The 48,128-nt window shown below is 39.0% G+C and carries 42 protein-coding genes, 4 tRNA genes, 2 pseudogenes and 1 riboswitch (1 of these 49 only partly in view); of the genes and pseudogenes, 30 read left to right on the plus strand and 18 right to left on the minus strand.

The window, feature by feature from the left end; translation table 11 throughout:
* A protein-coding gene (locus tag HX129_RS10860) for a leucyl aminopeptidase (RefSeq protein ID WP_180044941.1) crosses the window boundary here: on the minus strand, positions 1–1,392 show its 5' portion. It extends 63 nt beyond the left edge of the window; only the first 1,392 of its 1,455 coding nucleotides appear in the window; the start codon lies at positions 1,390–1,392; the stop codon falls past the left edge of the window.
* Positions 1,393–1,538: 146 nt separating this feature from the next.
* Here HX129_RS10860 and lptF point away from each other — a divergent pair, with 146 nt between their 5' ends.
* From lptF to HX129_RS10880, 4 genes are all read left to right on the plus strand, one after another.
* A complete protein-coding gene (gene lptF / locus HX129_RS10865; protein WP_130074487.1) occupies positions 1,539–2,639 on the plus strand; it encodes an LPS export ABC transporter permease LptF in 1,101 nt (366 codons plus the stop codon).
* A complete protein-coding gene (gene lptG, locus HX129_RS10870; protein WP_180044940.1) occupies positions 2,639–3,709 on the plus strand; it encodes an LPS export ABC transporter permease LptG in 1,071 nt (356 codons plus the stop codon). Before lptF ends, lptG begins: the two co-directional genes overlap by 1 nt.
* A gap of 124 nt (positions 3,710–3,833) precedes the next feature.
* Entirely contained in the window at positions 3,834–5,381 is a 1,548-nt protein-coding gene (gene gpmI, locus HX129_RS10875) for a 2,3-bisphosphoglycerate-independent phosphoglycerate mutase (RefSeq protein WP_286434639.1), read from the plus strand.
* Between the two features lie 18 nt (positions 5,382–5,399).
* On the plus strand, positions 5,400–6,575 hold the full coding sequence (locus HX129_RS10880; RefSeq protein ID WP_130074490.1) for a S41 family peptidase: 1,176 nt from the start codon (positions 5,400–5,402) through the stop codon (positions 6,573–6,575).
* Between the two features lie 192 nt (positions 6,576–6,767).
* Here HX129_RS10880 and HX129_RS10885 read toward each other — a convergent pair whose 3' ends face one another.
* Genes HX129_RS10885 through gacA form a run of 3 tightly spaced genes read right to left on the minus strand, consistent with a single transcriptional unit; the run spans position 6,768 to position 10,427 of the window.
* On the minus strand, positions 6,768–8,177 hold the full coding sequence (locus HX129_RS10885; RefSeq protein WP_130074491.1) for a sigma-54-dependent transcriptional regulator: 1,410 nt from the start codon (positions 8,175–8,177) through the stop codon (positions 6,768–6,770).
* A 17-nt stretch (positions 8,178–8,194) separates the two neighbouring features.
* A complete protein-coding gene (locus tag HX129_RS10890) occupies positions 8,195–9,769 on the minus strand; it encodes a sensor histidine kinase (protein ID WP_286436193.1) in 1,575 nt (524 codons plus the stop codon).
* A 22-nt stretch (positions 9,770–9,791) separates the two neighbouring features.
* The gene (gene gacA, locus HX129_RS10895) at positions 9,792–10,427 is read right to left on the minus strand and encodes a response regulator transcription factor GacA (protein ID WP_130074492.1); all 636 of its coding nucleotides are present in this window, start codon (positions 10,425–10,427) and stop codon (positions 9,792–9,794) included.
* A gap of 231 nt (positions 10,428–10,658) precedes the next feature.
* Between gacA and HX129_RS10900 the strand changes: the two genes are divergently transcribed.
* Positions 10,659–11,723, plus strand: coding sequence for a serine hydrolase family protein (locus tag HX129_RS10900; RefSeq protein ID WP_130074493.1), 1,065 nt, complete (start codon positions 10,659–10,661; stop codon positions 11,721–11,723).
* A 117-nt stretch (positions 11,724–11,840) separates the two neighbouring features.
* On the opposite strand, the gene thrC is transcribed toward HX129_RS10900, so the two are convergent.
* The 4 genes from thrC to xerD all read right to left on the minus strand — a co-directional run bounded on the left by thrC (position 11,841) and on the right by xerD (position 16,408).
* Entirely contained in the window at positions 11,841–12,980 is a 1,140-nt protein-coding gene (gene thrC, locus HX129_RS10905; protein ID WP_107008527.1) for a threonine synthase, read from the minus strand.
* A 136-nt stretch (positions 12,981–13,116) separates the two neighbouring features.
* Positions 13,117–14,421: a homoserine dehydrogenase gene (locus HX129_RS10910; RefSeq protein WP_107008526.1), complete on the minus strand. Its 1,305-nt coding sequence runs from the start codon at positions 14,419–14,421 to the stop codon at positions 13,117–13,119.
* 128 nt (positions 14,422–14,549) lie between these two features.
* Positions 14,550–15,359 carry a DsbC family protein gene (locus HX129_RS10915; protein ID WP_130074494.1) on the minus strand — a complete coding sequence of 270 codons (810 nt, stop codon included), beginning with the start codon at positions 15,357–15,359 and terminating at the stop codon, positions 14,550–14,552.
* A gap of 131 nt (positions 15,360–15,490) precedes the next feature.
* On the minus strand, positions 15,491–16,408 hold the full coding sequence (gene xerD, locus HX129_RS10920; protein WP_286434640.1) for a site-specific tyrosine recombinase XerD: 918 nt from the start codon (positions 16,406–16,408) through the stop codon (positions 15,491–15,493).
* Between the two features lie 169 nt (positions 16,409–16,577).
* Here xerD and HX129_RS10925 point away from each other — a divergent pair, with 169 nt between their 5' ends.
* The 5 genes from HX129_RS10925 (at position 16,578) to ftsW (ending at position 21,934) form a co-directional block, all read left to right on the plus strand.
* Complete coding sequence (locus HX129_RS10925; RefSeq protein ID WP_130074496.1) at positions 16,578–16,847, plus strand: FeoA family protein; 270 nt, start codon at positions 16,578–16,580, stop codon at positions 16,845–16,847.
* On the plus strand, positions 16,844–18,703 hold the full coding sequence (feoB, locus tag HX129_RS10930) for a ferrous iron transporter B (protein WP_286434641.1): 1,860 nt from the start codon (positions 16,844–16,846) through the stop codon (positions 18,701–18,703). Before HX129_RS10925 ends, feoB begins: the two co-directional genes overlap by 4 nt.
* A gap of 30 nt (positions 18,704–18,733) precedes the next feature.
* Positions 18,734–18,985: a DUF6587 family protein gene (locus HX129_RS10935; RefSeq protein ID WP_286434642.1), complete on the plus strand. Its 252-nt coding sequence runs from the start codon at positions 18,734–18,736 to the stop codon at positions 18,983–18,985.
* 356 nt (positions 18,986–19,341) lie between these two features.
* The gene (gene murD / locus HX129_RS10940; protein WP_174493443.1) at positions 19,342–20,688 is read left to right on the plus strand and encodes a UDP-N-acetylmuramoyl-L-alanine--D-glutamate ligase; all 1,347 of its coding nucleotides are present in this window, start codon (positions 19,342–19,344) and stop codon (positions 20,686–20,688) included.
* A gap of 22 nt (positions 20,689–20,710) precedes the next feature.
* The gene (gene ftsW / locus HX129_RS10945; protein ID WP_286436191.1) at positions 20,711–21,934 is read left to right on the plus strand and encodes a putative lipid II flippase FtsW; all 1,224 of its coding nucleotides are present in this window, start codon (positions 20,711–20,713) and stop codon (positions 21,932–21,934) included.
* 41 nt (positions 21,935–21,975) lie between these two features.
* Here the strand turns inward: ftsW and HX129_RS10950 are convergent, their stop codons facing one another.
* The 8 genes from HX129_RS10950 to HX129_RS10985 form a co-directional block, all read right to left on the minus strand.
* The gene (locus HX129_RS10950) at positions 21,976–22,200 is read right to left on the minus strand and encodes a zinc-ribbon domain-containing protein (protein WP_416332291.1); all 225 of its coding nucleotides are present in this window, start codon (positions 22,198–22,200) and stop codon (positions 21,976–21,978) included.
* A 73-nt stretch (positions 22,201–22,273) separates the two neighbouring features.
* A complete protein-coding gene (gene gluQRS / locus HX129_RS10955; protein WP_286434643.1) occupies positions 22,274–23,194 on the minus strand; it encodes a tRNA glutamyl-Q(34) synthetase GluQRS in 921 nt (306 codons plus the stop codon).
* 2 nt (positions 23,195–23,196) lie between these two features.
* Positions 23,197–23,724, minus strand: coding sequence for an RNA polymerase-binding protein DksA (gene dksA / locus HX129_RS10960; RefSeq protein ID WP_130074503.1), 528 nt, complete (start codon positions 23,722–23,724; stop codon positions 23,197–23,199).
* Between the two features lie 208 nt (positions 23,725–23,932).
* The gene (gene cpdA / locus HX129_RS10965; protein WP_180044934.1) at positions 23,933–24,742 is read right to left on the minus strand and encodes a 3',5'-cyclic-AMP phosphodiesterase; all 810 of its coding nucleotides are present in this window, start codon (positions 24,740–24,742) and stop codon (positions 23,933–23,935) included.
* A 10-nt stretch (positions 24,743–24,752) separates the two neighbouring features.
* Positions 24,753–25,373 (minus strand): NUDIX domain-containing protein, encoded by a 621-nt coding sequence (locus HX129_RS10970; RefSeq protein ID WP_130074505.1) that lies wholly within the window; start codon positions 25,371–25,373, stop codon positions 24,753–24,755.
* Positions 25,374–25,451: 78 nt separating this feature from the next.
* Positions 25,452–27,347, minus strand: a complete 1,896-nt coding sequence (thiC, locus tag HX129_RS10975; protein WP_130074506.1) for a phosphomethylpyrimidine synthase ThiC — start codon at positions 27,345–27,347, stop codon at positions 25,452–25,454.
* Positions 27,348–27,489: 142 nt separating this feature from the next.
* Positions 27,490–27,599, minus strand: a riboswitch (TPP riboswitch).
* Between the two features lie 52 nt (positions 27,600–27,651).
* Positions 27,652–28,665, minus strand: coding sequence for a hypothetical protein (locus HX129_RS10980; RefSeq protein ID WP_286434644.1), 1,014 nt, complete (start codon positions 28,663–28,665; stop codon positions 27,652–27,654).
* Between the two features lie 124 nt (positions 28,666–28,789).
* On the minus strand, positions 28,790–29,872 hold the full coding sequence (locus HX129_RS10985) for a hypothetical protein (protein WP_286434645.1): 1,083 nt from the start codon (positions 29,870–29,872) through the stop codon (positions 28,790–28,792).
* 383 nt (positions 29,873–30,255) lie between these two features.
* Here HX129_RS10985 and phoU point away from each other — a divergent pair, with 383 nt between their 5' ends.
* Positions 30,256–30,978 carry a phosphate signaling complex protein PhoU gene (phoU, locus tag HX129_RS10990; RefSeq protein ID WP_130074509.1) on the plus strand — a complete coding sequence of 241 codons (723 nt, stop codon included), beginning with the start codon at positions 30,256–30,258 and terminating at the stop codon, positions 30,976–30,978.
* 615 nt (positions 30,979–31,593) lie between these two features.
* On the opposite strand, the gene HX129_RS10995 is transcribed toward phoU, so the two are convergent.
* Complete coding sequence (locus HX129_RS10995) at positions 31,594–31,863, minus strand: oxidative damage protection protein (RefSeq protein WP_068972953.1); 270 nt, start codon at positions 31,861–31,863, stop codon at positions 31,594–31,596.
* Positions 31,864–31,902: 39 nt separating this feature from the next.
* Entirely contained in the window at positions 31,903–33,333 is a 1,431-nt protein-coding gene (gene argH / locus HX129_RS11000; protein ID WP_286434646.1) for an argininosuccinate lyase, read from the minus strand.
* On the opposite strand from argH, the pseudogene HX129_RS11005 reads away from it, so the two are divergent.
* The 19 genes and pseudogenes from HX129_RS11005 to HX129_RS11095 form a co-directional block, all read left to right on the plus strand.
* Positions 33,324–34,476, plus strand: a pseudogene (locus tag HX129_RS11005) (sensor histidine kinase). The gene argH and the pseudogene HX129_RS11005 overlap by 10 nt on opposite strands.
* Positions 34,477–34,527: 51 nt before the next feature.
* Positions 34,528–35,265, plus strand: a complete 738-nt coding sequence (locus HX129_RS11010) for a LytR/AlgR family response regulator transcription factor (RefSeq protein WP_286436192.1) — start codon at positions 34,528–34,530, stop codon at positions 35,263–35,265.
* Between the two features lie 92 nt (positions 35,266–35,357).
* Positions 35,358–36,281, plus strand: coding sequence for a hydroxymethylbilane synthase (gene hemC, locus HX129_RS11015; RefSeq protein ID WP_171457493.1), 924 nt, complete (start codon positions 35,358–35,360; stop codon positions 36,279–36,281).
* Positions 36,281–37,063, plus strand: coding sequence for a uroporphyrinogen-III synthase (locus tag HX129_RS11020; RefSeq protein ID WP_286434648.1), 783 nt, complete (start codon positions 36,281–36,283; stop codon positions 37,061–37,063). The genes hemC and HX129_RS11020 overlap by 1 nt, the downstream gene beginning before the upstream one ends.
* Positions 37,060–37,905 (plus strand): hypothetical protein, encoded by an 846-nt coding sequence (locus HX129_RS11025; RefSeq protein ID WP_286434649.1) that lies wholly within the window; start codon positions 37,060–37,062, stop codon positions 37,903–37,905. Before HX129_RS11020 ends, HX129_RS11025 begins: the two co-directional genes overlap by 4 nt.
* Position 37,906: 1 nt before the next feature.
* Positions 37,907–39,103, plus strand: a complete 1,197-nt coding sequence (locus HX129_RS11030; RefSeq protein ID WP_286434650.1) for a heme biosynthesis protein HemY — start codon at positions 37,907–37,909, stop codon at positions 39,101–39,103.
* An 11-nt stretch (positions 39,104–39,114) separates the two neighbouring features.
* Entirely contained in the window at positions 39,115–39,546 is a 432-nt protein-coding gene (locus HX129_RS11035; protein WP_130074516.1) for an acyl-CoA thioesterase, read from the plus strand.
* 257 nt (positions 39,547–39,803) lie between these two features.
* A complete protein-coding gene (locus tag HX129_RS11040; RefSeq protein WP_130074517.1) occupies positions 39,804–40,130 on the plus strand; it encodes an H-NS histone family protein in 327 nt (108 codons plus the stop codon).
* 171 nt (positions 40,131–40,301) lie between these two features.
* Complete coding sequence (gspN, locus tag HX129_RS11045; protein WP_130074518.1) at positions 40,302–41,045, plus strand: type II secretion system protein N; 744 nt, start codon at positions 40,302–40,304, stop codon at positions 41,043–41,045.
* Between the two features lie 2 nt (positions 41,046–41,047).
* Entirely contained in the window at positions 41,048–41,905 is an 858-nt protein-coding gene (locus HX129_RS11050; protein WP_286434651.1) for a type II secretion system protein N, read from the plus strand.
* Positions 41,906–41,946: 41 nt separating this feature from the next.
* On the plus strand, positions 41,947–44,187 hold the full coding sequence (gene gspD / locus HX129_RS11055) for a type II secretion system secretin GspD (protein ID WP_286434652.1): 2,241 nt from the start codon (positions 41,947–41,949) through the stop codon (positions 44,185–44,187).
* 125 nt (positions 44,188–44,312) lie between these two features.
* Positions 44,313–45,029 (plus strand): FHA domain-containing protein, encoded by a 717-nt coding sequence (locus HX129_RS11060; RefSeq protein WP_130074521.1) that lies wholly within the window; start codon positions 44,313–44,315, stop codon positions 45,027–45,029.
* Positions 45,030–45,103: 74 nt separating this feature from the next.
* A complete protein-coding gene (locus HX129_RS11065) occupies positions 45,104–45,772 on the plus strand; it encodes a phosphoglycolate phosphatase (protein ID WP_286434653.1) in 669 nt (222 codons plus the stop codon).
* Between the two features lie 134 nt (positions 45,773–45,906).
* Positions 45,907–47,400, plus strand: coding sequence for an anthranilate synthase component I (gene trpE / locus HX129_RS11070; protein WP_286434654.1), 1,494 nt, complete (start codon positions 45,907–45,909; stop codon positions 47,398–47,400).
* Positions 47,401–47,497: 97 nt separating this feature from the next.
* A tRNA-Thr gene (locus HX129_RS11075) sits at positions 47,498–47,573 on the plus strand.
* Between the two features lie 54 nt (positions 47,574–47,627).
* Positions 47,628–47,711: transfer RNA gene (locus HX129_RS11080), tRNA-Tyr, on the plus strand.
* Positions 47,712–47,746: 35 nt separating this feature from the next.
* Positions 47,747–47,822 (plus strand) — tRNA-Gly (locus HX129_RS11085).
* 12 nt (positions 47,823–47,834) lie between these two features.
* Positions 47,835–47,909 (plus strand) — tRNA-Thr (locus HX129_RS11090).
* 143 nt (positions 47,910–48,052) lie between these two features.
* Positions 48,053–48,128: pseudogene (locus HX129_RS11095) on the plus strand (hypothetical protein); the annotation flags it as partial.

Genomic DNA, 48,128 nt, shown 5'->3' on the forward strand with positions numbered 1-48,128 from the left:
AGAGCCTTTCGCTGCACCTGATAACCATGCTGTTCCTGCCACATCTAAATGTGCCCAACGGTATTCACGTGTGAAACGTTGTAAGAAGCATGCTGCTAAAATTGCGCCTGCTTGAGGACCTGCACCACTGATATTGCCAATGTCTGCAAAGTTTGAATCGAGCATTTCTTGATAATCGTCAATGACAGGAAGTCGCCATACACGGTCAAAGCTTTCCTCACCTGCAACATTGATTTCTTGTGCAAGTTCATCATCTGGCGTAAATAAACCACTGAGTACTTTACCAAGTGCAACTACACAAGCGCCTGTCAATGTCGCAATATCAATCACCACTGCAGGATTAAAACGTTTGACGTAGGTCAGCGTGTCACACAATACCAAACGACCTTCTGCATCGGTATTTAAAATTTCAACAGTCTGTCCACTCATTGTGGTGACAATATCACCCGGACGGGTTGCATGACCTGATGGCATATTTTCAGCAGCAGCAATCGTACCCACCACATGGATCGGTAAGTTGGCTTCACATAAAGCGCGTAATGTACCAAGTACAGAGGCTGCACCGCACATATCAAACTTCATTTCATCCATGCCGATACCAGGTTTAAGCGAAATACCGCCAGTATCAAAAGTAATCCCTTTACCGACTAAGACCACAGGGGCTTGATCTGGATTGGCTTTATATTCAAGGGTAATGACTCGTCCTGGGCGTTCTGAACCTTTGCTGACAGCAAGGAATGAATGCATGCCTAAATCAGCCAATTGCTGTTCTTCGAGTACTGTTACTTTTAAAACATCAGGGAATTCAGCAGCAAGCGCGCGTGCTTGATCTGCTAAATATTCAGGAAAACAGATATTTGCAGGGCAGTTGCCTAAGTCACGTGCAAAGTTTTGACCTTGTTGCACTGCTTCAATCAAACTGATTTGTGCTGCATCAAGGCTAGTTTGTGCAGCAACAAGTTCAACATCAGTGAGCAGAAATTCATTCTTTTTGCTTTTGAACTCATCATAGCCATATGCAGCTTGCGTCAAACTTAAAGCAAAGAGGTAATGTAATTCAGCAGGTAAAGCCGAAATATCAATACTGATTTGTTTGAATTTTTTTTGTGACGCTTTGATAATGATTTGTGAGATTTTTGCTAATTTTGCAGCTTTTAACTCACTTGCTTGACCAACTCCGACTAAAATGCTGTAAGCATTTTGTGTCACTTGACCAACCAGTGTTAACGTTTCCGCAACACTTGCTTTAAATTGTGTTGCGTTAATTGCAGTATCTAAATCTTTGATTTGATAGTTAGAATGTACTTCTGCTAAGTGGTCTGAACTTGCCAAAATAAAAAGTGCTTGGCTTGATGCACTGCTTGTTGCTGAAGTATGAATGCTTAATTTCATATGCGATCTATATGCCTTTAGAGACGTTTGAAAACATTAAACCATTGAAACACTACCAATGATAGAATTTCAATGTGGTTTTATATTTTTAACATTCGGGTAAAATACTAAAACGCATATTCCCCAACTCACTTTGGAAGATTCCCTTGATTATAAGACGTTATCTCGTCAAACAAGTTGTTTCAACATCTTTGGTTGTTGTTGCACTGCTCACACTCATTATGATGGGTGGACGTTTGATCAAGTATTTTGGTGTCGCAGCTCAAGGGCGCTTAGATGCCACGATTTTATTTAGTATTATTGGCTATCGCTTACCTGAATTTTTGACTTTAATTTTGCCGCTTGGCTTTTTTATTGGCTTAATGCTGGTCTTTGGTCGGCTCTATGTAGATCATGAAATGGCGGTTTTAAACGGAAGTGGGGTCAGTAAAATCCAACTTGCACGCTTACTTATTCCATTAACTGTGGTGTATTTGGTGGTACAAAGTGTGTTGATGATTTGGATGTCACCTTGGGGTATTCGTGAATATGAAAAATTAGTATCAACCCAAGCAGTGCGAACAGGTTTTGACTTGGTTCGACCCAAAGAATTTATTTCTTCAGGTCCTTATACCATCTATGCAGGTTCTTTATCTGATGATCGTAAAAATTTAAAAGATATTTTCTTTTATCAGCGAGCGGAAAAAGCAGGTAAACCTGATGTGATGATTTTGGCAAAAGAAGCCACTCGTGTTGAAGTTGCTGATGATACGGCGAATGTTGTAGACCTATTGCAAGGTCGCCGTTACGAAATTTATCCAGGTCGGCCTGAATATACCCAAGCTGAGTTTCAGTCTTATCGTTTACGTTTAGAAAATGACAAAGAAGCCAAATTTGAAAGTAATGAAGTAGAAGCTTTGCCATTTTCTAAGTTACTCAAAAATACTGCCGACCCTGTGATAAGTAGTGAGTTGGGGTGGCGGATTTTTGTACCTTTTAGCATGATTGTGGCATTGATGTTAGCAACAGCATTGTCAGAAGTGAGTCCACGTCAAGGGCGTTATTTAAAACTCTTTCCAGCATTGTTGATTTTTGCCAGTTTAATTGTCGCACTCATGGCGATTAAAACCCGCATCAGTAAAGATGAAATCGGCATGTGGGCATATCCTGCAGTATTGTTATTCTATGCAATTGCTGCTGCATTATTTTCCCGTAAGCAAAAGTTAGCACCTAAAATCAAAAAACAAATTCAGCGAGTGAAATCATAATGTTAGCACGTAAAATTGTCGCCAAGCATGTGGTCAATACGACAGCACTCGCAATGTTGGGTGCAACAGCAGTATTATCGATCTTGCAAATTCTATTTACTTATTTAGGTGAATTGGGAGAGTTAAAAGACGGTTATAGCGCTTGGAATGCTTTCCAGTATGTGATGTGGGGCGCACCGAAATACCTTTATGAGATTCTCCCTATTTCTGCTTTGATTGGTGCGGTTTTGGGGTTAGGCACATTAGCATCGAATAGTGAATTGATTGTAATGCGTGCTTCAGGAATTAGTCTGTGGCGTATTGTGGGTTGGGTCATGCGATCAGCCATGCTATTGGTTGTACTTTCTTTTATCTTGAGCCAATTTGTTGTGCCTTATACCAACGAACAAGCGAAAAGTATCAAAAGTAAACAAAGTGTTGCAGCTTTAGGTGAAGTTAAAGGTTATTGGACAAGAGAAGGGCAGCGTTTTATTTATATTGACTATGCCAACTCAAAAGGTAATTTAAAGCAAGTCCAAGTTGTTGACTTTGATCAAGATTATCGTATGAAATCGCTGTTAAATGCTGAACAAGGCAATTTTGTTGAAAATGGTCAATGGAACCTCAGCCAAGCGACACAAGTAAATTTACAATCAGATGGCCGAGCAACCCTGAACCGTGATCGCCAGCATAATTTTGCTTTAGCATTACAACCTAAATATGTGCATATGGTGACGATTGATCCTGAAGATTTATCACCTAGCCAATTGGTCAGCTTTATGCGCTATATGGATCAATATAGCCAAGTGCCCAAAACATATTTATTGGCATTTTGGCAAAATGTTGGTTCGCCGTTTGCTTTGTTAGCACTGGTTTTGATTGCTTGTTCATTTATTTTTGGACCATTACGTCAGCAGTCTATGGGCTTTCGTTTAGTGATTGCTCTATTTGTTGGACTTGGTTTTTACTATATTCAAGACTTTTTAGGTTATGCGAGTTTGGTCTATTCACCATCTCCTGCATGGTTTGTATTCGTACCAATCGTACTGATGTTTGGTGTGGGTAGTTATTTATTATATCGAGCGAGATAGTAATCTTTCTCATTTAAAATACTGATGGTACTTATAAATGAATACCATCAGCAGCACATAGAGTCTTATCTCAAAAGAAGGTAAGATATGACGATTAATTTGTAAACAGAAAAGAGTGTAAATCATGACGGATGCAACTGCTGGCAAAATCCCTCACGTTCTTGTGATCATGGACGGTGTGGGTCATCGTGAAGCGGTCGAAGATAATGCGTTTTTAGCAGCAAAAACGCCAAATCTAACCATGATGCAAGACAAGCATCCGCATAGTTTAATTTCAGGCTCTGGTGAAGATGTCGGTCTACCTGATGGTCAAATGGGTAACTCTGAAGTCGGTCACATGAACTTGGGTGCAGGTCGTGTGTTGTATCAAGACTTTACCCGTATTACCAAAGATATTCGTGATGGTGCTTTTTTTGAGCATGAAGTTCTTGTCGATGCTGTAGAAAAAGCCAAAGCAGCGAATGGGGCAGTGCATATCATGGGTTTATTGTCACAAGGTGGTGTGCATTCACATGAAGATCATATCGTGGCAATGTGCGAGTTAGCATTGAAACGTGGTGCTAAAGTGTATTTACATGCCTTCCTTGATGGACGTGATACACCGCCACGTAGTGCACAGCCTTCATTGGAAAAACTGGATGCTTTATTTGCACAATATTCAAATCAAGGTCGTATTGCCACCATGATTGGTCGTTATTTTGCCATGGATCGTGACAACCGTTGGGAGCGAGTTGAACAAGCTTACCGTTTAATGACCGAAGGCGAAGCGCTTCGTGTTGTTGACTCTGCGGTTGAAGGCTTGGAACAAGCGTATGCAGCCAATGAAAATGATGAATTTGTGAAAGCGACTCGCATTGGTGAAATTGCCAAAGTTTCAGATGGTGACAGCATTGTGTTTATGAATTTCCGTGCTGACCGTGCACGTGAAATCACCAAAGCCTTTGTTGAAAAAGACTTTGCAGGTTTTGAACGTAAAGTTGTACCAAATCTGTCTAAATTTGTCATGTTGACACGCTATCAGGCAACGATTGATGCACCTGTTGCGTATATGCCTGAAGAACTTAAAAATTCAATTGGTGAATACTTATCTTCATTGGGAAAAACCCAATTACGTATTGCTGAAACTGAAAAATATGCACATGTAACATTCTTCTTTAGTGGTGGTCGTGAAGATGAATATCCAGGTGAAAAGCGTATTTTGATTCCATCACCAAAAGTTGCAACCTATGACTTACAGCCAGAAATGAGTGCACCTGAGGTTACAGAACAATTGGTTGCTGCGATTAATTCAGGTGAATATGACTTATTGGTGGTGAACTATGCCAATGGTGATATGGTCGGTCATACAGGTGTATTCGATGCCGCTGTAAAAGCAGTAGAGGCTGTAGATACAAGTTTAGGGCGTTTGTATGAAGCAGTGATGGCAAAACATGGGCATATGATTATTACTGCCGATCATGGTAATGTAGAACAAATGCAAGACTATGTCAGTGGTCAGGTTCATACTCAACATACCACTGAATTAGTTCCATTTATCTATGTTGGCCCAACTTCAGCTACAATTGCAGAAGGTGGTGTGTTGGCAGATGTTGCTCCAACATTGTTGAATCTCATGAATATTCCTGTACCTAAAGAAATGCAGGGACGTAATTTAATTACGCTAAATCCATAAAACCAAAAAGGTGAGTGAATGGCTCAAGCTTGGAAATACATTGCTGTTTTAACAGGGTTAATTGCCAGTGGAAGCCATTCTGTTTGGGCTGCGGAGCAATCCGCAGTGCTCGATTTTGATGATGAAATGGAGCAAAGTACAGCCGAAGTCCCCATAGAGTCTATTGAACAATTTGTGCAAATTTATGGCATTGTCAAAGACAATTATGTACAAGAAAAACCTGATGATTTTTTATTTTTACAAGCAATTAAAGGCTTGGTGAGTGGGTTAGATCGCTATTCACGTTATTTAAGTCCAGAAGACTATAAGCAGTTGATGCAATATACTGAAGCAGATTTGGCAACAGTCGACTTTAAACTGGTTTTTGATACACATATGCATCAGTGGCAAATCAGCCAATTAAAAGAAAATTCAGACGCAGCAAAACAAGGCTTAAAAGAAGGCTTCACTGTTTTTAAAATTGATAATCAAGAGCTAAAAAATTTAAATGCAGAACAAGTTGAAGACTTGTTACATGGTTCAATCGGTTCGAGTTTTCAATTACAACTCAACCCGAAAAGCCCTGCGATTACGTTATTACGCAATAAAAAACTAGAAATTGCAGATATTGAGCCTGTCCTATTACACAATCAAGTCTTGGTTTTAAAAGTTAAGGTATTTCAGCAAGATACCGCAAATGAAATCAAGCGTCTTTTAGAAGAATATAGCGCAGCACGGATTAAAGCGGTATTGATTGACCTACGTAATAATCCAGGTGGATTATTATCATCTGCTGTTGAAACCGCGGATTTATTTTTAAATCAAGGAACGATTGTTTCAACCAAAAGCCGTTCCGAAGGTAATCAACAATTTCAAGCTTTACCCGGCAATGAGTTTACCCAACTTAAAATGGGGATTTTAATTAATAATCGCTCAGCATCGGCAGCAGAAGTATTTACTGCTGCGATGAAAGACCATCAACGTGCGTGGGTGATGGGTGAGAAAAGTTATGGTAAAGGGGTGGTACAAAAGCTTTTTCCATTACCGAATGGTGCAGCCTTACAAATGACGGTATCACATTATTTCACGCCTAAAGACACGAAAATTGATGGCTTAGGGATCACACCAAATCAAGAGTACCCTTGGCATTTAGAAATGAAAGAAGACACATATTTAAATAATGTCTCTGAACTTTTGTTGAAGCATCGTGATTGATGGAAATAGGCTACTGAAACTAAAAAATAATTCAATCTTCATGTTCAGTGTGCACAGCCGATATTTTGAAAACTTATAAAATCTTGAGTTAGCCTGAGTGCAAATTTCTTTATGCTCAGTCTAATCTGAGGGTACTGTGGGTCTACAACCCACAATGTAAGTCTGATAGATGATTAATCTCAGATATTGAGATTAATCATCATCACTGTCTAAGCCAAACTTTTTCAAGCGATAGCGCAAAGAACGGAATGTCATACCGAGTTTTTTGGCGGCTAAGGTTCTGTTCCAATGGGTTTGATTTAAAGCATTTAATAACACTTCTTTTTCCACTTTTTCTAAGTATTGTTCTAAGCCTTCAGTGGGGATCTTCCCAGACGCTTCTTGTGAATTTGTTGAGTTTTCATAACTGATGCCCGTATCTGATTTTTCCACATTAAAATTACGTTTCTGTGAATATTGCAAATGCTCAATACAGATCAGGTGCCCATCACTTAAGGTAATTGCACGTTCAATCATATTGCGTAGTTCACGAACATTGCCTAAAAAGGGTTGCGATTGTAAAAAGCGTTTGCCATCTTCAGACAGTTCTTTATTGGCAATATCCCATTCCAAACAGATATTGTGTATAAAATGTTCTGCTAAAATGAGAATATCTTTGCCCCTTTCACGCAGGGGAGCTAAGTGTAAGTCCATGACATGGATACGGAAAAATAGATCTTGTCTAAATTTACCTTGTTGCACGCGTTCTTCAAGATTTTGATTGGTTGCGCTGATGATGCGAAAATCTACATCGATTTCTTGTTCGCTGCCTAGTGGACGAATTTTCTTTTCTTGTAAGGCGCGTAATAGTTTGGTCTGTGTATTTAAGGATAGTTCCGCAATTTCATCTAAAAATAGACACCCCCCATTAGCCGATTGAATTAACCCCAGTTTATCTTGGGTCGCTCCTGCAAAACTATGACTGACGTAGCCAAAAAGTTCTCGGTCGATGAGTTCTTCAGAAATAGCACCACAGTTAATGACCACAAATGGGCTATCACTGCGATTACTCAGTTTATGAATCAAATTTGCAACGACTTCTTTGCCTGTGCCTGATTCACCTGAAATAAAAACAGGGGCTTGTGAGCGAGCGACTTTTTTAAGGGTTTCCTTCAACTTTAACATGGGCTTAGATTCGCCAATGAGAAGTTGATGCTCTAGTTGCAAATTTTCCTCACTATAATCGATTAAAGGCACGTGCAAGGCTTTGGTGAGCAGTTGGTGTAAATGCTGTTGATTAATTGGTTTATTCACGAAATCAAATGCACCTGCTTTGAGTGAGGCGATTGCAATTTCCATATTGCCATAGGCTGTGAGTACCGCAATGGGTACTTTTGGATAATGCTGTGTCACGTGCTTAACCAACTCTAAACCACTTCCATCAGGTAGGTTTAAATCGGTAATACAGGCATTGTAGTTGTGCTCACTAAAGAACAACTTGGCTTGCTGTAGATGATGTGCAATATGGGTTTTGATGCCCATGCGCGCTAATGTCATTTGCATGAGTACACATAAATCGTGCTCATCATCCACAAGTAGAACTAATGGTTGTCGTGTGGTCATATCCCCAATAACCTAAATTAAATTTTCAATGGGCACTCTATTCGAAAACATGCCCCTTTTTGTTTTTGCTCTATATACATCAACTTGGCTTGGTTTGCTTCACAAATACTCTGCGATAAGTATAAGCCAAGTCCTGTGCCATTGATTTCAGTCGTAAAAAAGGGTTGAAACAATTGTGCAAGATTCTGTCTTGCAATCCCTTCACCGAAGTCTATCACATCAATATACAGATGTTGAGCCTCAGCATGTACTAGAATTTGGATAAAATCAGCATCATGGGCATTATGTCGTATCGCATTACGAACGAGGTTAATCAAAACTTGTCTTAACTGTGATTCATCAAACTGAATCATATAATTTTGCGGCAGGCTTAACGCAATTTGATTTTTTACATCTGCTAAGTCATTGATGAATAAATCTTTAAAAAAAATGTTAAGTTGAATATCGGACATTATGGTTTTTTTATTTTTTGCCATATCTAAGGTTTGTTGAATAATTTGGTTAATACGTTGACTTTGTCGTTCAATCATTGCATTCAGCATTTGGCGTTGCTCAAGATCTGTATCTAAACTTAATTCATTGGCTTGGGCAATCGCGGCTAAGGGATTACGAATTTCATGGGCAATACTTGCAGAGAGTTGTCCAAGAGAAGCCAATTTGAGTTGTTGCACTTTTTGATTTATTTTTTGTGAATCTTCTAAGGTCAACAGCGTTAATGCTTGATGTGGCACAATGAGTTTTTGCACTCGAATATCCACGGTATAATGACTTTGATTCGATTGAAATTGGAAACGTTGTCCTTCTTCCAAAGTTTTGATCTGTAGTAGATCAAATAGCTCTTTTTGAAATTTGACCAGTGAATACTGTTCATTTGCATAAGCATATAATGGGGCGATGCCTAATAATGAACATGCTGCAGGATTACAAACCACAATGCGATAATTTTCGTCTAAAACCAAATAGCCGAGTTCGATTTGTTCTAAAATATAACGGTTAATATTTTGCAGTTTTAATAATTCTAAAGACTGCAATGAGTTAATAGTTTCTAATACTCTAAAGCGCTGAATCGAGACTTGCCCAATACCATAGACGAGAAAGAATAGAAAAGCCAACAGTGCACTATTGCTGATATTATTCAGGTTAGATACATCAAATAATGAGCCAACAAACTGTTGATAAATAACAGCAATAACAGAAACAAGTGTCACAATCAGTGCTTCATTTTTTTTCAATAAAAAATTGGCTGAAAAAACCATGATGACAAATAACAAACTGATTGAAAGACTAGGGCCACCTAAAGAAAAAGTCAGCGTACTTAAAAATATAATATCGACGAGAAAAATTGCAAAAAGCTGCTCAGATATATATCGAGTAAAAAATTTCAGAGAGAGTAATTGTAGAAAACTCAGAAAGCCAAAAATAATTAAGCTATCAAAATACAATTTACTATGTAGGTAGTTGATTCCATTATGTTCAGATGTGAACAAAAAAATAATGATTAAACAAAAAGATAAAGTAAATCTATAAACTGAATATAATGTGCCTAACCGATAAATAGTTTGTTGAAGTGAATTGGATACCGCAGGCCACATCGTATTCATTTTTATACCAAATTTATGGTTTGATTAAACCATAGCGTATTGCTAAATGTGTGAGCTTAACATCACTATCAATACCTAATTTTTCAAAAATACGATAACGATAAGTATTCACAGTTTTGACACTGACAAAAAGTTTATCTGAAATTTCTTGCGCACTGATACAGTTGACAACCATCATTGCCACCTGCATTTCACGTTCAGATAAGGCATCGAAAGGTGAGCTTTGATTGTCGGATAAATACGAACTCGCCAATTGCTCAGCAATATCGGCACTAAAATATTTACCGCCTTGCATGACTTTATTGATGGCACGTACCATTTCAGAGATTGGTGCACCTTTGGTGATATAGCCACGCGCGCCTGCTTTTAACAATAAAGAAGGATAGGGTTCTTCAGCTAAGCCACTTACAGCAAGAACTTTGGTTTCGGGTGCTGTTTGTAATAAACGACGCGTTGTTTCAACACCACCAATACCAGGCATGTTAACATCTAATAAAACCACATTCGGATGCTGCTGTCTGACGATAGCAATGGCTTCTTCACCAGATTCAGCCTGACCAATCACTTGAATATCTGCTTGGTCTTCAAGCATACGGCAGATACCTGTACGTACTAATTCATGGTCGTCTACCACTAAAACCGTGATCACTAAGACCTCCTTATACTTTCAAAAAAGCAACTTTTTTGTTACACAAAGCAAAAAGTACTTGCAATGTCATAACAAAATTAGCAATGCTATTCCTAATCTTTCTTAAGCTTTTATGCACAATGGTGTAGCTAATTTGATTATTCAATATTAGTCATGTTTGAGTATAAATGTAAGTCATAATTGAGGTAATTAGCAATAGTGCAAAAAACCTCCCTGAATGAGTAAGTTACCGTGATAAAGTCAAAAAAAACGTTAATGCATGCCCTGTCTGCAGCAGTGCTACTCAGTTTGAGTTCAGCCAGTTTTGCAGAGCTTGTAATGAATTCTTCGGGGGGAACGCAACGTGCTGCAATGAGCTGGTCAGCTGATGATGCAAGTCAGTTACTCAATGGTGATGTCTCCATCAGCGAAGATGGTGATGAGCCATCACCTGCTGGTTCTGTGACCTTTTTATCTGCACCCGCAACAAAATCATATGGTTCACCTACGGCTGCACCTGTACCACAAACTGTACAAATCAGTGATACCAATCGCTATCTAAACCAACCTTCGGTCAGTGCGCGTGCAGCACTGGTTATGGATGCCAACACAGGTGAGGTACTGTACAGTAAAAATACCAATGCTGCATTGCCGATTGCTTCTATTACTAAGTTAATGACCGCAGTGGTGACAGCAGATGCACATTTAAATATGTCAGAAGACATTATGTTGCAATCCATCGACTTTGCTGGAGCAGGTGGTAAAAATTCAAGTTCAACTTTAAAAGTTGGCGATACTATGAACCGTGCAGAAATGTTACTGGTTGCCTTGATGAAATCTGAAAATCCAGCAGCAGCAGCTTTAGCGCGGACTTATCCTGGTGGTCGTTCTGCATTTATTGCAGCAATGAATGCAAAAGCTCGTCAATTGGGCATGCATTCAACGCATTATACAGAGTCTACAGGTTTAGACCCTCGTAATGTTTCATCTGCTCGTGATTTGGGTATTTTGGTGAGTGCAGCTTCACAATACGGTTTGATTCGTCAATTCTCTACTACAGCACATTATGACTTTAATCTTGGTTATCGTATTTTAAAATCCAACAATACCAATGCAATGGTGCGTAATGGTGGTTGGAATATTAATATTTCAAAAACAGGTTATATTAATGAAGCAGGGCGTTGTGTTGTAATGCATACGACTGTAAATAACCGTCCTGCTGTTGTGGTCTTGTTGGGTGCAAGCACTTCGCAATCCCGTACGAATGATGCAACCAATTTATTAAATTGGGTGAGTAATTTACCAAAACGTATCTAATCATGAGATATGAAAAGGCTCCTACTAAATGGAGCTTTTTATTATGAGCGAATAGCATTAATTTTCAGATCATAAAAAACCTGCACTTGGCAGGTTTTTTTATGATCTATTCAAATTTTACATATTTGAAAGAATAGAATCACGAACTTGATTCAGTTCAGCATCAATAGATAACATGACTGCATCAGCACATTGTTTGATGGCTGTATCAGGGTCTTTTAAGCCGTTACCTGTTACAGTACATACGATCACAGAACCTTCAGCAATTTTACCTGCTTTAATGTCACGGATCGCACCACCGATAGATGCAGCAGAAGCAGGTTCAACGAATACACCTTCATACATAGAAAGTAAACGTTGTGCTTCTAAAATTTCAGCATCTGTTAATTCATCAAACCAACCATTTGAATCACGAACGACTGCTTTAGCATGGTTAAAGCTTTGTGGATTACCAATACGGATTGCAGTAGCAACAGTTTCAGGGTTTTCTACAGGACCACCACGTAAGAATGGTGCAGCGCCAGATGCTTGGTAACCAACCATGATTGGGCGACCTTCTGGGTTTGGACCTGTAAATTTGTCAGTTTCAGCGTCATAAACCACTTGCTCAAACTCTTCTGCTGGCTGATCAGCAACTGCTTCGGTATAACCCATCCAGTGTGCAGTGATGTTCCCTGCGTTACCAACTGGCAAGCAGTGATAATCAGGTGCACGACCCAAAGCTTCTACGATTTCGTAAGCAATAGTTTTTTGACCTTGTAAACGGTAAGGGTTGATTGAGTTTACAATTGTTACAGGTGCTTGGTCTGCAACTTCTTTAACAAGACGCATACCATCATCGAAGTTACCATGAATTTGTAAAGTCACAGCACCATACATCATGGATTGCGCCATTTTACCCATCGCAATTTTGCCTTCTGGGATTAAAACAAACGCTTTGATGCCTGCACGTGCAGCATAAGCGGCAGCAGCAGCAGAGGTATTACCTGTAGATGCACAGATGATTGCTTTAGAGCCTTCTTCTACAGCTTTTGTTACAGCCATGGTCATACCACGGTCTTTAAATGAACCAGTCGGGTTTAAGCCCTCATACTTCACATAAATTTCAACATTTTTACCAATAAGACGTGGGATATTATCTAATTTAATGAGTGGAGTATTCCCTTCATTTAAAGAGATAGCACGTGTAGTTTTAGATACTGGTAAGCGGTCACGATAGCGATCAACAAGTCCTGTATAGCGATTTGCATTAGACATGAGGGTGTTCCAAGTGTTATGTAGAGCAAATAGAGATATTTGTTAACTTTCCTAAATTACGCATTTCCAATGAATTTATTCGCGTAATCACTCCCCTTAGCATAAATAAGAGGAGTTTAGGAAAATTTAAACCCGATTAGTTATCAAGCAATTCTAAACGAATTCGTACGATTTCGCCATGAATCACAGGTAAAGCTTGAATTTGAGATAAAGCTTCGTTCATTTTTGATTCAACGACTGGATCAGTTAAAATCACAATAGGAATCAAATCTTTTAAGCGCGGTTGCTGCATGATGGCATCAATACTGATCCCTGCACGGCTGAGAATGGTCGTAACATCAGCAAGTACGCCTGTTTGGTCTTCAGCATTGATACGGATATAGTAACCCGTTGTCATTTCGTCACTTTCTAAAATTGGTAGGTCTGAAAGTGCCTCAAATGCCAGTTGTGGAATCGTTCCTGCGCCATCTTCTGTATAAATAATGTCACGAACAATATCAACCACGTCAGCAATGACCGCAGACGCAGTAGGACCCGCACCCGCACCTGCGCCGTAGTACAGTGTTGGACCAACAGCATTGGCTTGTACCAAGACTGCATTTTTTACACCATTTACATTGGCGATCAATTCTTCTTCAGGAATTAAAGTTGGATGTACGCGCAGTTCAATACCTTTTGCTGAACGGCGAGCAATACCTAAATGTTTAATACGATAACCGAGTTCTTCAGCATATTTGACATCTTGTGCTGTGATTTTAGTAATCCCTTCGGTATACACTTTGTCAAATTGTAATGGAATACCAAAGGCACAAGACGCAAGAATAGTCAGTTTATGTGCAGCATCGATTCCTTCAACATCAAATGTTGGATCTGCTTCAGCATAACCGAGCTCTTGTGCTTCTTTCAGTACATCATCAAACGCACGACCTTTTTCACTCATTTCAGTCAGAATGAAGTTGCCTGTACCGTTAATAATGCCTGCGAGCCAGTCAATTTTGTTGGCTGCCAAACCTTCACGAATCACTTTGATGATTGGAATACCGCCAGCAACTGCAGCTTCATACGCGATTTGTACATGATGGTCATCGGCTGCTTTAAAGAGCTCATTACCATGTTCTGCAAGCAAGGCTTTATTGGCAGTGACCACTTGTTTACCATGTTTAATGGCTTCCATAATCACTTCATAAGCAGGATGAATACCACCCATGACTTCAACAACAACATCAACATCAGGTTGACGAACGATATCAAGGAGATCCGAGCTTTGTTTGACGCTCGCAGGTAAGTTTAGATCTGGGCGTGGGCGACGTGTTCCCACATAGGTAATTTCAATTTCACGACCGGTGCGACGTCTAATTTCAGCAGCGTTTTCTTGTAATAGTTTAAGGGCACCACCACCTACGGTTCCAAGACCGAGTATTGCCAGACGTACTGGTTTCACGTCACACTCCAAAATATATAAAAATTTTATTCGCCTTAGATCATAGCTAAAAAATGCGTCAGACTCTAGAGGCTGACGCATCTTTATATTTTGCTATAAAAAATAGTAAATTAACTTATAAATATAGGTTATTTAAGGCGTGCAGCTAGATCATCAGCCGTCATATATGCACCGATATGTTCACCTTCAGCATTGTAGATTGCAGGTGTGCCATTTACGCCCATTTTTAAGCCAAGTTCATATTGTGCACGAACTGGATTTTGGCAGCTTGCAGGTGGAAGTTGTACGCCTGCAATGGCTTGGTCAAAGGCTTCTTGGCGGTTGGCACTACACCACACACTTTCCATCGCAGGCATAAACTGTTCACCACGTGGCCAAGCGATATAACGGACTTCAATGCCTTTGGCATTAATTTCAGGAATTTGCTCATGTAGTTTATGGCAGTATGGGCAGCTTGCATCGGTAAAGACATAGATCACATGTTTGGTTTTGCCTTTGGCAGGGTAGACCAATAAGTCTTCAGTTTTTAATTGTGTTAAATACTTTTTATTTTCCGCCGCTTGTAATGAGTCACCAATACTGCTGAGTTCTTTACCCCCCAAACGGATCACATCACCTTGGATTAAATATTTACCATCACCTGTGGCATAGACTGAACTCATACCTTCTAGACTCACCCAATATAAATTAGGCATCTCAGTGGGTTTTACATCTAAAATTTTGGCATTAATGTTGGCTTTCTTTAAATGTCCTTGTAGCGTTTGGATTAAGCGTTGCTGTGCATTACGTTCAGTCAAATTTGATGCTTCGCCCGTCGCAGGTGCAGTCGCTGTCAAAGTATCATCTTTTTTTGCATCAGGAGATTTAGAGCAAGCGCTGAGTGTAAGGCCACTCGCAAGCATACAAGCAAGCATTAATTTTGAACGTTTTAGTTGCATAAATAACTCTTTTGTTTGTTCAGCGTGATTTTTAGAAATACGTTTTGAATGAAGAAGCATAGCAAAAAAATGAATGGCATACGTTAAAACTTGATTAAGGGCTGTAAAACGACGATATATAAAATTTAGAATTAAGCCCGTGGATGATGTTGTGCATGCAGCTGTTGCATGCGGACTTGAGCAACATGCGTATAAATTTGTGTGGTCGATAAATCACTATGTCCAAGTAACATTTGTACGACACGCAGGTCTGCTCCATGATTGAGTAAGTGTGTTGCAAAGGCGTGTCGAAGTGTATGTGGTGACAGTTCTGTTTGAATATTGGCTTGTAAGGCATAACGTTTAATCGCATACCAAAAATTTTGTCGACTCATGATGCCGCCATGTTGGGTGAGAAATAAATAATCCGTACTACTTTTATAAAGTTGAGAGCGGGCTTCATTTAAATATTTTTCCACCCATTCACAAGCGATTTGTCCTAAAGGCACTAAACGCTCTTTATTGCCTTTACCCACAATGCGTAAATAGCCTTGTTTTAAATTAATTAAATCTAAACGTAAATTCAGTAGTTCACTGACACGTAAACCACAAGCGTATAGTACTTCTAGCATTGCACGGTCACGTAGTCCTAAAGCGGTTGTTAAATCAGGGGCTTGAATCAGCGCATCGACATCTTGTTCCGAAAGATCTTTAGGCAGGGCACGTCCAATTTTTGGGGTTTTATGTGCCACCATGGGATTGTCTAGACGGATTTTTTGTTCACGTAAAAATTTGTAAAAAGAACGCAAAGCAGAAAGACTACGGGCAATAGAGCGGGGGCTTTTGCCTTGTTTGGTCAAGTTAATCATGATATCGGAAATATCATCATGTGACCATGTGGGTAAATATTGCGTTGAGCATTCACTACATTGAATGAGGTCAGAAAGATATGCATTACGGGTGTGTGGGCTAACCGTTTGGGCAATTAAATAGTCTTTATAACCATTTAAAAAGCTCAAGTGTTCAGGAATCGTAACAGCCTTAGGAATGCGAGGTTTTTTATTGAGCATTATAGAAAATGACGATTTTTTAAAAGCGATAAGAGGAATGTAGACCAAAAAAATACAGAAGTCGAACCTAGATAGAGAATGAGAATTGTAATCAAACCTTACTTGGTAATTATTCTCATTTGTATGTATAATCGACATAAATACCGTTTCTTTTTTAGGATCAGTTGCAGTGCGTTTGTCAGAATTGAAAGTGAAGCAGACTGCTATTATTACTAAAGTTAATCGAACATTAGCCGATAATTCAAGTCAACCCGATCTCGTTGCGAGTCGTTTAGAAACCTTAGGTTTTGTGCCTGGTACAACGGTGCAAGTGATTACCAAAGGTATTTTTGGTGGCGATCCAATTTTAATTCAGGTTGGATTTACCCGTTTTGCCTTGCGTAAAATCGAAGCGGCACGTATTGAAATTGATCAAAATCTACAAGGAGCTTCCGCATGAGCGAAACTTTACGAGTTGCTTTAGTCGGGAATCCTAACTGCGGTAAAACATCACTTTTTAATCATTTAACAGGAACACGTCAAAAGGTTGCCAACTATGCAGGGGTAACCGTTGAACGTAAAGTTGGGGCATTTACTTTACCTTCAGGGCGAGCTGTACGTGTATTGGACTTACCTGGTGCTTATAGCTTAAATGCAACCAGTCCAGATGAAGCAATTACCCGTGATGTAGTTTTGGGCAAAATTGCGGAAGAACAAGAACAACATGCTTTTTTGTGTGTGGTGGACGCAACCAACTTAAAGTTACACTTGGGTTTAGTGCTTGAAATTATTGCACAAGGCAAACCGATTCTACTTGTATTGAACATGATGGATGAAGCGCGCCGTCGTGGTATGCAAATTAATGTTGAAAAGCTTGCACAGCGTTTAGGTGTACCAGTCGTTGAAACTGTTGCTGTGCGTAATGCGGGTATTGAAAACCTGATGAGCGCACTTGATCAAGAAAAATTCCGTATCCCAGATGCTGCATTAAGTGATGTGATTTTGACGGGTTCAAATCATGACAAAGTCACACAGATTCTAAAAGATGTGGTGATTTTTGTTGATCACGAAGACAAGCGTACAGACTTTCTGGATAAAATCTTTTTGCATCCTGTTTTGGGCTTAGCAAGTCTTGCGTTGATGATGTTTGTGGTTTTCCAAGCAGTGTTTGCGTGGGCAGAACCCATCATGACGCTGATTGAAGATGGATTTGCATGGTTAGGTGAATTTGTCGGTCAATTTATCTCAGCGCCATTGCTCAATAGCCTTGTGGTTGATGGTGTGATTGCGGGCGCAGGTGGTGTGGTCGTATTCTTGCCACAGATTTTGATCTTGTTTTTCTTTATTTTGGTTTTGGAAGAATCAGGCTATCTACCGCGTGCAGCATTTTTGTTAGATAAATTAATGTTTAAAGCGGGTTTAAGTGGTCGTTCATTTATTCCATTATTGTCTAGTTTTGCCTGTGCTGTACCTGGCATTATGGCGACACGAAGCATTAGTGATCCACGAGATCGTTTGACCACAATTTTTGTAGCGCCGCTGATGACATGTTCGGCACGTTTACCTGTCTATGCTTTACTCATTGCTGCTTTTATTCCATCACAAACAGTATGGGGCTTTTTAAATTTACAAGGTTTAGTGCTATTTGCTTTGTATATGTCAGGTATTGTGAGTGCCTTGATTGTTGCAACGGTATTGAAGTTCTTCCAAAAAGATAAATCTGCACATGCATTGCTGATGGAACTGCCAAGTTACCGTATTCCAGATCTTAAAAGCGTTTGGATTGGCTTACTTGACCGTGCCAAAATTTTCTTAAAACGTGTCGGTGGAATCATTTTCGCTTTGTCGATTTTGTTGTGGTTCTTGTGTACGTTCCCGCAACCTCCTGAAGGTGGAACATTGCCTGCGATTGATTATTCTTTTGCAGGTATGTTAGGGCATTTGATGCAACCAATTTTTGCACCACTGGGCTTTAATTGGCAAATTTGTATCGCTCTTATCCCTGCAATGGCAGCACGTGAAGTGCTCGTTGCATCTTTAGGTGTGGTTTATGCACTTTCTGCAACGGATGAAGATGCTGTAACTCAAGGTTTATCGCAAATTATCAGCCAAGGTGATTTAAGTTGGTCATTGGCGACTGGTTTATCTTTATTGGTTTGGTTTATCTATGCACCGCATTGCCTAGCAACTTTAGCAACGGTAAAACGTGAAACAGGTTCATGGAAAACAGTTGCAGGCATGACGGCTTATTTATTTGGTTTGGCGTATTTAATGTCTTTTCTGACTTACCAAATTGCAACTCGTTATTTCGGTTGATAAGACCTCACAAAACTTAAGGAGTTTGAGATGGTTGAATTATTGATGATTACAGCATTGGTGATTTGGAGTGCGATCTTTGTGTTTAAAAAGGTTTTTCCAAAATCAGCGTATTCGGTATTTTCAAAACTGGCTCAGTTGTGTAGATCGCGTGGTTGGAATGGTCTAGCCAAATGGTTACAACCTGCGATGGTTGCAGGCTGTGGCGGTGGATGTGGTTGTTCAAGTAGTGACGCACCAGCACAGAAAAAAGTTGAAGTCCAAGCCGTAAAATGGAAATAAAAACTTAAAATATATCGAAAGCCATTCTCATATTAGGGTGGCTTTTTTATGCTGAGAATACACATGAAAAATAAAGTGAATGATTTTGGGATGTAGTTTCTAACGGAGTTAAATTCAGATATTGCACCGATTATACCGAAAGCGCTTCAGAGTAAATAAAAAAATAAAGCGATTTAAATATATTGATTTGTGATGCAGGCAGATCGATGCTACACAGATCTGATTCAATAAAATATGACAGTTTTTTTACGCACTGACACAAAAAATTATAGATAAAGTGAAAACATAAAAAGCTTTCAAATCTGCAAAGTGCTAACATTTTGCAAGTTTCAAAATTTACTCTGAGTGGGACAAAAATGTTAATTCAACGTGGTGGCTTAAAAGTCGTTGCTGGTCTAGGTATTTCGGGTGTTTCAGCAGTTAATTTTTTATATGAAAAAGGCTACCGCGTTGCAGTAACGGATTCACGTGAAGTTCCGCCGGGGCATGACAAAATTCCAAGCGATGTGCAAACCAGTTTTGGGCATTTTGACCAAGACTTATTATTACAAGCCGAAGAAATCATTATTAGCCCAGGGCTTGATCCAAAGCTGCCAGAAATTCAAGCTGCAATTGCGCAAGGTATTCCTGTCATTAGTGAAATTCAGGTTTTACGCCGTGCAACAGATAAACCCATTGTGGCGATTACTGGCTCAAATGCCAAAAGTACAGTAACCACTTTAATTGGCTTAATGGCACAAGAGGCAGGGGTGAAAGTCGCTGTTGGTGGCAATCTTGGTCGTCCTGCATTGGATTTAACGCATGATGATCCTGATGTTTATATTTTAGAACTCTCAAGTTTCCAACTTGAAACGACTTCTAATCTCAATGCTGAGGTTGCAGTTGTGCTGAATATGAGTGAAGACCATTTAGACCGTCATGGTGATATGTTTGGTTATCACGCAGCAAAACATCGCATTTTCCAAGGAGTTAAAAAAGTTGTATTTAACCGTGATGATTCATTGACTCGTCCTTTAGTCCCTGATGTTACACCGATGCAAAGCTTTGGTTTAAATGCACCTGATTTAAATCAATACGGTGTTTTACGTGATGATGATGGCACCATGTGGTTGGCACGCGGTCGTGAGCGTTTATTGAATAGTGCAGAGATGTATATTCAAGGGACGCATAATGTAGCCAATGCTTTGGCATGTTTAGCATTGGGTGAAGCGATTGGCTTAGCTTTAGATAAAATGTTAGCAACCTTGAAAACCTTTAAAGGCTTAGAGCATCGTTGTGAGTTTGTTAAAGAGGTCAATGCTGTACGTTATTATAACGACTCCAAAGGCACCAATATTGGGGCAACTTTGGCAGCAATTGATGGTTTAGGTGCGGCAATTGAAGCGAAAGGTGGCAAAGTTGCCATCATTTTAGGAGGTCAAGGCAAAGGACAAGACTTTACTGCATTACGTGAATCTTTAACAAAATATGCCAAAGTTGCAGTGCTGATCGGTGAAGATCGTCCTATCATTGAAAAAGCCATTGAAGGAACTACAACACTTCTACACGCCGAGTCTTTACAAGAAGCGGTAGAATTGTGCCAGCAAAATACCCGTGCAAACGATGTCGTTTTACTTTCACCCGCATGTGCAAGTTTTGATATGTTTACAGGCTATCCTGAGCGTGGTCATCGCTTTGTAGACTATGTAAATGCACTAAACTAAAAAGAATCATAAGGATAACAGTATGGCTGGGTTAGCTCAGACAACAGTCAATAAAATTACAGCGGTATGTGAGCGTTGGATTCCAAAGCTTCCTGCGGAAATCACACCACGTAATTTACTTATTTTTTGTGTCATTTCACTGTTGTGTCTTGGCACAGTAATGGTGGCTTCGACATCTATGCCTTATGCAGAGCGTATGCATGAAGCCCCATTTCATTATGTGATTCGTCATGCAATTTCGATTGTAGTGGCGGCGGTTGCAGCAACGATTACCTATCGTATTAGTTTAAATGTATGGTTTAAAAATACTTTTTTACTGTGGTTTATTACCATTCTTTTGCTTGCTGCAGTCCTTGTAGTCGGGACAGAGGTCAACGGTTCGACACGTTGGATTCGGATTGCAGGGTTTACCCTACAGGCAACGGAAGTTGCTAAAGTCGTGATGATTATTTTCACTGCTGATTATGTGGTGCGCCGTTCGACTGAGGTGAAATATGGTTGGTCAGGCTTCTTTGTCTTGAAGAGCTGGAAAGGGCTTGGGCGATTGGCGGTAGTGATGGGGCTGACCGTATTGTTGATTCTACTTGAGCCTGACTTAGGGGCAACAGTGGTGATTGTTGCTTCAATGCTGGGAATTTTCTTTCTTGCAGGTGCTCCAGCCATTCAGTTCGGGATTGCATTTGGGGCAATTATTGCCGCATTTATCTTCTTGATTATTTTTGAGCCTTATCGTTACGACCGTCTGATGTCATTCTCAAATCCTTGGGCAGATCCATTAGGTACAGGTTATCAATTGTCTAATGCTTTGATGGCATTTGGTCGTGGTGAATGGACGGGTGTAGGTTTAGGACACAGTATCCAAAAAATGTCATATTTGCCTGAAGCACATACTGACTTTATGTTGGCGATTTTAGGTGAAGAATTTGGGTTCTTTGGCATTTCGACTGTTTTAATTTTGTCTTTTGGTATGCTGTTTTGCTGTATTCGCATCGCACATCGTGCCTTGAAACATCAATACTTACGCGCAGGTTATTTGGCATATGGTATCAGTATTATTTTCTTGTTACAGATTTTGGTGAATGCAGGGATGAATATGGGGATGTTGCCAACCAAAGGTTTAACGTTACCCTTTATTAGTTATGGTGGTTCATCACTCATCATGTGTGCGGTCATGATCAGTTTGATTTTAAAAATTGATGCCACAACCCGAGTGACCAATCCAAGCAAAGAAGAATCGAGTTTTTAAATTTGATTTTGTGTGGTTAGATTAAAAAATGGTGCTATGAATTAATGTTCTAGCACCATTTTTGGCATATGCGTACCACAATTTTGACACACTAATGCGCTTTGTTTGGGCTTGGACACAGGAAAAATTCGAATAAAAAATAATGAAAAATAGCTGCGTTGAGTCTGTATTTCATAACTAGTATGTATCTTACACACGGGACAGATAAATTGTCCTTGATCGGTTTTGATGGTTTTGGGTGAGATTCCAAAGATAAAGAACATCATGCACCTCAAGTAAATAAGCAGAATAATGACTTCAATATAACGATTTTTTGTTTAAAAAACGAGCATTGTTATTTTATTTGAAAATGCCTTGAATCTCAGCACCTTTCGGAATACGTTGCACATCCCATTGTGCGCTTGCTTGAGCGAGCATTTTATGGGGGTGGTCTAGATCTACAGGTAATTGACCTAAGGCAGAAATTGCCTGTTGTAGGAGTTGTGGTGCTTGCTGAATATCGAGTGCTTGGGCTAAATTTTGCTTAGACAGTTTTTGCCCTTGGTCATTCATTGCTAAAGGCAGATGCAGGTATTGTAATGGCGGATAGCCAAGACATTGTCCTAGCCAGATTTGCCGTTCAGTATTATCTAAAAGGTCGGCACCACGTACCACATGGGTGACACCTTGCAAATAATCATCGACGACTACGGCGAGTTGGTAATTAATGATGCCATCACGACGTTTTAAAACAAAATCACCTAAATCCTTTTGAAGATTTGAACAATGCTGACCTTGTAAGTGATCTGTAAAACAAATGATTGAATCTGAAACTTTGATCCGAATGGCTTGATCTTGGAAAGCTAAACCTTTTTCTCGACAAGTGCCTGCATAAATATGATTGGAACCCAACATTTTGCGAGTACATTCACAGGCATAAACTAGATTTTTTTGTTTCAGTTGCTCAATGACGGCTTCATAAATATCTAGACGATCTTTTTGATAAATGATCTTTACATCAGACTCAAATTCAAAAGCGTCTAAGCATTGCAGAATATGTTGTTCACTGTTGGGATAGATCCGTGGAATATCTGTATCTTCAATACGGACGATCCACTGACCATGGTGTGCTTTGGCATCGCAGTAACTCGCAACTGCGGTAATGAGTGACCCAAAATGCAAAGGGCCGGTTGGCGATGGCGCAAACCGGCCCACATAAGCCATCCTATTATCCGCCTCCTTTTTTAAAGGAGGGGTTAGGGGAGGATTATTGAATAGCATAATTAACCGTTATTCTGCTTCTCTTTGATTTCTGCAAGTGTTTTACAGTCGATACATAAAGTCGCAGTTGGACGTGCTTCTAAACGACGTAAACCAATTTCGATCCCACAAGTTTCACAGAAACCATAATCATCATTTTTAATCGCTTCAATTGATTGCTCAATTTTACGAATCAATTTACGCTCACGGTCACGGGTACGCAGTTCAATAGCAAATTCTTCTTCTTGTGTTGCACGGTCATTGACGTCAGGTAAAGAAGAAGACTCATCTTGCATGGTATTTAAAGTACGGTCTACTTCAGACATTAACTCAGCTTTCCATGCAAGTAAAATACTGCGGAAATGCTCAAGTTGCCCTTCAGACATATATTCTTCATTTTTCTTAGGCTGATAAGGCTCAATACCAAAAAGACTTGCAGTGCTCCCGCCTTCAGTCGCTTTGGGCTTGGTTTTACGTACACGTTTTACAGACTTGTCGTCCAAAACATCGGTTTGTTCGTCCAAGACTTGGTTTTGGTTGTCATTCGCCATAAAGGGCATTCCTCATCATATACGTATGGTTATACGTAAAAAATATGGTGATATGCAAGTATTTTTATCGCTACCGATAGAATGCTGCTATCGGGGGTCGTCATCATATAGACTTTTTCACTAAGATGAAAGCAGTCAAGCTTGCTATTTCGAACTCAAACTCCATTTGAGGTGGAATAACTTAAAGCAAAAATAGCAAAATGAAAAGTTAATAACCTGAAATTTCGTTATTTATTGTTTGATTATAATCTTTTAAGCGAAATATAGCGCTTTCAAATTGCCCATCAGATTTTAAATGTAAATAACGGTAACCAGGTGCTGCCTCATCTAAGGCAAAATTTTCACTTAAAGGCTTAAACTGTGCACAGGTCGCAGGTGTCGATAAAAACTGGATATTGTTCCACACATGAATCGACTCCTGATGAACATGCCCAAACAATACTGCTTTAATATGGGTAAATTGTGACAACAACGTGGTAAGTTGATCGGTATTTTTAAGTTTATGCTGATCAATCCACTGTGAATGCATCTCAAAAGGATGATGATGACAGGCTAAAATCACAAATTTATCTTGAGTTTGTTGCAGCAAGTGCGTTAAGTGAAGCAGTTGTTCAGTCTGAATCCAACCATCCACTTGTTTGGGGACTGCGCTATTGAGCAAAATAAAGCACCAATCGCCTATTTCTACACATGCAGGTTCAGGAAGAGGCATTAAAAAAGGAAATAAGCTGAGGTCATCATGATTTCCTGGAATTTGGAAAAAAGGAATGCCTAAGCTTTGCATATACGCTTGATAGCGTTGATAGGTTTCAGTCGTGGCTTGCTGAGCTAAATCACCTGTATGTACAATCGCATCGATATGTGGATGTTCTTGCAAAATTTGTGCAATCACAGCATGAAAATTTTGTTCGGGTGAAATACCAATAAAATGCTCATTGGGGTCAGTCATCAAATGTGTATCTGAGATCTGAATAATAACAGGCTCACGATTTTTCGAGTTGATCTGATATGTGGACATGTCGATCCCTCTATAACGTATTCAACGATGAAATGTGTTGTTTTAACCATTGTAATGCGATAATAATCGGCGCATTACACAGACGACTTCCCGTCAAAAGCTCATCCAAAACAGCATAATCTAAAATATGCAGTTGAATATTTTCCCCTTCATCTGCGACACCAAAAATACCACCTGTCTCAGGCAGTTCTGCTTGGGCAGTATAAAGATGGAAAATTTCATTACATGCGCCTGCGGATGGGTAAAAACTAAAGATATGGTGTAGTTGACTGAGTTCACAGCCTGACTCTTCTAGACTTTCTCTACGAATGCAACTTTCAGGGGATTCATCAGCATCAAGTACCCCTGCAATAATTTCCAGTTGCCAAGGTGAAACAATATCGTCCATTGCCCCAATACGAAACTGTTCAATTAAGGCAAATTTTTGTTGTTGATCATTATAAATCAGTACACCCGCAGCTTCTTTGCGTTGAATGAGCTCTCTTTGAATCGTCGGTGTATAGGTATTTTTTTGAAATAAGCGATGTCTTAAACTAACTTTTTCGACACGTATAAAACCTGAATACAATATGTCACGAGATTGTATTTCAACATCTTGATGAGAGTAAGTCGCACGTTGGATAATATTCATGTATGAAAAAATTAGGATGAAACGTAGTCGTTCCATCCTAACGGAGAATTGATTAAAGACAAATCATTTTTTAAAGCTTTAAACTTTATGGTACAACTTTTGTCCATGTTCCTGATAAGCGGTTTTCATGGCAGCGAGACCTGCTTCAACATCAGGATTCACTTGAGTATTTTGCTCAACTTTATCTTGATTTTGTGCATAATCACGCACATTTTGCGTAATTTTCATTGAACAGAATTTTGGACCACACATTGAACAGAAGTGCGCTGATTTGTGCGCTTCTTTAGGCATGGTTTCATCATGCATAGAGCGAGCCGTATCAGGGTCTAAACTTAAGTTAAATTGATCTTCCCATCGGAACTCAAAACGAGCTTTAGACAAAGCATTGTCACGGACCTGCGCACCCGGATGACCTTTGGCAAGGTCGGCAGCGTGTGCCGCAATTTTATAAGTGATGATACCGTCTTTCACATCTTTCTTATTCGGTAGGCCCAAATGCTCTTTCGGAGTCACATAGCAGAGCATGGCTGTACCATACCAACCAATCATGGCTGCACCAATTGCCGATGTGATATGATCATAACCTGGTGCAATATCTGTTGTAAGTGGACCAAGCGTATAAAATGGTGCTTCCTGACAGACTTCAAGTTGTAAGTCCATATTTTCTTTCACCATGTGCATCGGCACATGTCCTGGACCTTCGATCATCACCTGTACGTCATGTTTCCATGCACGATGTGTGAGTTCACCTAAAGTACGTAATTCAGAAAATTGAGCTTCATCATTGGCATCTTGAATACAACCTGGACGTAAACCATCACCTAGACTGAACGATACGTCATAGGCTTTCATGATTTCACAGATTTCATCAAAATGGGTATAAAGGAAGTTTTCTTCATGATGCGCCAGACACCACTGAGCCATGATTGAACCACCACGAGACACGATGCCTGTTAAACGATTCGCAGTCATCGGTACATAACGCAATAACACACCTGCATGAATAGTAAAGTAATCGACACCTTGCTCAGCTTGTTCAATCAGTGTGTCCTTGAATATTTCCCAAGTGAGGTCTTCGGCTACACCATCGACTTTTTCTAAAGCTTGGTAAATCGGTACAGTTCCAATCGGTACAGGTGAGTTACGAATAATCCATTCACGAGTTTCATGAATATTTTTACCTGTCGATAAGTCCATGATGGTGTCAGCTCCCCAACGGGTTGCCCATGTCATTTTTGACACTTCTTCATCAATCGATGAACCCAATGCTGAGTTACCAATATTGGCATTAATTTTCACCAAGAAATTACGTCCAATAATCATGGGTTCGCATTCAGGATGGTTAATATTGGCTGGAATAATGGCACGACCTTCCGCAACTTCTTTACGCACAAATTCAGGGGTAATTTCCATCAGGTTACGTGCGCCAAAATTTTGTCCTGCATGTTGACGCATATCTACGCCTTCACGCTGACGCTGATTTTCACGAATCGCGATATATTCCATTTCAGGAGTAATAATGCCTTGTTTGGCATAGTGCATTTGAGAGACATTTTTGCCTGCTTTAGCGCGACGAGGTTTTTGAATATGCGCAAAGCGAATGTCTGCAGTACGAATATCTTTTAAACGTTCCTGTCCAAATTTTGAAGTTAAGGTGTCGAGGCGTTCTGTATCTGCACGTTCCTCAATCCATGTTTCGCGAACATTGGGTAAACCTTTGTTCAGGTCAATCTGTACATTTGGGTCGGTATACACGCCTGAAGTGTCATAGACCATGATGGGTGGATTTTTTTCACCGCCTAAGCCTGTTGGCGTATCGGTCAGTTCAATTTCACGCATTGGGACTTGGATATCAGGACGTGAACCTTGGATATAGACTTTTTTAGATGCAGGTAAAATACGAGTCAGATCTTTAGCTTCTTGCTCATGTTGTGCAAGTTGATCGACAGGGGATAGATTCGTTAATTGGTTCATTGCAATGATCCTTATGAATGACATCAACGAATCAAGCACGACCAAAAACAGGGGGCAGTGACATCTATTTTCTGGCTATCATTTACATTTATGTCTGTAAATTCAGGTATTTCTACAAAAATAGCGCAACTTTAGGCTGCAGTTTTTAGGTGGGCTTGATTCCTACGCAGGTTTTAACCTGATCAGGTTCAACGGTACTCATCTTCATTAGATGATCTCAGCGAGGGCATACTCGCGCTCCGTCAAGCGATGCCACGATACTAACATGACATGTCGAAAAAAACATCTAGATTTAATGGCATGGTTAAGGGGTGTCATTGCATAAAGCATACTGATGACAATCACGGCGATCATTGCGTGGTTTTAAGTTCATGTATTGTTTTACAAAATCATATGCTTGTTGTTCGTCACTTAATGTTGTTGCTGGCTCGGCCAATGCTTCAGCATAAAATTGTGCACTGAGCACGAGCGGTGTATCAGGTTGTCTACTTAGCCAATCGAGGGCTTGTTGGGTTTCAGGCTGAATGGTGAAATGATGCTTAGAAAAGCTAAATGCAGGTGAATTCTCTGAGCCGATAAAGATCAAATACTGATACTCATTCAATAATAATTCAGCATCTTTAATATACCTACTCTGTGGATATTGTTTGATATAGTTTTCCCAAAATAATGCACGTTCAGCAAGCGCCTGACCTGAAATCGCAATGGCTGCATCTGAATATAAAATATCGGCATTGTCCTTTGCCATGCGTTGTATAAAAACCGCTTCGGCTTGAGGTAAGTAAGCAACAAACATATCTACTGTATATTGCGGATGTTGTTTAAGTTCAAAATAACCTTCACCTACATCTAGAAATTGAATGTATTGTTTACCCACTTGATCCATTAAATATTGATCGCGCTGTGGTAAATTCTTCTTGATCGTTGCAGCATCTCCCTGTCCTAAATCTTTTGCATTGTCAGGGTAAAATAGAGCATAACCATAGGCATTTAGCCCTTGCATCGATTCATCCCCTGAAGATGTTGTTAAAAAACGCTGATACATCAAATTTGTGCTTTCAAGCAGTTGATAAATTTGTGTATGGTTGAGGTTTTTTATACATTTTTTCAGTGTGCTATTGGTCACTGCAAGTTGTTGAATCGAACTTTTTTGATCAATTTGAGACAGAATTGCTTTGGTGTCAGAAAAACAATCCACAGTTGTTAATATGTGCTGTACTTTTTCTTGTGTTATGTCAGGTTGTTCTGTTGCCTGATTTTTTTGCTGACAAGCACTGAGCGTCATACAACAGAGCAGGGAAGAAACTATTTTTTTCATGAAGTTGGCTTTATTGTTAAATCTATGAATTTAAAAATGGAAGTCGGTTGCAAAGACCGATTTGATGAGCATACCTAAAATCAGATGAATGAAGAACATTTTTGCTTAACAAAATATAGATCAGTTAGTTATCTGGTGACATACAAATAGAATCATTAAAACAATCACGACTTTTCGGCGTTAGACTCACATTTTTTAAATTTAAAAACTGATTGAGCTGTGCCACAGCCAATTGATGAGAATCATTTTTGACTTGATTGTATTGGGAGGCTGGCAACACAATTTTCTCTAAGCGTTGTTCAGGTGTCATGTTGATGTATTCAACAAATTTATGCGCCTGCTTGGCTAAAGTACTGTCATTTTGTTGCGATAACGCTTCTATTTCCAACCAAACCGATGCTGAAATGTCACTCGCGTCAATATACTGCTCTGAAACAGGAGATGTTTCTAAGCCCTTGAATAATAAAGCCTGATAAGTTTGAGCTAAATATTGTGCATCTTTTAAATAATGACTTTTGGGATAACTTTGAATATAACTTTCCCAAAAAATAGCCCGTTGAACAATTTCATTTGGCGTAATATTCAGCTTTTGATTTTGCAATAAGAGCTGACCATTTTGTTCTGCTAAATGTTCAATAAAAACACGTTCTGCTTCTGGTAAATAAGGTGCAAAGACCTTCGCTAAATATTGTGGGTTACGGCGATAAAAAATTTGTTTTGGACCTTGGTCAACCAATTCAATATAGGCTTGTCCTTGATGCCGAATTAAATATTGATCTCGAATATTTAATTGTTCGAAATGATTTTGTTGAATGGTTGGGTAGTCTGATTTACCCAATGCATAACTTTCAAAGGCAAGTTGCTGGGTAGCGGTACGTTCAATTTTTAAAAATTGCTTATACATTTGGTTGGACAAATCAATTAACTCTTTTTGCTCGTCCCATGCCATTAAAGGTAAACATAAACGAATATCTTGATTGACTTGCTCAATCGCTAAAGCGGTACGCTGAGCATTCATTGCCAACATTTCTTTTTTTAAATTTTCACAAATTAATGTCAAATCAGGTTGTACTTTTTCTGATTTAGGTGCTTCTTTGGTTTCAACTGCCATTTCGGGTTCAGGTTTTTGGCATGCTGAAAGTACAGCACACAGGCTGAATACAATACTCAATGACTTTAGAGGTTTAAGTGAGCAATTAAAATTCATTTGATCATGAAAAACAGAACAGTAGGGAGATTTGATAGAAGCTATTTTCATCTAAATTAGGCTGAAAGAATGCAATATTTTGTAGTTTTGTGCAGCGAATACGTTAATTATTTACATCTTTTAGCGCATAAAGGCTGTATTTTGACAATAGCAGTTTTTAGATGACTTCATTGTAAGATACCATTAAACATTACTTTATGATTGGTACTTTGAAAGACATGCTAAACCCTAAGTATTTTATGACATTTTAGTCTGAAATATATGGAATTTACTATGTCGCAATGATGCTCAATATTTTAAAGTTGTCATCAAAACTTCATAATATGTATGTTTAAATACGCCAATTTCATTCATGTCATTTTACTTGTTGTGGAGTAAGCACCTTGAGTCTCAATAATCCTGCCTTAGGGCATCACATTTCTTCACAATTTAATGAAGATTTACAAGGTGTAAATACTAAGTTTATGACAATGGGGGGATTGGTTGAACAGCAAGTGGCAAATGCAATTCATGCATTATTAGATACCAATGCGAATTTAGCCATTGATGTACAATTTCAAGATAATGCAGTCAATCAATTTGAACGTGAAATTGATGAAGCTTTGACACTCATTTTGGCGCGCCGTCATCCTGCTGCAATTGATTTACGTATGGTGATTGCCATGAGTAAAGCCAATACTGATTTAGAACGTATTGGTGATGAAGCCGCTAAAATTGCTCGGATTGCACAAACTCTATGTGAAGAAGGTCAGTCACCACGTGGTTATATGGAAACCCGTCATATCGGTAACCAAGTGCGTGTGATGATTCATGATGCATTGGATGCATTTGCACGTATTGATGCAGAGCAAGCTTTAAAAGTCTTGTTGGCGGATGCAGATATCGATCGTGAGTATCAATCAGCTACACGTACCTTGATGACTTATATGATTGAAGATCCCCGTCATATTAGTCGTGTGATCAATGTCATGTGGGTTTTACGTTCACTCGAACGTATTGGGGATCATGCGCGTAATATTTCAGAGCAAGTCATTTATATAGCAAAAGGCTTTGATGTGCGTCATACTAAAATTGAAGAAATTGAAGAAAAAGTACAAGGTAAATAAGCCGTTTAAATTTTGATATTTTTACAAGAGCCTTAGCGAAAGTTAGGGCTTTTTTATGTTAAAAATAATGTTGTGATAGTGTATTTGAAAAAATTGAGACAAAAAAAAATTCCTAGATTTTTGGGGGAAAATCTAGGAAAGAAAACAGAAATATTCTGGAGAATATTTATCTAATGGATTGTCTTGGGGAAACAATGTTTCATTAGCTGATGTGATTATAGTATAAAAAAAAACTGCAACAGTCATGATGACTCCTGTGTATTGAATGTAAAATTGCATTTCAGCGTGTAATTAAAAATCCTAAATTGACTCCGTGGGTATGTTTTATAATCATTTTTTTGTAAAATTCGCTGAAATATCTGAGCTTTATTTTATCCAAAATAAGTATATTATTGATCTCTCAGTCAATTTTTTATGGCATGGCTTAATTTGATGATAAAAGATTATCAATGCGATTGAGTTTGTTCTTAAATTAAAATTTATTTACCTGTTTGAAAATGATTTTGCAAAACATAAGACGGAACATAAAAAAGAATCCCCAAATATGGAGATTCTTTCATATTAAAGTCTATGTGGACTTCATTCTTGTCTTGAATGTAAAGAAAGCAGTGTTTTTTACTCAGGTTTTAACCCTTCAGCTTTTTCCAATGATTCATCATTGTTAAAGAATTTTTCACGTTGTTCTTCGAGAAACTTTTTCGCATCAGGTTCAAACACATTTAAACGTTTTTCATTGATTAACGTGGTTTGGTGTTTTAACCATTCTTGCCAAGCTTGCTTCGAGATAGTGTCAAATAGTTCTTGACCCTTTGCACCAGGAAAAGGTGCAAAGTCTAAAGCGTCCATTTCTTTTTGATATTTACGGCAAAATACTTGTCGAGACATATCAATACTCCAATTGACCTAAAGTTAAACTTAAAAAAATTAAGCGTATAGTTTTTCCAAACGTGTATAAGCACGTTGAATGGCAGCTTCAACTTGAGCAGGTGCAGTACCACCAATGTGATTACGGGCATTGACTGATGCTTCAAGGGTAAGCGCTTTTTCAAATACATCTGCTTGAATCAAGTCAGAGAATTGTTGTAGTTGCTCAAGTGTTAACTCAGACAAGTCTTTGCCTTCTTGGACACCTAGTGCCACAGCTTTACCGACAATTTCATGTGCATCACGGAACGCAACGCTATTTTTAACGAGGTAATCAGCCAAATCTGTAGCAGTTGAGAAGCCACGAAGCGCCGCTTCACGCATGATTTCAATGTTCGGTACTAATGCAGGAATCATGTCAGCGAAAGCCATGAGCGAACCACGCACTGTATCAATTGCATCAAACAATGGTTCTTTGTCTTCTTGGTTGTCTTTGTTGTATGCCAACGGTTGGCCTTTCATAAGGGTCAAAAGACTCATCAAGTCGCCATATACACGACCTGTCTTACCACGAATTAACTCAGGAACATCTGGGTTTTTCTTCTGTGGCATGATCGATGAACCTGTACAGAAACGGTCAGGAATATTGACAAATTTAAACTGTGCAGATGTCCAAAGGATCATTTCTTCAGACATACGCGACAAATGCATCATGATGAGTGATGCGGCAGCATTAAATTCAATACCAAAGTCACGGTCAGATACAGCATCAAGTGAGTTTTCACATACTGCTTCAAAACCTAAAAGTTCAGCCGTATAGGCACGCTCGATCGGATAGGTTGTTCCTGCAAGTGCTGCAGAACCTAAAGGTAAACGATTGACACGTTTACGGCAGTCAATAAGACGCTCAGAGTCACGAACGAGCATTTCGAACCATGCCATCAAATGATGACCAAAGGTTACAGGCTGTGCTGTTTGTAAATGGGTAAAGCCCGGCATAATGGTATTGGTGTTTTGAGCAGCTAAACCTAAAATACCTTTTTGTAATTTTTCAAGTAATTGTAAAATGGCATCAATTTCATCACGTACATATAAACGGATGTCAGTTGCGACTTGGTCATTACGGCTACGTCCAGTATGAAGTTTTTTACCAGTAATACCAATACGTTGAGTCAAGCGTGACTCGATATTCATATGCACATCTTCAAGGTCGATGCGCCATTCAAATTGACCTGCTTCAATCTCAGCTTTAATGGTGTTTAAACCATTGATAATGTCGTCACGTTCTTGTTCTGTTAAAACACCTACTTTTGCAAGCATGGTTGCATGCGCAATAGAACCAGCAATATCTTGTTTATAAAAGCGTTGGTCAAATTGAACAGATGCTGTAAATTCAGCAACAAAAGCATCAGTTGCTTCAGAAAAACGACCGCCCCACATACCCGAAGTTTGGGCTTGTGACGGATTTGAGGAATTAGAAGATGTGGTCATGTCGGCTCATTTAAAAAAGCAATAGAACTGGAAAATAGTATAGCAAATTCAAGCTTACTTTCCGCAGCGCAGTAACATGAATCTGGTTTAAATATGCAAAATGCTCAAAATCGTCCACATTTTTTTAGCAAAATTAGCCAATGGCAATATTTTATTGAGCTGTTTATTGGCAGTAATGTCCTGGCACTTGTTTTGGCTTTGGCGGAGGCGCAAGCATGGTCAGATTTACAATTTAGTCATGTGATTCAATATGTTTTATATATCAATTGGATTTTATTGGCATTTACGGCTTGGGTTGATTTTTTCCAAGATAAACTCAAAAAAATGAGCGATTTAAACGCAACAATTTTCGGTTTTATCTTGCTTGAGTTGATTGTTTTTATCACCACGATTGTTCTAAATTGTGTGCTGTATTGGGGAGCGAACTTTTCTTTAACGCATTTAACCGCGGCTATTGTTTTTGAACATATTATTTTACATCTGAGTTATGGGGCGCTCTTGGGCGCATTTTGTTTGCGTTATATTTATATGCGTGGGCAATGGTTAAAACAGCAAAATAGTGAATTGAATGCACGTGTACAAGCGATGCAAGCAAGGATTCACCCGCATTTTCTATTTAATAGTTTAAATAGTGTGGTGAGTCTGATTAGTATTAATCCTGACAAAGCTGAACAAATGCTCATAGATTTATCTAAACTCTTTCGGGTGAGTTTTCAAGAGTTGAAATTGGTGAGTTTGGCTGAAGAAATTGAATTATCAAAAAAATACATTAGCATCGAACAAATTCGTTTGGGTGATCGTTTAAACGTAGAATGGAATGTTCAACAACCTCAATTATTAAAGCAGGTTAAAATACCTTTACTCACATTACAGCCACTCATTGAAAACAGTATTTTTCATGGTGTTGAGCAGAAGCATATCAATGCTAAAATTGGGATATTGGTTGAAATATTGCAAAATCAAGTCACTATAGTCATTACTAACCCATTTATACAGGATAGAATAAATTCAAGAGAAGGACATGGCATAGCATTGGAAAATGTGAAACAGCGTTTAAAAGCGCATTTTGGTGAATCTGTTCAATTTCGGAGCATCGCAGGCAAAGAGCGTTTTACTACAGTGATGCAGTATCAATATAAGTAATACAATGACAGAGCAAAACATTAAAAGAATGATGATGCAAAAGGAGGGAGAATGGATATCCTAATTTGTGATGATGAGCCACTTGCAGTCGAGCGATTATCACGATTAGTAACGCAATTGGGACATCATGTGGTGGCAACGGCACAGCATGGACAAGAAGCACTCGAACTTGTCGAACATTACGCACCTGATGTGGTGCTATTGGATATTCAAATGCCTGAAATGGACGGATTAGAGTGTGCTAAACAATTAAGCCAATTTGACCCTATGCCTGCAATTATTTTTTGTACTGCATATGATGAACATGCATTGCAAGCAATTCAATCTCAAGCAAAAGGATATTTGTTAAAACCGATCGCAAAGGACGATCTAAATGATGTATTGGAGAGTTTAACTAAGTTAACTCAAGCGCAAATCACTAATTTAGAACAAAAAGAACTCATGGAAGAAAAAGTGCAAAGACAGCAAATTGCTGCAAAAACCTATCGTGGATTGGAGTTGATTCCAATTGAAAATATTTACTATTTTTTAGCAGATCAAAAATACGTCACTGTACGTCATAAAAATGGCAGTGTTTTGATTGATGAAACATTAAAAGACCTTGAGCAAGAATTTTCGGGTAAATTTATTCGTATTCACCGTAATGCACTCATTGCAATAGATTATTTGGATGGTTTGGAAATGGTTGCTTCAGGGCAATATCACGTGCGCTGTCGTGAATTAGATGAAAAACTTGCTGTAAGTCGCCGTCATTTACCGAATTTAAGAGAGCGAATGCAGAACCTATAAAATAGAACAGATAGCTTCTGTGATAATTTTACTTGCTTTTTTAGAGCAGGAGGTTAAGTTTAGAGTGTTTAAACTGTGGCAAAGCTGAAATGATGAAGACCTTGAAAATAGCGACAAGACAAAGCCCACTTGCAATGTGGCAAGCTGAACACATTCGTGATCGTTTAGAGCAGTTGCATCCACAACTTCAAGTGGAGTTAGTGACGTTTGTGACGCAAGGTGACAAAATTTTAGATACGCCATTGGCAAAAATCGGTGGTAAAGGCTTATTTGTTAAAGAATTAGAAGCGGCTTTATTAGATGGACGAGCAGATTTAGCTGTACATTCAATGAAAGATGTTCCGATGCAGTTGCCAGAAGGTTTAGAGTTGGCAGTGATTTGTGAGCGTGAAGATCCTTTTGATGCTTTTGTGTCAAATCACTATGCAAAATTTGAAGATTTACCCCAAGGTGCAAAGCTTGGTACCTCAAGTCTACGCCGTAAATGCCAAGTATTAAAACAACGTCCTGATCTAGATGTGATTGATTTAAGAGGGAATGTTGGCACACGTTTATCTAAACTTGATGCTGAACAATATGACGCCATTATCTTGGCAAGTTCAGGTTTAAAGCGTTTAGGTTTGCATGACCGTATTCGTCATACACTTGCACCTGAGGTGAGTTTACCTGCGGTGGGTCAAGGTGCTTTAGGTTTAGAGTGTCGGAGTCATGACGAAGCAGTTTTGGACTTGATTATGCCGTTAATGCACCATGATACCAATGTCTGTGTCCGTGCAGAACGAGCTTTCAACGCCTATTTAGAAGGCGGGTGCCAAGTACCGATTGCAGGCTATGCAACCGTGCAACAGCAACAAATTCAGCTTGAAGGTCGTGTGGGTAGCCCTGATGGCCAAACACTCTTGGTACAACGTGTACAAGGTGCTGAAGATCAAGCCGAGCAATTGGGTGTAGAATTGGCGAAAGCTTTACTTACATTGGGTGCGGGTGATCTACTCAAAGCACTTTATCAAGATTAATGTTATTTATTAATACCCGACCGACTGACCGTGCACAGGCACTCAGCCAAAATCTGATACAGGCAGGCATAGACACGATTGAACTGCCTTTATTAGAATTGTCTGCACACCCCTTTTCCAATAAATTAAAAGCACTCTATTCACAGCTTTTAAAAGCGCAAATGATTGTGGTGGTGAGTCCAACGGCAGTCGAAATTGGGATGAGATATTTACAACAAAGTGGTGTGCAGCTTTCACAGCTACAGCACATTGAGTGGATTGCTGTGGGGCAAATGACCGCCCAAGCTTTAGCAAAATATCAAATCAGCAGCCATGTGCCTGAAGTAGAAACTTCAGAAGGTATGTTAGGACTAAGTATTTTTGAACATGTTCAACCTCTTAGCAAAATTGCTTTTTGGCGAGGTGAGGGTGGGCGGCAATTTATGATGCAACAATGCCAAGCACGTCAGCTTGAGGTGTTGAATTTTATTTTGTATGAGCGGCATTTGCCTGCCACAAGTTTGGCACAATATCGTACTATGCTGTTAAAGCTTGATCAGATGCACCAGCCTTATGTGGTGTGTATCAGTAGTGAAGCCAGCTGGCTCAATTGGTTACAGTTAAACCAAGAAAACTTGAAGTTGGTTGATCAGTGCCATTATTTAGTTTTAGGTGAGCGTTTGTATCAAATTTTGCAACAATATAAGAAAAAAATGACAATGTGTTTTAATATCAGCACACTTCCAAATTTAAAAACGGTGACTGTATTGCAGCAGATTCAACTATTGCAAAGGAATATATGAAGAAGTTTATCCATTTCTTATTTTTTATCGCATTGGCATGGTTAGGTAAACTTAGTTACGACTTTTATCATATTTCTCAACAACTGGCTGATATTCAAAATACTTTGCATCAAAGTGAGCAAAAAAATGCCACTTTGAATGACCAAGTGGTGGCATTACAACGCGATCCCACAGTGGTAAATAGTGTACCTGCGAAAAATGTACCGAATAGTTTGCCGAGTAAAACATTAGAAATACAAAGTATTCAGCCATCTACTGTGATTAAACAACAGTTAGAATTGGTGCAGTTTGCCTTACAACAGCAACAATATATTTTTGCAGTAGAGCAATTGGTGCAGCTGAACCTGCAGGTAGAAAAATATAATTTAGCTGACTCGTTAAAAAATAGTTTACGTCAAGCGATTCAAAAAGATATACAAGCGATTCAAAAGTTTAGTCAAGCCCGAGATGTGCAGCAGGAACAGCTCAATCATGTATTGCATCAACTAGATCAAGCGATTCAAGTCGAGATTCAACAACCTCGTTTAAGTCCTGCTCAACAGAATCCTGAACATTTTTGGCAGCGTTGGTTGCAGGTACAACGTGTTGATCGTTCTGCCAATGAATTGGTGAATCGTCGTTTAATTCTAAAAGAAACTCAGCTACGTATTATTTTGGCACAAAATGCGTTATTGCGTGGCGAATATGTTGAATACCAAAATATGCTCAATCTAGTGATTCAACAATTAGATCCGTTGCCTGATGCACAAAGTCAGAAATTTAAACAAAAATTAGTACAAATCAAACAAATGCCTATTTTATCAGTGCCAAAACTCAATACAACCACAGTATTGGGAGCATAAGATGAAGCAAATTTTGGGCGTCTATAGTTTTGTTGCTTTAATTCTGCTCGCTGTTTTGAGTTTGCTGAGTTATTCCTCAGGTGCTGGCTATATTTATGTTTTGTGGCGTGATATTCAAATCCAGACCAATATTTGGGTGGTGGTTTTCTTCTTCCTGTTGTTGAGTTTTATGGTGCATAGCACTTGGTATTTGATGAAGCGCTATCTGAATCAAGAGCGCCGTAAATTGGAAAATACCTTTAGTTTTAGCTGTTTGCATCCTTATGAACAATTGGGTGTGGTTTGGTTACTCGAAGGTGAAAGTGAGAAACAAGAATTTATTCAAGAAGTGTTTAATCAATCTGGTTTGTTAAAAAATATTATTCAAGCTCGGTTGTTATTTCGTGCTCAGCATTATACTGAAGCGTTAACTGCTTTGGAGCAGAGCTCAACAGCAGCTTTTGAGCTCGCGGAGGTACAACGCATTAAAATTTATTTGGCAGAAAATCAAGCACAGCAAGCACTGACACATTTAGAGTTTTTGAGTGGACATGAATTATCACCGTGGTTAAAGCAAGTCAGTCAAGCCTATGCGCATAAATTACAAAATTTATGGGGAGCATTTGCGATTAAATTTCCATTTGAATATTTACACTCGACGCAGTTTGCTGCCTTATTAAATGAAGAAACACAACGACTTTGGTTGACTGAATTGCTTTCTAAGCTCGAAACGGCTACAGCGAAAGAAAATGAACTGATTCAACAACGTTATCTACTTGCGGCTGAGCATTTGACAGATTTGTCTTATGAGATAAAGGTATTGTGGTTGAAAGTATTAACTCATTATCCTGAAATGAGTCAACAGCATCAAAATTTGGCATTGCAATTATTAAATGAAAAATTTGATCAGGATGTATTTTATTTATTATTCCAGCATTATTTATTACGCCAGAACCCAGATTATGAATATATTGAACAACAAATCGAGTATTTAGAAACTAAGTATTCAGGTATTCCTGTATTTGCATTTGCGAAGTGGCATATCTATAACGCTACTGGTAAAACTCAACAAGCAGAACAATTGTTATCACTTTATCCCGATGATCCATTGATGAATTATTTGAGAATTAAGTCCACTTTAAATGGTAATGATGATTTAATTTTACAGTTAAATTCGATTTTTGAAAATGATGCAAATTTTGTGAAATTTAAAATTTAAGGGTTATATATATGTTGGAATTATCAAACTATCCAATTGTTTATGAGCAAAAAGTCGCATGGGGAGATATGGATGCATTTGGACATGTTAATAATGTGCAATATTATCGTTATATAGAAAGTGCACGTATTGCATATTTTGATGCCTTAAATGTATTGGCTGAAGATATATTAACAGTGGTTGCATCAAGTCAATGTAAATACTTAAAACCTGTGTTCTATCCAGATCAATTAAAGATTTATACACGTATTGAAGAAATGCGTAATAGTGCGATTCGTATGCATTATGTTTTATATAGCATGCAACAAAACCAAGTTGTAGCAGAAGGTGAAGCTGTTGTAGTCTTTGTGGATAAAATCGAAATGAAAAAAACCACTATTCCAGTTATTTTAAGACAAAAAATAATTGATTTAGAAAATCAAAGTGGAAATAACTTAAAATAATATACATCCTTAAGATTAGTAAAAAGTGTCCTTTAGAAATGCTTTATTTGGGTTTTGGATATAAAAAGTCAAGATTACTTATTAAGTAAGGAATATGGTGTATATTAATTATTCATGTATAATCAAAATAACTTTATTTTTTTTGTTGATTTTATGTGAATGAATAAAGGGTTTAGTATTGCTAATTAATATTATTAAAAATATTATAATAGCGGAATTATTTTGAATAATTATTAAGAATTGACTATGGAGTTAATATGATGCCTGATATTAGTGATCTTTCGGTAGAAGAGTTAGAGCGTTTAGCAGCACAAGCTGAAGCCTTGATTGAATCAAAAAAAGATCAAAAAATAGAAGATGCTTATAATAAAATTATTGAAATTGCAGAAGCTGCGGGTCTAACTTTAGAACAGTTCATCGAATATGGTACGCATAAACGTAAAAAGACAACGCGTAAAGCCGTTGAACCACGTTATCGTAACAAAAACAATGCAGCAGAAACATGGACTGGACGTGGTAAACAACCTCGTTGGTTGGTCGCGGAAATTGAAAAAGGCGCTAAATTAGAAGATTTCTTGATCTAATCTTCATGTAAATGTCATGCAAAGTCCCTAAAATCTAAAGAACCAAGCAAAACTGCTTGGTTTTTTTATAAGAGTCAATTGGAGATACTCGAAAATTATGCATAATGTGTAGTCATAACTCAGGCATCATCTTGCATGGAAGAATAAATGAATATGTGTTGGTATGGCTAGATGAATAAAAAATCAAAACAGTTAACATGGTGGATTCTTGGCATTGTTGCCTTTTTCATTTTTGTATTATTACAAGTACCTGCGACGTGGTTAATTTCTAAATTTTATAAAAACAATCAAATTTTACACAATGTCAGTGGCAATATTTGGCAAGGTCAAGCAGATTGGCAGCAAGGCAATTTACGCGGCTCAGTGACTTGGCACACACGTCCTTTTGATTTGATTTTGTTGCGTGCGGGTGCAAATGTTGAAATTCATAGTGGGCAAACACAGCTTAACGGTGTTGCAGCATATGGTTTGGGTAAGCGAGTCACCATTAAAAATATGACGGGACAAATTTCACCAGAAACACTGAAAAGCATTGTTGATTGGCAATGGCCCGTCAATGCCATTCAACTTAAAGATGTCAGTTTTAAGTTTAAGCAAGAGACAGGTTTTAGTGAAAGTGATGGTCAACTACAGTGGGCGGGTGGTGAGTTAATTTACACCTATGCTCAGCGCCAAGATCGTATGAATATGCCATCGTTGAATGGTCAACTGAAGGATGAAGCAGGTAAACTGATTTTTGATATTCAAGATCAACGTAGTCAAAAAATGGTCAATATTACTTTAGATCCCACAATGATGCTCGATGTGCAATTGACACAACGTTTTTTGTTAAATGTCCCTTCTTATGATGGTAAAGCTGGTTTAGATACTTATGTAATCAGTAGTCGTCAGCCTTTGTTGCAAGGAGGCTCATAACCATGAATTTTCAACAACACCTTGAACATATTTCGTGGAAAAAGCTCGATAAACTTGCGCCTGTGGTTTTATTGTTATTGATTTTGGCAGTCGCTTGGAAATTGGCTGCAATGTTTTGGTGGGTGATTGCACCTCCTCAAGTGATACAGCCAGAAGCGGTGCAGCTAGGGGCACAACAACCCCAAGTTCCGAATATTTCGAGTTTTGCACTATTTTATGAAGCCAATAAAAGTGAAGCCGCGGCGGATGAAACTATTCCAATGCAATTGCAAGGCGTGGTTGTAGGTTATCCAAGCCGAAACTCCTCAGCTGTAATTAAGGTTAATGAAGTTGCAGACCGTTTTATTGTTGGACAGAATATTGACAACAGTGGCTATGAATTGTCAGAAGTATATTGGGATCGGGTCATTTTACGTCAGGCAAGTGGTGCAACTCGAGAATTAAAATTTAATAGTTTAGGTAGCTTGTACCAACCTATTGAGCCAAATCAATCGGGTTCAGCAAGTGTCGCACCACTCCAACAAGATGTACAGCCTGCAACAGAGCCTTCACCGAGTAATAGTCAAAGCGCACTGACTCAAGCCATTGAGAAAATGAATCAAGACAAAGATCAATATTTAAAAAATATGGGCGTCAATACACAAGGTGGACAGGGCTATGAAGTGACAGATCAAACGCCTGCGGCGCTGCGTAACAAATTAGGCTTGAGGTCGGGTGATCGTATTATTTCTCTTAATGGACAAGCTGTGGGGCAGGGACAAAGTGATATACAACTGTTAGAACAAGCCAAACGTGATGGTAAAGTAAGAATTGAAATTAAGCGTGGTGATCAGGTGATGACCATTCAGCAAAGTTTGTAAGTGATGAGAACTACAAATAAAATTAGGAAAGATAATAAGTTATGGCTTTTTTGAATCATCGACCAGTTTGGGCTCTTGTAGTCGCTGCTCCTTTAATGACGGTTATCAGCACAGCAAGCCATGCACAAACATGGAAAATTAACTTACGTGATGCAGATTTAACTGCTTTTATTAATGAAGTCGCAGACATTACAGGGAAAAATTTTGCAGTTGATCCGCGTGTGCGTGGCAACGTTACGGTGATTTCAAATAAGCCGCTGAATAAAAATGAAGTTTATGACTTATTTTTAGGTGTACTTAATGTTAATGGGGTGGTTGCTGTGCCATCAGGTAACACCATTCGCCTTATTCCTGACAGTAATATTCGCAACACGAATGTGCAGTACGACCCGCGAAATAATGCACGTGGTGATCAAGTCGTAACACGTGTGATTTGGCTAGAAAATACCAATCCAAATGATTTGATTCCTGCTTTACGTCCACTGATGCCCCAATTTGCCCATATGGCAGCCATTCAGGGAACAAATGCTCTAATCGTGTCAGATCGTGCAAGTAATATTTATCAGATTGAAACGATTATCCGTAACTTAGATGGTACGGGGCAAAATGACATTGAAGCGATTACCCTGCAATCGAGTCAAGCCGAAGAAATTATAAGTCTGCTTGATTCGATGGCAGCGACAGGATCTTCTAAAGATTTTGCTGGTTCTCGTGTGCGAATCATTGCAGATAAACGAACGAATCGAATTATTTTAAAAGGTGATCCGACATCACGTAAACGTTTGCGTCACATGGTAGAAATGCTGGATGTACCTTCAGCAGATCGTTTGGGTGGCTTGAAAGTCTTTAAGCTAAAATATGCCAATGCAAAAAACTTATCTGAAATTTTACAAGGACTGGTTACAGGTCAGGCTGTGAGCTCAAGCAATAACGGCAACAATAATAGCAACAATAGCTCAATCAATAACTTAACCAATAACAATACAAATGGTTCATCGCTGAGTAATAGCTCAAGCGCTTCAAGTGCGACAGGTTCATCGATTAATTTAAACAGTAATACTTCAAATAATAATCAAAATAATATCAGCAGCTTTAATGCCAATGGAGTCAGTATTATTGCTGACAGCACGCAAAATGCCTTGATTGTAAAAGCTGAACCGCAGCTTATGCGAGAAATTGATGCTGCGATTCAACAACTTGACATACGTCGTCAACAAGTTTTGATTGAAGCAGCCATCATTGAAATAGAAGGCAACGATACAGATCAACTTGGCGTGCAATGGGCAATGGGGGATTTGAGTACAGGCGTAGGCTTGATTAACTTCTCTAATGTCGGGTCGAGTTTAGCAAGCTTAGCAGCAGGTTATTTGACAGGTGGTGCAGCAGGCATTGGCGCAGCAATGGCTGGGAACAGTAATCAAGGTGCAGGTACATCTCTAATCTTAGGAGATTATCGAGAAGGTGCGAATGGTTCTCGTAAACTTTATGGCGCGATGATCCAAGCACTCAAAGAGAAAACCAAATCCAATTTATTATCTACACCGTCTATTGTGACGATGGACAATGAAGAGGCTTATATTGTAGTGGGGGAAAACGTTCCATTTGTGACGGGTTCTGTCAGTACAGGAAGTGGCGGCACAGTCAATCCATATACTTCGATTGAGCGTAAAGATGTCGGGATTACCTTGAAAGTAACCCCGCAAATTGGAGAAGGTGGATCAGTGCGACTTGCAGTTGAACAAGAAGTCTCAAATGTGAATCAAAGTCGTGGACAAGCAGCGGATTTGGTCACCAGTAAACGTGCGATTAAAACCACGGTCTTGGCAGATCATGGGCAAACTATCGTTTTAGGTGGTTTAATTGCAGATAATAGCGTGACTGGGCGTCAGTCAGTACCTTTCTTGGGTGCGATTCCGGGTTTAGGGCGTCTTTTTAGATCAGACAATAATAGTAATCAAAAACGTAACTTATTGATCTTTATTCATCCAACCATTGTCGATGATAATACGGATGTGCGCCGTTTAACTCAGCAACGTTATGACCAACTCTATGGTTTGCAATTGGCAATGGATAAAGATGGTAACTTTGCTAAATTGCCTGCCAATATAGAAGATGTGTATCAACAACGTCTACCATTGACCTCTAATCCACAAAATCAGCCAAAAATTATTCAGCCTACTCCTCAAAATTATCAACAGGTTCCGTCGGGTGGTGCACACAAAGCCGTCACTACACCTGTTGCAGAAGATCAATCTAAAATTCAGCAGCAAAGGGTCAATTAAATCTTGAGTTAACTTCACTTTGGCGATAAAGATTGTAGAATTCAGTTTGTATGATCGTGGTTAAGACTATTAAAAACTGAATTTTGCATGTTAATATGCTTTTGAATCAGAATGAGAAGATCATCATGACTTGGAAATTAAAGGCAATTAGTGCAGAACTTGAAGGGAAAGAGGTTTCAATTGACAAAGACATGTTAGTTGGTCGCCATCAAGAGGCTGATATTTTATTGCAAGCGGCAGAAATTTCACGTCGCCATGCTGCTTTTTTAGTAAAAGATGATGCACTTTGGGTTCAAGATTTGAAATCTTCTAATGGTACATTTGTAAATGATATTCGTATTGATGAACAAAAATTGTTAAAAGATAATGATATTGTTCAATTTGCTAGTCTAAAATTTCATGTCTATGCACCTGCTGTTCAGGTGGAGACTGTGCCTGAAATCGTTGCGCCTATGGTCACTGCTGACGTTGAGGAAATTATTCAACCTGCTGAAGCAATTGCTACCTCAGAGATTAAACCACCTGTGGTAGAGGAAAAAATTGAAAAAGAAAAAACCGCAGCAGAAAAAATGAATGAACAGGGGATGCCTGAACTTTCATCACGAGATGAACATGTGCAACTGTCACGTGATGGTATGCCAACCAATATCGGTGTGCCAAAACCTGCGCCAATCCCTGCCAATGTAGACATCCATGCACCAGTACCAGAAGCGTGTGAAATTAAAACACCTGAAGTTTGTGTTGAGAAAGAAGTAGAAACCCAGAAAAATGCAAAAGTTGGACTCATTACCATTATTACTTTGGTCATTTTGGCGGTGATTGCTTGGCTATTCTTTAAATAAGCCTTGTTTCAACCTACAATCAAGGCATGCAATCGCATGCCTTTGTTTTATCAGTGATCAGTGGATGTAAAAAGATGAATGTTGCAAAGTTGGATCAGCGAGAACTTATTTTATTTGATTTGGATGGAACCTTAGTTGATTCAGCATTTGATCTCTATCGTGCGATGAATTTAAGTCTGGCACGTTTGGATTTACCTTTGGTGACTGAGGCGCAAGTGCGGGTTTGGATTGGTAAGGGAACATCATTATTTTGTGAAAGTACCTTGCAATATCTAAAAGGTGAAGTTGATCCTGATTTGCATCAACAGCTTTTGGCTACATTTTTAGAAATTTATAATGCTGAACCTTGTGTAGATACCAAAGCATTTGATGGTGTTCTTGATTTTTTAGAGTGGGGGTTGAAACACAATAAAAAATTGATTTGTGTGACCAATAAGCCTGAGCAACCCGCTCGAAAAATTTTACAACAATTGAAAATGGATCACTATTTTATAGATGTGATTGGCGGTGACCGTTTTGCAGAACGCAAACCTGATCCGATACAGTTAAATTATTGTATAGAACATTATCAGTCTAGTGCTGATAAAACCTTAATGATTGGTGATTCGAGTAATGATGTTGCAGCAGCACGCCGTGCCCAGGTCGATTGTGTTGTTTTAAGCTATGGTTATAATCATGGTGAGGATATTCAGTTATGTCAGCCACAACAGGTGGTCGATAATATGATGGAATTGCTGCGTTAAGTGAATGTAAACCCTGCAAAATAAATTGATGACAAAGGAAAGAGGAATGAACAGTAAAAAAGTTTTTCGATGGCGATACTAAGTAAGATTTTTATTTTAAGCCACTGAGTAAAATCGAAAAAGAGAACTTCCTGATGACGACATTAAATCAATTTGAACAATTAAAAACAGCAGGCTACAACCTTATTCCTGTCTATCGCCAACGTCTTGCAGATACAGACACGCCTTTATCTGTATTTGCCCGACTCAAAGATCACAAACAAGCTTATTTATTTGAATCTGTAGAAGGTGGTGAGAATTGGGCGCGTTATTCGATTATTGGTTTGGGGGAATCAACGGTTTTTTCCTGTAATGCAGGGCAACTCACCATTCAACAAGCCAATGGCGATATACGTCAGCAGACATGCTTAGATCCCTTTCAATATATTCGAGACTTTCAAGCACAGTTTAAGGTGCCACCACATGACCTTATTCCAGATTTACCACAATTTACTGGAGGCCTGGTGGGGTACTTTGGTTATGACTCAGTGCGCTATATCGAGCCACGATTAAATAACGTGCCTGAAGCAGACCCGGTGGGCTTACCTGATTTATGGATGATGCTGTCTAAAACTGTGATTGTCTTTGATAATTTAAAAGATACCTTGTTTTTGATTGTACATGCAGATGTCAATGATGCAGATGCTTATCAAAAAGCACAGCAACAACTTGATGAACTTGAGACTTTACTGGCAACGCCAATCAGCTTACAAGCCAAAAAACATACTGCACCGCATTTTGAATCATTAACAGGTAAAGAAAACTACCTTGCTTCGATTGAAAAGGTTAAAGAGTACATCCGTGCAGGCGATGTGATGCAAGTAGTACCTGGGCATCGTATGGTGTCAGATTTTGATGGTGAGCCTTTGCAGGTGTATAGAGCCTTACGTCATTTGAATCCATCGCCTTATTTGTTTTTGGTGCAAGGGCAGACGTTGGAAAATAATCAACCGTTCCATATTGTCGGTTCTTCCCCAGAAATTTTATCTCGTTTAGAAAATGGCATTGCCACAGTGCGTCCACTTGCTGGGACTCGCCCACGCGGTAAAACCAAAGAAGAAGATCTAGCACTTGAAAAAGATTTATTGTCTGATGAAAAAGAAATTGCTGAACATTTAATGTTGATTGACTTAGGGCGAAATGATGTTGGTCGTATTTCAAAAATAGGCAAAGTGCAAGTGACTGATCAAATGGTGATCGAGCGCTATTCACACGTTATGCACATTGTGTCCAATGTACAAGGCGAAGTGCGTGATGATGTAGATGCTTTGGATGTTTTTAAAGCAACTTTCCCTGCAGGTACGCTGTCAGGTGCACCAAAAATACGTGCAATGGAAATTATTGACGAAGTCGAGCCTGTAAAACGTGGAATTTTTGGTGGTGCTGTTGGTTATTTAGGCTGGCATGGTGAAATGGACATGTCGATTGCGATCCGTACCTGCGTAATTCGTGAAAATAAGGTCTATGTACAGGCAGGAGCAGGCTTGGTTTATGACTCAAATCCTGAATCTGAGTGGAATGAAACCCAAATAAAAGCTCGCGCAGTGATCAAAGCGGTTGAATTATCATCAAATGGATTGATTTTATAGGTTTTTAGCGATTTTTTTAAAAAAAACACTTGCAAGGATTTTTCTTTTTGCTAAACTGCACACCGTTCCGATACGAAAGGTACGAAACAAAAGAAACGCCGGCATAGCTCAGTTGGTAGAGCAACTGACTTGTAATCAGTAGGTCCACAGTTCGAATCCGTGTGCCGGCACCATCTAAAGTTTTGTAATGTAATAGTAAAGGTTCAACACTGAAAGTAAGTGTAATTGGTGGGATTCCCGAGCGGTCAAAGGGAGCAGACTGTAACTCTGCCACGAAAGTTTCGAAGGTTCGAATCCTTCTCCCACCACCATTAACTTCGATTGAAGTGGTAATTACCAACATTTAGCGGGAGTAGCTCAGTTGGTAGAGCGGTAGCCTTCCAAGCTACATGTCGCGAGTTCGACCCTCGTCTCCCGCTCCATCGAAGATGATTGCTCTTATAGCTCAGTGGTAGAGCACTCCCTTGGTAAGGGAGAGGTCTCGAGTTCAAATCTCGATAAGAGCTCCAGATTACAGTTTAGTAGATTATTCTACAAAAATTCAAAAAGCAGGCTTATTAGTCTGCTTTTCAAGTATTGGGTGTCTGGTTTTTAGACAATATGTCGATGGGTTGTATTAGAACTGTGTTCGACGTAAACGAGGAAAATAAACATGGCTAAGGCTAAGTTTGAACGTAATAAGCCACACGTAAACGTGGGCACAATCGGTCACGTTGACCATGGTAAAA

It is taken from the genome of Acinetobacter sp. 251-1 (assembly GCF_030329305.1).
Lineage (GTDB): Bacteria > Pseudomonadota > Gammaproteobacteria > Pseudomonadales > Moraxellaceae > Acinetobacter > Acinetobacter piscicola_A.

Excerpts from the sequence above, each read along its gene's own strand:
- lptG (WP_180044940.1), top strand. The coding sequence starts at position 2,639 with ATGTTAGCACGTAAAATTGTCGCCAAGCATGTGGTCAATACGACAGCA.
- gpmI (WP_286434639.1), top strand. The coding sequence starts at position 3,834 with ATGACGGATGCAACTGCTGGCAAAATCCCTCACGTTCTTGTGATCATG.
- HX129_RS10880 (WP_130074490.1), top strand. The coding sequence starts at position 5,400 with ATGGCTCAAGCTTGGAAATACATTGCTGTTTTAACAGGGTTAATTGCC.
- HX129_RS10885 (WP_130074491.1), bottom strand. The coding sequence starts at position 8,177 with ATGACCACACGACAACCATTAGTTCTACTTGTGGATGATGAGCACGAT.
- HX129_RS10890 (WP_286436193.1), bottom strand. The coding sequence starts at position 9,769 with ATGTGGCCTGCGGTATCCAATTCACTTCAACAAACTATTTATCGGTTA.
- thrC (WP_107008527.1), bottom strand. The coding sequence starts at position 12,980 with ATGTCTAATGCAAATCGCTATACAGGACTTGTTGATCGCTATCGTGAC.
- HX129_RS10915 (WP_130074494.1), bottom strand. The coding sequence starts at position 15,359 with ATGCAACTAAAACGTTCAAAATTAATGCTTGCTTGTATGCTTGCGAGT.
- xerD (WP_286434640.1), bottom strand. The coding sequence starts at position 16,408 with ATGCTCAATAAAAAACCTCGCATTCCTAAGGCTGTTACGATTCCTGAA.
- feoB (WP_286434641.1), top strand. The coding sequence starts at position 16,844 with ATGAGCGAAACTTTACGAGTTGCTTTAGTCGGGAATCCTAACTGCGGT.
- HX129_RS10935 (WP_286434642.1), top strand. The coding sequence starts at position 18,734 with ATGGTTGAATTATTGATGATTACAGCATTGGTGATTTGGAGTGCGATC.
- murD (WP_174493443.1), top strand. The coding sequence starts at position 19,342 with ATGTTAATTCAACGTGGTGGCTTAAAAGTCGTTGCTGGTCTAGGTATT.
- ftsW (WP_286436191.1), top strand. The coding sequence starts at position 20,711 with ATGGCTGGGTTAGCTCAGACAACAGTCAATAAAATTACAGCGGTATGT.
- HX129_RS10950 (WP_416332291.1), bottom strand. The coding sequence starts at position 22,200 with ATGATGTTCTTTATCTTTGGAATCTCACCCAAAACCATCAAAACCGAT.
- gluQRS (WP_286434643.1), bottom strand. The coding sequence starts at position 23,194 with ATGCTATTCAATAATCCTCCCCTAACCCCTCCTTTAAAAAAGGAGGCG.
- dksA (WP_130074503.1), bottom strand. The coding sequence starts at position 23,724 with ATGGCGAATGACAACCAAAACCAAGTCTTGGACGAACAAACCGATGTT.
- cpdA (WP_180044934.1), bottom strand. The coding sequence starts at position 24,742 with ATGTCCACATATCAGATCAACTCGAAAAATCGTGAGCCTGTTATTATT.
- HX129_RS10970 (WP_130074505.1), bottom strand. The coding sequence starts at position 25,373 with ATGAATATTATCCAACGTGCGACTTACTCTCATCAAGATGTTGAAATA.
- thiC (WP_130074506.1), bottom strand. The coding sequence starts at position 27,347 with ATGAACCAATTAACGAATCTATCCCCTGTCGATCAACTTGCACAACAT.
- HX129_RS10980 (WP_286434644.1), bottom strand. The coding sequence starts at position 28,665 with ATGAAAAAAATAGTTTCTTCCCTGCTCTGTTGTATGACGCTCAGTGCT.
- HX129_RS10985 (WP_286434645.1), bottom strand. The coding sequence starts at position 29,872 with ATGAATTTTAATTGCTCACTTAAACCTCTAAAGTCATTGAGTATTGTA.
- HX129_RS10995 (WP_068972953.1), bottom strand. The coding sequence starts at position 31,863 with ATGTCTCGACAAGTATTTTGCCGTAAATATCAAAAAGAAATGGACGCT.
- argH (WP_286434646.1), bottom strand. The coding sequence starts at position 33,333 with ATGACCACATCTTCTAATTCCTCAAATCCGTCACAAGCCCAAACTTCG.
- HX129_RS11010 (WP_286436192.1), top strand. The coding sequence starts at position 34,528 with ATGGATATCCTAATTTGTGATGATGAGCCACTTGCAGTCGAGCGATTA.
- hemC (WP_171457493.1), top strand. The coding sequence starts at position 35,358 with ATGAAGACCTTGAAAATAGCGACAAGACAAAGCCCACTTGCAATGTGG.
- HX129_RS11020 (WP_286434648.1), top strand. The coding sequence starts at position 36,281 with ATGTTATTTATTAATACCCGACCGACTGACCGTGCACAGGCACTCAGC.
- HX129_RS11025 (WP_286434649.1), top strand. The coding sequence starts at position 37,060 with ATGAAGAAGTTTATCCATTTCTTATTTTTTATCGCATTGGCATGGTTA.
- HX129_RS11030 (WP_286434650.1), top strand. The coding sequence starts at position 37,907 with ATGAAGCAAATTTTGGGCGTCTATAGTTTTGTTGCTTTAATTCTGCTC.
- HX129_RS11035 (WP_130074516.1), top strand. The coding sequence starts at position 39,115 with ATGTTGGAATTATCAAACTATCCAATTGTTTATGAGCAAAAAGTCGCA.
- HX129_RS11040 (WP_130074517.1), top strand. The coding sequence starts at position 39,804 with ATGATGCCTGATATTAGTGATCTTTCGGTAGAAGAGTTAGAGCGTTTA.
- gspN (WP_130074518.1), top strand. The coding sequence starts at position 40,302 with ATGAATAAAAAATCAAAACAGTTAACATGGTGGATTCTTGGCATTGTT.
- HX129_RS11050 (WP_286434651.1), top strand. The coding sequence starts at position 41,048 with ATGAATTTTCAACAACACCTTGAACATATTTCGTGGAAAAAGCTCGAT.
- gspD (WP_286434652.1), top strand. The coding sequence starts at position 41,947 with ATGGCTTTTTTGAATCATCGACCAGTTTGGGCTCTTGTAGTCGCTGCT.
- HX129_RS11060 (WP_130074521.1), top strand. The coding sequence starts at position 44,313 with ATGACTTGGAAATTAAAGGCAATTAGTGCAGAACTTGAAGGGAAAGAG.
- HX129_RS11065 (WP_286434653.1), top strand. The coding sequence starts at position 45,104 with ATGAATGTTGCAAAGTTGGATCAGCGAGAACTTATTTTATTTGATTTG.
- trpE (WP_286434654.1), top strand. The coding sequence starts at position 45,907 with ATGACGACATTAAATCAATTTGAACAATTAAAAACAGCAGGCTACAAC.